53 protein-coding genes, 1 tRNA gene and 2 pseudogenes (1 of these 56 cut by a window edge) are annotated in these 56,830 nt (G+C 66.7%); 33 read left to right on the top strand and 23 right to left on the bottom strand.

Translation table 11 applies throughout. From position 1 onward, the window contains the following. The 4 genes from IT780_RS20160 to IT780_RS20145 all read right to left on the bottom strand — a co-directional run. Positions 1 to 293 carry the 5' end (the start) of a LytR/AlgR family response regulator transcription factor gene (locus IT780_RS20160; RefSeq protein ID WP_199513168.1) on the bottom strand. It extends 451 nt beyond the left edge of the window, so only the first 293 of its 744 coding nucleotides appear in the window; its start codon is at positions 291 to 293; its stop codon lies beyond the left edge, outside the window. Further along, complete coding sequence (locus IT780_RS20155; RefSeq protein WP_199513167.1) at positions 290 to 1,501, bottom strand: sensor histidine kinase; 1,212 nt, start codon at positions 1,499 to 1,501, stop codon at positions 290 to 292. Before IT780_RS20155 ends, IT780_RS20160 begins: the two co-directional genes overlap by 4 nt. A gap of 49 nt (positions 1,502 to 1,550) precedes the next feature. Further along, on the bottom strand, positions 1,551 to 3,113 hold the full coding sequence (locus tag IT780_RS20150; protein ID WP_199513414.1) for a sugar transferase: 1,563 nt from the start codon (positions 3,111 to 3,113) through the stop codon (positions 1,551 to 1,553). Positions 3,114 to 3,309: 196 nt separating this feature from the next. Beyond that, complete coding sequence (locus IT780_RS20145; RefSeq protein WP_199513166.1) at positions 3,310 to 4,170, bottom strand: Fpg/Nei family DNA glycosylase; 861 nt, start codon at positions 4,168 to 4,170, stop codon at positions 3,310 to 3,312. 24 nt (positions 4,171 to 4,194) lie between these two features. Here IT780_RS20145 and IT780_RS20140 point away from each other — a divergent pair, with 24 nt between their 5' ends. Together IT780_RS20140 and IT780_RS20135 are read left to right on the top strand one after the other, a co-directional pair. Further along, positions 4,195 to 5,385 carry a glycosyltransferase family 4 protein gene (locus IT780_RS20140; protein WP_199513165.1) on the top strand — a complete coding sequence of 397 codons (1,191 nt, stop codon included), beginning with the start codon at positions 4,195 to 4,197 and terminating at the stop codon, positions 5,383 to 5,385. Positions 5,386 to 5,416: 31 nt separating this feature from the next. Continuing rightward, on the top strand, positions 5,417 to 6,925 hold the full coding sequence (locus tag IT780_RS20135; RefSeq protein ID WP_233413183.1) for an arylsulfotransferase family protein: 1,509 nt from the start codon (positions 5,417 to 5,419) through the stop codon (positions 6,923 to 6,925). Positions 6,926 to 6,931: 6 nt separating this feature from the next. On the opposite strand, the gene IT780_RS20130 is transcribed toward IT780_RS20135, so the two are convergent. The 3 genes from IT780_RS20130 to IT780_RS20120 form a co-directional block, all read right to left on the bottom strand. Beyond that, complete coding sequence (locus IT780_RS20130) at positions 6,932 to 7,642, bottom strand: CDP-alcohol phosphatidyltransferase family protein (RefSeq protein ID WP_307831277.1); 711 nt, start codon at positions 7,640 to 7,642, stop codon at positions 6,932 to 6,934. 85 nt (positions 7,643 to 7,727) lie between these two features. Next, entirely contained in the window at positions 7,728 to 8,789 is a 1,062-nt protein-coding gene (locus IT780_RS20125; protein WP_199513163.1) for an iron-containing alcohol dehydrogenase family protein, read from the bottom strand. Further along, positions 8,777 to 9,508, bottom strand: a complete 732-nt coding sequence (locus IT780_RS20120) for a phosphocholine cytidylyltransferase family protein (RefSeq protein ID WP_199513162.1) — start codon at positions 9,506 to 9,508, stop codon at positions 8,777 to 8,779. Before IT780_RS20120 ends, IT780_RS20125 begins: the two co-directional genes overlap by 13 nt. A gap of 269 nt (positions 9,509 to 9,777) precedes the next feature. Between IT780_RS20120 and IT780_RS20115 the strand changes: the two genes are divergently transcribed. From IT780_RS20115 to eccB, 3 genes are all read left to right on the top strand, one after another. Beyond that, on the top strand, positions 9,778 to 10,872 hold the full coding sequence (locus tag IT780_RS20115) for an aminotransferase-like domain-containing protein (protein ID WP_199513161.1): 1,095 nt from the start codon (positions 9,778 to 9,780) through the stop codon (positions 10,870 to 10,872). A 397-nt stretch (positions 10,873 to 11,269) separates the two neighbouring features. After that, a complete protein-coding gene (gene corA / locus IT780_RS20110) occupies positions 11,270 to 12,412 on the top strand; it encodes a magnesium/cobalt transporter CorA (RefSeq protein WP_199513160.1) in 1,143 nt (380 codons plus the stop codon). Positions 12,413 to 12,476: 64 nt separating this feature from the next. Continuing rightward, on the top strand, positions 12,477 to 13,928 hold the full coding sequence (gene eccB, locus IT780_RS20105) for a type VII secretion protein EccB (protein WP_199513159.1): 1,452 nt from the start codon (positions 12,477 to 12,479) through the stop codon (positions 13,926 to 13,928). 72 nt (positions 13,929 to 14,000) lie between these two features. Here the strand turns inward: eccB and IT780_RS20100 are convergent, their stop codons facing one another. Beyond that, a complete protein-coding gene (locus IT780_RS20100) occupies positions 14,001 to 14,729 on the bottom strand; it encodes a hypothetical protein (protein ID WP_233413182.1) in 729 nt (242 codons plus the stop codon). A 177-nt stretch (positions 14,730 to 14,906) separates the two neighbouring features. Here IT780_RS20100 and IT780_RS20095 point away from each other — a divergent pair, with 177 nt between their 5' ends. After that, on the top strand, positions 14,907 to 15,437 hold the full coding sequence (locus IT780_RS20095) for a peptidylprolyl isomerase (RefSeq protein WP_199513157.1): 531 nt from the start codon (positions 14,907 to 14,909) through the stop codon (positions 15,435 to 15,437). A 26-nt stretch (positions 15,438 to 15,463) separates the two neighbouring features. Continuing rightward, the gene (locus tag IT780_RS20090) at positions 15,464 to 16,378 is read left to right on the top strand and encodes a rhomboid family intramembrane serine protease (RefSeq protein WP_199513156.1); all 915 of its coding nucleotides are present in this window, start codon (positions 15,464 to 15,466) and stop codon (positions 16,376 to 16,378) included. Here the strand turns inward: IT780_RS20090 and IT780_RS20085 are convergent. Continuing rightward, positions 16,355 to 16,777, bottom strand: a complete 423-nt coding sequence (locus tag IT780_RS20085) for a PH domain-containing protein (RefSeq protein WP_199513155.1) — start codon at positions 16,775 to 16,777, stop codon at positions 16,355 to 16,357. The genes IT780_RS20090 and IT780_RS20085 overlap by 24 nt on opposite strands. Positions 16,778 to 16,814: 37 nt before the next feature. Between IT780_RS20085 and IT780_RS20080 the strand changes: the two genes are divergently transcribed. Together IT780_RS20080 and IT780_RS20075 are read left to right on the top strand one after the other, a co-directional pair. Further along, positions 16,815 to 17,945, top strand: a complete 1,131-nt coding sequence (locus tag IT780_RS20080) for an acetyl-CoA C-acyltransferase (RefSeq protein ID WP_199513154.1) — start codon at positions 16,815 to 16,817, stop codon at positions 17,943 to 17,945. Between the two features lie 13 nt (positions 17,946 to 17,958). Beyond that, entirely contained in the window at positions 17,959 to 18,450 is a 492-nt protein-coding gene (locus tag IT780_RS20075; protein WP_372443738.1) for a hypothetical protein, read from the top strand. Here IT780_RS20075 and IT780_RS20070 read toward each other — a convergent pair. Both IT780_RS20070 and IT780_RS20065 read right to left on the bottom strand, forming a co-directional pair. Then, complete coding sequence (locus IT780_RS20070) at positions 18,447 to 19,319, bottom strand: transketolase family protein (RefSeq protein ID WP_199513153.1); 873 nt, start codon at positions 19,317 to 19,319, stop codon at positions 18,447 to 18,449. The two genes, IT780_RS20075 and IT780_RS20070, sit on opposite strands and share 4 nt — an antisense overlap. Before the next feature lie 2 nt (positions 19,320 to 19,321). Further along, the gene (locus IT780_RS20065) at positions 19,322 to 19,990 is read right to left on the bottom strand and encodes a thiamine pyrophosphate-binding protein (RefSeq protein ID WP_199513152.1); all 669 of its coding nucleotides are present in this window, start codon (positions 19,988 to 19,990) and stop codon (positions 19,322 to 19,324) included. Between the two features lie 48 nt (positions 19,991 to 20,038). Between IT780_RS20065 and soxR the strand changes: the two genes are divergently transcribed. The 5 genes from soxR (at position 20,039) to IT780_RS20040 (ending at position 23,256) form a co-directional block, all read left to right on the top strand. Continuing rightward, entirely contained in the window at positions 20,039 to 20,479 is a 441-nt protein-coding gene (soxR, locus tag IT780_RS20060; protein ID WP_307831276.1) for a redox-sensitive transcriptional activator SoxR, read from the top strand. An 80-nt stretch (positions 20,480 to 20,559) separates the two neighbouring features. Continuing rightward, positions 20,560 to 20,937 carry a hypothetical protein gene (locus IT780_RS20055; RefSeq protein WP_199513150.1) on the top strand — a complete coding sequence of 126 codons (378 nt, stop codon included), beginning with the start codon at positions 20,560 to 20,562 and terminating at the stop codon, positions 20,935 to 20,937. After that, complete coding sequence (locus IT780_RS20050) at positions 20,934 to 21,890, top strand: hypothetical protein (RefSeq protein WP_199513149.1); 957 nt, start codon at positions 20,934 to 20,936, stop codon at positions 21,888 to 21,890. Before IT780_RS20055 ends, IT780_RS20050 begins: the two co-directional genes overlap by 4 nt. Before the next feature lie 7 nt (positions 21,891 to 21,897). Further along, complete coding sequence (locus tag IT780_RS20045; protein ID WP_199513148.1) at positions 21,898 to 22,410, top strand: hypothetical protein; 513 nt, start codon at positions 21,898 to 21,900, stop codon at positions 22,408 to 22,410. A 21-nt stretch (positions 22,411 to 22,431) separates the two neighbouring features. Beyond that, positions 22,432 to 23,256: a hypothetical protein gene (locus IT780_RS20040; protein ID WP_199513147.1), complete on the top strand. Its 825-nt coding sequence runs from the start codon at positions 22,432 to 22,434 to the stop codon at positions 23,254 to 23,256. Positions 23,257 to 23,316: 60 nt separating this feature from the next. Here the strand turns inward: IT780_RS20040 and IT780_RS20035 are convergent, their stop codons facing one another. Further along, complete coding sequence (locus IT780_RS20035) at positions 23,317 to 23,931, bottom strand: TetR/AcrR family transcriptional regulator (RefSeq protein ID WP_199513146.1); 615 nt, start codon at positions 23,929 to 23,931, stop codon at positions 23,317 to 23,319. A 54-nt stretch (positions 23,932 to 23,985) separates the two neighbouring features. Between IT780_RS20035 and IT780_RS20030 the strand changes: the two genes are divergently transcribed. From IT780_RS20030 to IT780_RS20010, 5 genes are all read left to right on the top strand, one after another. After that, the gene (locus IT780_RS20030; protein ID WP_199513145.1) at positions 23,986 to 24,444 is read left to right on the top strand and encodes an ester cyclase; all 459 of its coding nucleotides are present in this window, start codon (positions 23,986 to 23,988) and stop codon (positions 24,442 to 24,444) included. 12 nt (positions 24,445 to 24,456) lie between these two features. Beyond that, the gene (locus IT780_RS20025; RefSeq protein ID WP_199513144.1) at positions 24,457 to 24,774 is read left to right on the top strand and encodes an NIPSNAP family protein; all 318 of its coding nucleotides are present in this window, start codon (positions 24,457 to 24,459) and stop codon (positions 24,772 to 24,774) included. A 676-nt stretch (positions 24,775 to 25,450) separates the two neighbouring features. Beyond that, on the top strand, positions 25,451 to 26,485 hold the full coding sequence (locus IT780_RS20020; protein ID WP_307831301.1) for an AAA family ATPase: 1,035 nt from the start codon (positions 25,451 to 25,453) through the stop codon (positions 26,483 to 26,485). A gap of 155 nt (positions 26,486 to 26,640) precedes the next feature. Continuing rightward, positions 26,641 to 28,731: a S8 family peptidase gene (locus tag IT780_RS20015; RefSeq protein WP_199513142.1), complete on the top strand. Its 2,091-nt coding sequence runs from the start codon at positions 26,641 to 26,643 to the stop codon at positions 28,729 to 28,731. 547 nt (positions 28,732 to 29,278) lie between these two features. Beyond that, positions 29,279 to 29,428 carry a hypothetical protein gene (locus IT780_RS20010; RefSeq protein ID WP_199513141.1) on the top strand — a complete coding sequence of 50 codons (150 nt, stop codon included), beginning with the start codon at positions 29,279 to 29,281 and terminating at the stop codon, positions 29,426 to 29,428. A 129-nt stretch (positions 29,429 to 29,557) separates the two neighbouring features. Here IT780_RS20010 and IT780_RS20005 read toward each other — a convergent pair whose 3' ends face one another. From IT780_RS20005 to IT780_RS19995, 3 genes are all read right to left on the bottom strand, one after another. Beyond that, complete coding sequence (locus IT780_RS20005) at positions 29,558 to 30,319, bottom strand: GntR family transcriptional regulator (RefSeq protein WP_199513140.1); 762 nt, start codon at positions 30,317 to 30,319, stop codon at positions 29,558 to 29,560. A 188-nt stretch (positions 30,320 to 30,507) separates the two neighbouring features. Further along, on the bottom strand, positions 30,508 to 31,437 hold the full coding sequence (locus tag IT780_RS20000) for a DMT family transporter (RefSeq protein WP_199513139.1): 930 nt from the start codon (positions 31,435 to 31,437) through the stop codon (positions 30,508 to 30,510). 14 nt (positions 31,438 to 31,451) lie between these two features. Beyond that, the gene (locus tag IT780_RS19995; RefSeq protein WP_307831275.1) at positions 31,452 to 32,078 is read right to left on the bottom strand and encodes a GntR family transcriptional regulator; all 627 of its coding nucleotides are present in this window, start codon (positions 32,076 to 32,078) and stop codon (positions 31,452 to 31,454) included. A 3-nt stretch (positions 32,079 to 32,081) separates the two neighbouring features. Here IT780_RS19995 and IT780_RS19990 point away from each other — a divergent pair, with 3 nt between their 5' ends. After that, the gene (locus tag IT780_RS19990) at positions 32,082 to 32,963 is read left to right on the top strand and encodes a tyrosine-type recombinase/integrase (RefSeq protein ID WP_307831274.1); all 882 of its coding nucleotides are present in this window, start codon (positions 32,082 to 32,084) and stop codon (positions 32,961 to 32,963) included. A 106-nt stretch (positions 32,964 to 33,069) separates the two neighbouring features. On the opposite strand, the gene IT780_RS19985 is transcribed toward IT780_RS19990, so the two are convergent. Beyond that, positions 33,070 to 33,306 (bottom strand): hypothetical protein, encoded by a 237-nt coding sequence (locus tag IT780_RS19985; protein ID WP_199513136.1) that lies wholly within the window; start codon positions 33,304 to 33,306, stop codon positions 33,070 to 33,072. 2,297 nt (positions 33,307 to 35,603) lie between these two features. On the opposite strand from IT780_RS19985, the gene IT780_RS19980 reads away from it, so the two are divergent. Continuing rightward, on the top strand, positions 35,604 to 36,275 hold the full coding sequence (locus tag IT780_RS19980) for a hypothetical protein (RefSeq protein ID WP_199513135.1): 672 nt from the start codon (positions 35,604 to 35,606) through the stop codon (positions 36,273 to 36,275). A 108-nt stretch (positions 36,276 to 36,383) separates the two neighbouring features. Here IT780_RS19980 and IT780_RS19975 read toward each other — a convergent pair whose 3' ends face one another. Next, on the bottom strand, positions 36,384 to 37,805 hold the full coding sequence (locus IT780_RS19975; RefSeq protein WP_199513134.1) for an ApeA N-terminal domain 1-containing protein: 1,422 nt from the start codon (positions 37,803 to 37,805) through the stop codon (positions 36,384 to 36,386). Positions 37,806 to 38,347: 542 nt separating this feature from the next. Here IT780_RS19975 and IT780_RS19970 point away from each other — a divergent pair. Continuing rightward, complete coding sequence (locus IT780_RS19970) at positions 38,348 to 39,628, top strand: PIN-like domain-containing protein (RefSeq protein ID WP_199513133.1); 1,281 nt, start codon at positions 38,348 to 38,350, stop codon at positions 39,626 to 39,628. An 817-nt stretch (positions 39,629 to 40,445) separates the two neighbouring features. Here the strand turns inward: IT780_RS19970 and IT780_RS19965 are convergent. Beyond that, positions 40,446 to 40,670, bottom strand: a complete 225-nt coding sequence (locus IT780_RS19965) for a hypothetical protein (RefSeq protein WP_199513132.1) — start codon at positions 40,668 to 40,670, stop codon at positions 40,446 to 40,448. Positions 40,671 to 40,763: 93 nt separating this feature from the next. Between IT780_RS19965 and IT780_RS42030 the strand changes: the two genes are divergently transcribed. Further along, complete coding sequence (locus IT780_RS42030; RefSeq protein WP_233413181.1) at positions 40,764 to 41,012, top strand: GntR family transcriptional regulator; 249 nt, start codon at positions 40,764 to 40,766, stop codon at positions 41,010 to 41,012. Between the two features lie 27 nt (positions 41,013 to 41,039). On the opposite strand, the pseudogene IT780_RS19960 reads toward IT780_RS42030, so the two are convergent. Both IT780_RS19960 and IT780_RS19955 read right to left on the bottom strand, forming a co-directional pair. Then, positions 41,040 to 41,717 (bottom strand): annotated as a pseudogene (locus IT780_RS19960) (HAD family hydrolase); the annotation flags it as partial. After that, the gene (locus tag IT780_RS19955) at positions 41,714 to 42,580 is read right to left on the bottom strand and encodes a GntR family transcriptional regulator (protein ID WP_199513130.1); all 867 of its coding nucleotides are present in this window, start codon (positions 42,578 to 42,580) and stop codon (positions 41,714 to 41,716) included. The gene IT780_RS19955 and the pseudogene IT780_RS19960, both read right to left, overlap by 4 nt. Before the next feature lie 424 nt (positions 42,581 to 43,004). Here IT780_RS19955 and IT780_RS19950 point away from each other — a divergent pair, with 424 nt between their 5' ends. The 9 genes from IT780_RS19950 to IT780_RS19910 all read left to right on the top strand — a co-directional run bounded on the left by IT780_RS19950 (position 43,005) and on the right by IT780_RS19910 (position 50,872). Then, the gene (locus tag IT780_RS19950; RefSeq protein WP_199513129.1) at positions 43,005 to 43,247 is read left to right on the top strand and encodes a DUF6284 family protein; all 243 of its coding nucleotides are present in this window, start codon (positions 43,005 to 43,007) and stop codon (positions 43,245 to 43,247) included. Continuing rightward, entirely contained in the window at positions 43,247 to 43,987 is a 741-nt protein-coding gene (locus IT780_RS19945; protein WP_199513128.1) for a DUF2637 domain-containing protein, read from the top strand. The genes IT780_RS19950 and IT780_RS19945 overlap by 1 nt, the downstream gene beginning before the upstream one ends. Positions 43,988 to 44,008: 21 nt before the next feature. Further along, positions 44,009 to 44,191 (top strand): hypothetical protein, encoded by a 183-nt coding sequence (locus tag IT780_RS19940; protein ID WP_199513127.1) that lies wholly within the window; start codon positions 44,009 to 44,011, stop codon positions 44,189 to 44,191. Positions 44,192 to 44,234: 43 nt separating this feature from the next. Beyond that, positions 44,235 to 46,439: a cell division protein FtsK gene (locus IT780_RS19935; RefSeq protein ID WP_307831273.1), complete on the top strand. Its 2,205-nt coding sequence runs from the start codon at positions 44,235 to 44,237 to the stop codon at positions 46,437 to 46,439. A 135-nt stretch (positions 46,440 to 46,574) separates the two neighbouring features. Then, positions 46,575 to 46,847: a hypothetical protein gene (locus IT780_RS19930; RefSeq protein WP_199513125.1), complete on the top strand. Its 273-nt coding sequence runs from the start codon at positions 46,575 to 46,577 to the stop codon at positions 46,845 to 46,847. 174 nt (positions 46,848 to 47,021) lie between these two features. Next, positions 47,022 to 47,180 carry a hypothetical protein gene (locus IT780_RS42025; protein WP_233413180.1) on the top strand — a complete coding sequence of 53 codons (159 nt, stop codon included), beginning with the start codon at positions 47,022 to 47,024 and terminating at the stop codon, positions 47,178 to 47,180. Positions 47,181 to 47,286: 106 nt separating this feature from the next. Next, positions 47,287 to 49,164: a DUF3987 domain-containing protein gene (locus IT780_RS19920; RefSeq protein WP_233413207.1), complete on the top strand. Its 1,878-nt coding sequence runs from the start codon at positions 47,287 to 47,289 to the stop codon at positions 49,162 to 49,164. 134 nt (positions 49,165 to 49,298) lie between these two features. Further along, positions 49,299 to 49,487 (top strand): helix-turn-helix transcriptional regulator, encoded by a 189-nt coding sequence (locus IT780_RS19915; protein WP_249610366.1) that lies wholly within the window; start codon positions 49,299 to 49,301, stop codon positions 49,485 to 49,487. Beyond that, the gene (locus IT780_RS19910) at positions 49,484 to 50,872 is read left to right on the top strand and encodes a tyrosine-type recombinase/integrase (RefSeq protein WP_199513124.1); all 1,389 of its coding nucleotides are present in this window, start codon (positions 49,484 to 49,486) and stop codon (positions 50,870 to 50,872) included. The genes IT780_RS19915 and IT780_RS19910 overlap by 4 nt, the downstream gene beginning before the upstream one ends. Before the next feature lie 167 nt (positions 50,873 to 51,039). Here the strand turns inward: IT780_RS19910 and IT780_RS19905 are convergent, their stop codons facing one another. Then, positions 51,040 to 51,783: a DUF6518 family protein gene (locus tag IT780_RS19905; RefSeq protein WP_199513123.1), complete on the bottom strand. Its 744-nt coding sequence runs from the start codon at positions 51,781 to 51,783 to the stop codon at positions 51,040 to 51,042. A gap of 2,515 nt (positions 51,784 to 54,298) precedes the next feature. Further along, positions 54,299 to 54,389, bottom strand: a tRNA-Ser gene (locus IT780_RS19900). Positions 54,390 to 54,834: 445 nt separating this feature from the next. Between IT780_RS19900 and IT780_RS19895 the strand changes: the two genes are divergently transcribed. Then, positions 54,835 to 56,706: a ricin-type beta-trefoil lectin domain protein gene (locus IT780_RS19895; RefSeq protein ID WP_199513122.1), complete on the top strand. Its 1,872-nt coding sequence runs from the start codon at positions 54,835 to 54,837 to the stop codon at positions 56,704 to 56,706. Positions 56,707 to 56,725: 19 nt separating this feature from the next. On the opposite strand, the pseudogene IT780_RS42015 reads toward IT780_RS19895, so the two are convergent. After that, positions 56,726 to 56,830 (bottom strand): annotated as a pseudogene (locus IT780_RS42015) (IS5 family transposase); the annotation flags it as partial.

Below are 56,830 nucleotides of genomic sequence, written 5' to 3'. Positions count from 1 at the left end.
GTCACCCCGAGGTCGAAGGCGTCCACCGCGCCGTCGTCGTACGCGGTCACGAACACGATCGACGGCGGCCGGGCGAACCGGCGCAGGATGCGGGCCAGCTCCATCCCGTCCAGCCCGGGCATGCGGATGTCCAGGAACACCGCGTCGACCTCGGTGTCGCGCAGCACGCGCAGGGCCTCGGTGGCGTCGCCCGCGCGGTGCACGTACGCCACCCGGGAATCGGCGTTCAACAGGTACGCGAGCTCGTCGAGCGCCGGCGGCTCGTCGTCCACAGCGAGAACAACCAAGCTCACGCTCGTACCCCTGGGTGGAATTTCGGCACCCGCATGCTCACTTTCGTCCCCGCTCCCGGCGCGGTCTCCACCACCAGGCCGAAATGGTCGCCGAACACCGAGCGCAGCCGCTCGTCGACGTTGGAGAGGCCGACGTGCCGGCCCGCGTCGTCGCCCTTGCCGTTCGCCGCCTCCGCCACCCCCTCCGCCAGGGCCGCGGGGTCCATGCCGACCCCGTCGTCCTCGACCGTGATGTGGCATTCGGCGCCGGCGTCGCGCGCCTCGATGCTCACCATACCGACGCCCGGCTTACGGGACAGGCCGTGCCGGACCGCGTTCTCCACGAGCGGCTGCAGGCACAGGAACGGCAGGCCGACCGGCAGCACCTCGGGCGCGATCTGCAGGCGGACCTGCAGGCGGTCGCCGAAGCGGGCCCGCTCGATGGTCAGATAACGGTCGATCGAGCGCAGCTCCTCGGCGAGCGTCGTGAACTCGCCGTGCGCCCGGAACGAGTAGCGCGTGAACTCGGCGAACTCCAGGATCAGCTCGCGGGCCCGCTCGGGGTCCGTACGCACGAACGACGCGATCGCTGTCAGCGCGTTGTAGATGAAGTGCGGGCTGATCTGGGCGCGCAGGGCGCGTACCTCGGCGCGGGCGAGCCGTTCCCGGGACGAGTCGAGCTCCGCGAGGGCGAGCTGCGACCCGGCCCACCGGGCGGTCTCCATCGTCGCCTGCACGAGCCCCGGCGCGGGCTGATCCTCGGCGACCGCCACCAGCGCCCCGAGCGCCTGCCCGTCCGGGCCGGTCAACGGCGTGATGACGGCTCCCCGCACCACGCAGTCCATCCGGTCGCAGGGAAGCTCCGCCATGCCCAGCACGATCGAGCGGTTGTTCGCCGTCGCCCGCCGGGCCGCCGCGACGAACTGGTCCCCGTGGTGGCCGCCGCGGCCGTCGAAGGCGAGGCAGCGTTCCCCGTCGGAGACGGCCAGGCCCACGGCGCCGACGAGCCGGCGCAGGTGGCGGGCCGATTTCGCCGCCGTCGCCGCGGTCAGGCCGGTGCGCAGCGGCTCGGCGGCCAGGGAGGCCGAGTGCAGCACCTCGTACGTGGCGCGCTGGCCCGCGGTCGCGATGCCTCGGCGGGCGCGCAGGCGCAGCACGGCCGCGACGGCGCCCGCCAGCGCGGCGAGCACCGCGACGACGGCGAGGATGCTTCCGGCCTGACCGCTCACGCACGCATCCTGACCGCAAGCGCCCCGGAACGCCAGGCGCGCACGAGGGTCAGTAGGCACCCTTGCGCTTGAGGACCACCCCGACGGTGCGCCACAGGATGCTGAGGTCGTACGTGAGGGACCAGTTGTCGACGTAGTAGAGGTCGAGCCGCACGGCCTCGTCCCAGGACAGGTCGGAGCGGCCCGAGACCTGCCACAGGCCGGTGATGCCGGGCCGGACCAGCAGCCGGCGCCGGACGTCGCCCAGGTAGTCGCCGTCGTCGGCGGGCAGCGGGCGCGGGCCGACCAGCGACATCTCGCCGAAGAGCACGTTGATCAGCTGCGGCAGCTCGTCCAGCGAGGTGGCCCGCAGCTTCTGCCCGAAGGAGAAGATCCGCGGGTCGTTCTTCATCTTGAACAGCATGCCGTCGGAGTCGTTGAGCTCCTCCAGGCTGGCCTTGCGCTCCTCGGCGTCCACGTACATGGTCCGGAACTTCCAGACCCGGAACGTGCGGCCCTCGTGACCCACGCGCGGCTGGCGGAAGAACACCGGCCCGGGGTCGGACAGCCGGATGCCGAGCGCGATCACCCCGAGCACGGGCGCGAGGAAGAGCAGGCCGAAGAAGGCGACGACCCGGTCGAGCAGGTTCTTCGCGAGCCAGCCCGGCCCGGAGAGGGTCGGCTCCTCCACGTGCAGCAGCGGCAGGCCTTCGATGGGCCGGATGTGCACGCGCGGGCCGGCGATGTCGGTGAGCTGCGGCGCGACCACGAGGTCGACGCCGGTGCCTTCGAGCTGCCAGGCGAGGCGGCGCAGCTCACCGGGCTCCGCGCTGGCCGAGCCGCACACCGCGATGGTGTCGGCGCCGACCTCCCGGACGAGGGTCAGCACGTCGCGGGCCGCGTACACGGGAACCGGGGTCTCGATGCCCCGGGAGGCCGCGTAGCCGTCGGTGATGTGGATGGCCACCGGGATGAGGCCGGCGGCGGGGCTGCGGGTGACCGCGGTGTAGACCTCGAGGGCCTCCGGCAGCGTGCCCATCAGGATCATCCGGTGCGCGCCGTAGCCGGTCTTCTTGCGGGCCACGTGCAGGATCTGCCGGGCCGAGTAGCGACAGAACAGGATGAAGATCAGCGACGCGGTCGTGACGTACGCGATCGTGACACGCGACAGCTGCGTCTTCGTGGCGAACGACAGCAGAGACACGCAGGCCACGACGGTGACGAAGCCGCGGACGACCCGCTTGAACTCCTCGCTGCCCAGGCCGAGGTAGCGGCGGTCGTAGCTGCCGTTGCCCCAGAGGATGATCACCCAGCCGAGCGGCAGGCCGACGAACGCGACCAGGTAGAAGATCGTCCGCTGGCCCTGGAAACCGGAGATCGCCTTCTCGATGAAGGTGACGGCCAGCCAGCTGGCGACGACGGCGGAGAGCAGGTCCAGCAGGACCAGGATCGCCGTGTACGGCCGGTGCCAGGTCGACAGGCGGCGGTGCGAACGGGTCCACGCGGACCGGGGCACGCCGTTACTCGGCGGTGGTGGCTCCTGCTGCCACTCGAAGCTGTCGTACGGCATGCCGCTCCGGCTCCTGCTGGTGCTGGACGCCGGGCGATGGAGGCTCGTGGTCACCTCGCCTATGTCCTCCCGCATCACGTACCGCCCACACCGAGAACATTACGCACCGCCACGACCCCCGGGCATCTTGGCGGGTCGACGATCCCCTGCGCGCCGAGGACGAAGCACGGGACCGAGCCACTATACCGATGGAACGACGGAGTAGAAGGTGACGTTGTGGCCGCTTTCCCCCGGGAGACGACCCACCTACGCTGCGTGACTATCGGATCAGCTTGGACAGGCGTCGATCCGCGAGTGGCTTCCCGCCGGTCTGACACGTGGCGCAGTACTGGAGGCTCTTGTCGGCGAACGAGACCTCGCGCACCGTGTCGCCGCAGACCGGGCAGGGCAGCCCGGTGCGGGCGTGCACCCGCATGCCGGCCCGCTTCTCGCCCTTCAGCTCGGCCGCCTTCTGACCCACCGACCGCGCCACCGCGTCGGTCTCCACCTGCCGGGTCGCCTCGTACAGGGTGGTGAGCTGCTCGTCGGTCAGCTTGCTGGTCAGCGCGAACGGCGACATCTTCGCGACGTGCAGGATCTCGTCCGAGTAGGCGTTGCCGATGCCGGCGAGCACCTCCTGGTCGGTCAGCACGCCCTTGATCTGCCCGTTGCGGCTGCGGAGGCGCTCGGCGAACCGGTCGCGGTCCACCTCCAGCGCGTCGGGGCCGAGCCGGGCCACGCCGGGAACCTCCGCCGGGTCGCGCACCAGGTACGCCGCCAGCGACTTCTGCGTGCCGGCCTCGGTCAGGTCGAAGCCGGAGCCGTCGTCGAGGCGTACCCGCAGCGCGATCGGCCCGCTCCCCGGCTTGAGCGGCGCGGGCGACTTGAACGCGTCGCGGTAGTGCAGCCAGCCGGCCCGGGCGAGGTGCACGACGAGGTGCAGGTCGTCGCCCAGGGACACGTCGAGGAACTTGCCGTGCCGGCCGGCGTTCGTGATGGTGAGACCCGCGACCGCACTCGGCGGCGGGTCGTACGTCTTCAGCGCGCTGAACGAGGACACCTCGAAGCGCTCAACGGTATGGCCGACCGCACGCTCCCGCAGGTACGCGGCGAGCGCCTCGACCTCGGGCAACTCGGGCACGACCTCAATGTAGCGTTTGTCGCCGTGAAGGTCGTCGTTGCGCACAACCGGTACCGCGAGGCGATCCCCTCGGGGGAGAACGTCATCGTCGACACCGAGATAGCCCAGCTCACCGCGGCGGGCATCGACGTGCTGCCGTTCCAGCGGTCCTCCGACTCGATCGGCGACCTGCCGCTCGCCCAGAAGGCGCTGCTGCCGGTGTCGCCGATCTGGGGGCGGGCGGCGCAACGGGACCTGGCCGAGCTGCTGTCCCGGGAGCGCCCGGACCTGCTGCACCTGCACAACCCGTACCCGCTGCTCTCGCCGGCGGTGATCCGTACGGCGCACGCCCACGGGGTTCCGGTCGTGCAGACCGTGCACAACTACCGGCAGGTGTGCTCGTCCGGGCTCTACTTCCGTGACGGCCACAATTGCCACGACTGCCGAGGAAAAGCCTTCGGCTGGCCCGCCGTGCAGCACAAGTGCTACCGCGGCTCGGCGGCGCAGAGCGCGCTGATGGCCACGACGCTCGCCGTGCACCGGCCGACGTGGAAATCCGTGGACCGCTACATCGCGCTCACCGGGCGGATCGCCGCGCACCTGCGCGACTACGGCATTCCGGACGACCGCATCGTCGTCAAGCCGAACGGCCTGCCGGACCCGGGCGAGCCGGCCCCGCTGGGCGACGGTTTCCTGTACGGCGCCCGCCTGTCCCCCGAGAAGGGTCTGGCGCTGCTGCTGGACGCCTGGCGGCGGCACCCCGTCGGCGCGCTGGGACAGCTGCGGATCGCCGGCGACGGGGAGCTGCGGCCCCTGGCCGAGCAGGCCGACCGCGAGCGCGCCGACGTGACCTACCTCGGCCCCCTGGACCGGGCCGGCATGGAGGCCGCCCGGCGCGACGCCTCGGTGGTCCTGGCCGTGCCGACCTGGAACGACGTGCTGCCCACGGTGATCCTCGAGGCCATGTCGGCCGGGCGGCCCGTGCTCGGCACCGACGTCGGCGGGATCCCGTACCTGCTGGGCCTCGACGAGCCGGTGGCACCGGCCGGGTGGGCCGTGCCGCCCGAGGCCGGCGCGCTCGCCGCGGCGCTGCCCGTCGCCCGGGCGGAGGCCGCGCGCTTCGCCGGGGCGGCCCGCGACCGGTATCTGCGGGCGTTCCACCCCGACGTGGTGACCCGGCAGCTCATCGACATCTATAAGGATCTCTCAGCGAATTCCCACACCGCACCTAGGTAGACGCACGTCGAAGTGGGGAATGCTCCCCGTCATGACCTCACGTCGTACCGTGCTGCTCGGAATCGGAGGCGCCGCCGTGCTCACCGCGGCGGGCGGAGGCGTCGGCTACGCGATCGGGCACGCCGACGACCCCGAGCCGGCGACGGCGCCCGCGGCCCAGGCCGCGCCGCCCAAGTACCGCTCCCGGCCGGACCTGCGCACCCTGCCGGACGTGACGATCACGACCCCGGCGAACGGTACGGCGCCGGGCTACGTGTACCTGACCCCCGCCTCCGGGACCGGGCTGTGGGGGCCGCTCATGGTCGACGACAAGGGCTCGCCGGTCTGGTTCCGCAAGGTGCCCGACCCGGCGACCGTCGCGATCGACTTCAAGGCGCAGCAGTACCGCGACAAGCCCGTGCTGACCTGGTGGGAGGGGACCATCGGGGGCACCGGCGGGCAGGGCGTCGGGCAGGGCGAGTTCGTCATCGTGGACACCGCGTACCGGGAGATCACCCGGGTGCGGGCGTTCGGCACCGAGCAGGCCGACCAGCACGACTTCGTGATCACGCCGAACGACACCGCGATCTTCTGGGTGTACGACCCGGTCCCGTACGACCTCTCGGCGGTCGGCGGCCCCAAGGACGGCGTCCTGCACGACTGCGTGATCCAGGAAATCGACATCAGGACGGGCAAGCGCCTCTTCGAGTGGCGGGCCCGGGACCACGTGGGCGTGGACGAGTCGTACGCGCCGCTGCCGGTCGGCGAGTCGGCGCACCTTCCGTACGACTACTTCCACGCCAACTCGATCGGGCTGGACGCGGACGGGAACCTGCTGGCCTCGGCGCGGCACACCTGGACCACGTACAAGATCAACCGAAGGACCGGCGAGCTCATCTGGCGCATCGGCGGCAAGAAGTCCGGCTTCGCCGTCGAGGACCGGGCCAAGTTCAGCTGGCAGCACGACTTCCGGCGCCGCCGCGACGGCTCGTACAGCGTCTTCGACAACGCCGCGGGCATCACCAAGGACCGCGAGCAGTCCCGCGGGCTCATCTTCAAGGTGGACGAACAGGCTCGCCGGGTCACGTTCGTGCAGGAGTTCCTGCACCCCGGCAAGCTGTCCGCGCCGACGCAGGGCAGCTTCCGGGAGCTCGCCGACGGCGGCTCGTTCATCGGCTGGGGGCAGATGCCCTACTTCACCGAGTACGCACCGGACGGCACCGTACGCCTCGACGGGCACCTGCCGCTCGACAACCAGTCGTACCGGGCGTACAAGGCGGAATGGGCCGGGGCGCCGCTCGACCAGCCGGCGATCGGCCTGCACGTCGACGGTGGCACCGTGATCGTCAGCGCCAGCTGGAACGGCGCGACCGGGGTGGCCAAGTGGCGGGCCCGCGCGGGTGGGCAGCCCGGCGCGCTGACCCAGACGGTGGAGGCGCCGCGGACCGGCTTCGAGACCACGCTGACTCTTCCGGGCACGCCCGAGTACGTGGTCGCCGAGGCCCTCGACGCCGCCGGCAAGGTGCTGGGAACGTCCTCGGCCGTGCCGGTCCGCGTGTGAGGGCTCTCAGCCGCGCAGGGCTTCCCGGCCGGCGAACGCGATGCTGGCCGCCAGGAACGCGCCGTTGATCAGCGTGAACGCGCCCACCACCCAGATCGTCCACTGCGGCGCGACGGTCAGGACCACCCCGGCCAGGGCGATCACCGCGCCGTAGTCGCGGACCAGCTTGACCACGCGTACGGGCAGCGAGCGGCTCGTGACCATGCTGGCGGCCTGCGAGCCGGTCTGCATCACCGACGTCACCAGGTTGACCATCCAGGTGCCCGCGAACGCCGCCAGCAGCCACGCCGGGGTGGCCGGTACCTGCGCCTCGGCCATCGCGGACAGGGCCGCCACCAGCGCGATCTGCGCCGCCACGTCGCAGAGCACATCCACCCGGCCGCCTGCTGGGCCGGCCTGGCCGGTGACCCGGGCCAGCTGGCCGTCCGAGCAGTCCAGGGCGTACGCGAACTGCCAGCCGAGCAGCGCGAGCAGCCCGACCGGCCACGCCCACACCCGGCCGTCGGCGATCGGCTGGGCCGCCGCCACGACGACGAACGACACCAGGCAGCTCAGGCCGAGGTTGGCGACGGTGAGCACGGTCGGCGCGAGCCGGCGCTTGTGCGCGAAGACCGCGATGCGGGCACCGATGCGCTGGCTGACGGCCTCGCTGAAGAGTCCGCCGCCACGATTCACCGCGTAGAAGTCGGCCGCCGTGGGCCCCGCCGCCCCGGCCACTGTGGTGGCGTTCGGACCGGGCCTGTCCGAGGGGCCGGAACCCGCGGGCCCGGGCCGCCCCGGGCCGGGCGCGGAGCCGCGTGGGTCAGCGGCCGGCGACGGCATCGACATACTCGGCCAGCTTCCTGCGGATCTCGTCCGGCGACATGGTGAGGTGCTCGAGGATCGTGTACCGGTCCGGCCGGGTCCTCGGGGCGAACTCGACGATCTCCACGAACTGCTCCGCGTCGAGGCCGACGTCCGCCGGCGTACGCGGCAGCTGGTGCCGGGCGAGGCAGTCCGACATCTGCTTGAAGCGCCGCTCGTCGCCGCGCAGGAAGGTGCAGAACAGCGCACCCATGCCGGCGAGCTCGCCGTGCGACGCGGTGCCCGGGAACAGCGAGTCGGTCGCGTGCATGATCTCGTGGCAGCCGCCGCTGGACGGCCGGCTGCTGCCGCACACCGCCATGGCGAGCCCGCTCGAGATCAGTGCCTCGGCCAGCACCGTGACGAAGGCGTCGTCGGTCATGTCGCCCGGCATGTTGAGCACGGCCTCCGCGCCCATGCGGGCGAGCGAGGCGGCGAGCCCGTCGACCGGTTCGCCGCGCACCTCGCGGGCCAGCTCCCAGTCGGCGAGCGCGCTGATGTTGCTGATCACGTCGCCGATGCCCGAGCGGTTGACGCGCTCCGGGCCGTTCTCGACGAAGTCCAGGTCCACGATGACGGCGATCGGGATGTGCACGCCGTACGAGCCCTTGATGCCGTCGTGGATGAGGCTGGCCACCGGGGAGGCGACGCCGTCGTTGGCCAGGCTCGTGGCGACCGAGACCATCGGCAGCGCGTACCGGGTGGCGGCGTACTTGGCCGTGTCGACCGTCTTGCCGCCGCCGATGGCCACGACCGCGTCGTACGCCCGCGACCGCAGCTTGTCCCCCAGCTCGATGGCCGCGTCGAGGGTGCCGCCCGTGGTCATGTAGACGTCCGCCGAGTGCAGCGACGGCCGGATCAGCTCGGCGATCTTCTCGCCCTGACCGGGGCCGACGACCACCGCGACGTCGCCGCCGGAGGAGATGCGCCCGTCGGCCAGGATGCTCCCGAGATCCGCGACCGCGCCCCGCCGCACGTCGATGTGCAGCGGCGTCTGGACGCTGCGGGCTAGTAACGGCATGCGATGTCCCGCGCCTTGGCCAGGTCCTCGTGGTTGTCGACCTCGACCCACGGGATGTCACCAATGGTGGCCGCGCGGATCTCGCCGCCGCGGTTCGCGTACTCCTGGTAGCCGTCCTCGTAGTAGAGGTTGGGGTCGCGCTCCCAGGTGGCCTTCAGCGAGTCGGCCAGCTCGGCGGCGGCGGACGCCTCGATCACGGTGGCGCCGATGTACTCGCCGAACGCGTCGGCCGGGTCCATCAGCTTCGTGATCTTCGTCAGCCGGCCATCCGCCGAGAAGATGGTCTTCATCTCCTCGTCAGCCAGCTTCTTCACATTGTCAACGGCGAGAAGGATGCCCGGTCCACGGTTCTCCAGAAGGGTCTGCTCGACGCTCACGGGGTGCACGGTGTCGCCGTTGACGAGCAGCGCGCCCTCGGCGAAGCGGTCACGCGCGAGCCACAGCGAGTACGCGTTGTTCCACTCCTCGGCCTTGTCGTTGTGCACGAGGGTGATTTTCACGCCGTACTTGTCCTCGAACGCGTCCTTGCGTTCCTCGACCGCGTTGGCGCAGTAGCCGACGACGATCGTCACGTCGGTGAGCCCGGCGGCCGCGAGGTTGCGCAGGGAGATGTCCATGATCGTGGTCTCCCCGTCCACGGGGACGAGCGCCTTCGGCAGCGTGTCCGTGTACGGACGCAGCCTGCGTCCGGCGCCGGCGGCGAGTACCAGACCGATCATGGGGTGGTTCCTTCCGAATCGAGGGGGGTGCCAGCCGAGGATAGCGGTGCGTTCACATACCGGGAGCGCTGCCGGACCGGCCGGCACCCGCCGGTGCTCGGATGTCCGGAAAGTCCGGTCAGCAGGCCACCCGGAAAAGCTTGCGCCCGGCCGCGCCGCGACGGGGAGAAAATGCGGCCGTCGCCGTGCGGGACAGGAGCACCGGCGAGCCGCAAGGGCCCTTGGGTGCACGGAAAAATGATATAGAGCCTGCTCGTAAGCTTGTGGGCATGACCGCTGAGCAGCTGATCTCATTCGCAAGAGGCGCCCCGTCCCTGGACATCGTCGACGTGGAGGGCCTGAAGGCCGCCGCCGCCCGGGCGTTCGACGCCGATCCGGCCGGTGTGACCGCGTACGGCACGTCGGTCGGTTACATCCCGCTGCGCAAGTGGATCGCCGAGAAGCACGGGGTCTCCCCGGAGCAGGTCATCGTGACCAACGGTTCGCTGCAGGCGGACGCGTTCCTCTTCAATCACCTGGTCCAGGCCGGCGACGACGTGGTCGTGGAGAAGCCCACGTACGACCGCACCCTGCTGAGCCTGCAGAACCTCGGCGGCAAGGTGCACCAGGTCACGATCCAGCCGGACGGCATCGACGTCGAGGAGCTGCGCGGGCTGCTGGAGTCGGGGCTGCGTCCCAAGCTCGCCCACATCATCCCGAACTACCAGAACCCGGCCGGTGTGACGCTCTCGCTGGAGAAGCGCCGGGTGCTGCTCGACCTGGCCGCCCAGTACGGCTTCACCATCTTCGAGGACGACCCGTACGCCGACATCCGCTTCCGCGGCGAGGCGCTGCCGTCGATGCTGTCGATGGACGAGAACAACTCGGTCGTTCACGCGTCCAGCTTCACCAAGACGGTGTGCCCCGGTGTCCGCGTCGGCTACCTGGTCGGCCCGGCGGCGCTCATCGACGCGATCGCGAAGAAGGCCACCAACCTCTACATCTCGCCCGGCATGGTGTCCGAGGCGATCGTGCACCAGTTCTGCGTCTCCGGTGACATCGACCGCTCCATCCAGACGGTCAGCGCGGCCCTCTCCGAGCGCGCCCGGGTCCTCGGGGAGTCCATCCGTCAGCACATCCCCGGCGCCACCTTCACCGAGCCGGACGGCGGCTACTTCCTCTGGGTGGACCTGCCCGAGGACGTCGACGTCGACCAGCTGTTCCCGGTCGCCATGAAGAAGGGCGTCGCCATCGTCAAGGGCAGCGACTTCCTGCTCGACGGCGGCAAGCACTCGGTGCGGCTGGCGTACTCGGCGGTGACCGTGGACCAGATCGACGAGGGTGTCCGGCGGCTGGCCGAGGCGATCGCCGAGACCCGCGCCTGATACCTGCCCGACTGTCGGATTCCCGACAGTTACGGCCCCGTGCCGGTTCTGGGTTTCCCCCGGAACCGGCCCACGGCCCACAATGCTTGCTGCGTCAAACTGCATGACCATGCGGTGTGACGCGTCGACACCCACCCCCGCCCCCCCCGGCGCCGGGCGGGCCGCTCGCACCCTTCACCCCCCCGAAATGCGGCCGGTCCGTCCGGCGCCACCTTGCCGGAGGCGCCGCGTCGCGCACCGCCCCACCGCGCTGCCGTGCCCTCGGCGGCCGGCCTGAACAGCATGCTCATGCGCCGCGAGGCATGTGGCGCGTAAGGACTGGGCAACCTCCCAGGCGTAACCTCGTGCGGGCCCGCCACCGCAGTCCGGGCCGCGATCACCCCTGGGGGAGGCAGTCATGAGCGACAGCAGCGTGCGCCGCAGCAGGTCCACCGGGGTGAACAGGTCCTTGTCGCGCGCCTGGACGGCCCCCGTCCGGGCGATGAACCGCTTCCTCGGCACCGCCGACGGCCAGCAGCCCGGCACCGGCAAGGAGTTTCACGGCAGCGCCGTCGTCGACTGCGGCGTGTACGTGGACGGCAAGCGCGAGCCCGGCGACTTCACCCCCGACGAGGCGCTGCGCGAGGCGTGCAGCCGCGAGAACGCGTTCGTCTGGCTGGGCCTGCACGAGCCCACCCAGGCCGAGATGGCCGCCGTCGCGCAGACGTACGGGCTGCACGAGCTGGCGGTCGAGGACGCCGTCAAGGCCGAGCAGCGCCCCAAGCTGGAGCAGTTCGGCGCCGTGCAGTTCCTGGTGCTGCGTACCGCCCGCTACGTGCCGCACGGAGAGCTCACCGAGAACTCGCAGATCGTCGAGACGGGGCAGATGATGCTGTTCGTCGGCGAGCGCTTCGTGATCACCGTCCGGCACGGCGACGCCACCAAGCTCGCCCCGGTGCGGGCCGACATGGAGGGGCGCGGCGACCTGCTCGCCCAGGGGCCGTGGGCGGTGGCGTACGCGGTGACCGACCGGGTGGTGGACGCGTACATCGAGGTGGCCGACCAGGTGGAGGCGGACCTCGACATCATCGAGGAGGGCGCCTTCTCCCGGGACCGGGGCGCCCCGGTGCAGGCGATCTACCAGATGAAGCGGGAGATCGTGGAGTTCCGCCGGGCCGTCGTGCCGCTGCAGCGCCCGCTCGCCACGATCACCGCCTCGCAGAGCCGGCTCGTCCCCAAGGAGATCCGCCGCTACTTCCGCGACGTGCAGGACCACCTGACGCGGACCGTCGAGCAGGTGTCCTCGTACGACGACCTGCTGAACTCGATCCTGCAGGCGCGCCTGGCACAGGTCACGGTCGACCAGAACAACGACATGCGCAAGATCGCCGCCTGGGCCGGCATGTCCGCGGTCTGGACCGCGATCGCCGGCGTGTACGGGATGAACTTCGAGTTCATGCCCGAGACGAAGTGGCAGTACGGCTACCCCGCCGTCCTCACGATCATGGTCGTCATCTCGGTGCTGCTCTACCGGGCCTTCCGGCGCAACGGCTGGCTCTGACCGGCCCCCCATCGCCCGGCGTCGACCTCTACAGTGAGGCGGACACACCGGGGAGGGAAGTCGCGTGCCGTCTCGGCAGGATCAGCTGCACTCGTACCAGTACTCGCAGCAGCGGGTGGTGGCCGCGCTGGTCACGCACGACCCCGACCCGCACCGCTCGCCGCTGCGGCGCGCCGGGACGACCGTACTGATCAGCATCGTGGTGGCCGCGCTCGCGGTCGGTGGCGCCGCCGTCTACGGCCTGATCAAGGGCCGCAGCAGCGTGGAACCGCGCAACGAGTCCGTGGTGTTCCTGGAGAAGGGCACCGGCGCGCGCTACGTCTACCTCAAGTCCGACGACAAGATGCACCCGGTGCTGAACTACACCTCGGGCCTGCTCGCCGCCAACGCCCCGGCGCCGGAGATCAGGAACGCCTCCCGGGAGAGCCTGGCCAAGGTTCCGCTGGGCGACCCGCTGGGCATCCCGGGCGCGCCCGACTCGCTGCCGCCGGCAAAAGGTGGCCTGGTCAAGAGCCTGTGGACGGTCTGCTCGCAGGTGGCCGACAGCGAGGCCCCGCAGAGCGTGCTGGCCGTCGGCACGCCGGCCTCCGGTGGCACGCCGCTGCCCGTGCCCCGGGCCGACACCCCCGCGAGCGAGCTGCGCGGCCTGCTGGTCAGCGACACCGCCGACCGTACGTTCCTGGTCTACAACAACCGGCGCTTCCTGATCCCCGCTGCCCGGCTGCAGCAGACCCGGGTGTGGTTCCGGTGGACCCAGGCGCCGCTCTCGGTGTCGCCCGCGTGGGTGAACGCGGTGCCGATCGGCCCGGACCTCAAGCCGCCGTCGATCCCGGACTTCGGTGACCCGTCGGCGGAGATCAACGAGTTCGAGGTCGGGCAGGTGCTGCGCATCCACAGCGACGGCAACACCGCCGACCAGTGGGGCGTCGTGCTCAGCGACGGCGTGGCCGACCTGACCGACGTACAGGCCGCGCTCATGCAGGCCGACCCGGAGGCGTACAGCGTCCGGGAGATGGACCTCACCCTGTACGGCAACCTGCCCCGCTCGAAGACCCAGCTGGTCAGCGCGGCCAACGCCGCGGGCCTGCCGCCCGCCGTACCGGTGCTGCTCAACGGCCCGGAGAGCGTCTGCCTCAGCTATGACGGCTCCGGCCCGGACGGGGGCGTCAGCATCACCATCGGCCCCTCCGTCCCCGCGGGCACGGCGGTGGTGGGCGAGGCGGCGGCCGCAGGCGACGACCAGGCCGACCGCGTGTACGTGCCCCGCGGCAAGGGAGCCCTCGTGGTGTCGATGGCCTCACCGACCGCGCCCGCCGGCACCGGGACGGTCAGCATCGTCACCGACACCGGCCGCAGCTATCCGCTGGCCGACCGGGACGTGATGGCGAAGCTGGGCTACGGCGGCGTGCAGCCGCAGCAGATCCCCGGCCAGCTGGTCGACCTGCTGCCGGTCGGACCGGCGCTGGACCCCGCGCGGGCCCGGCTGTCCGAGCCCGGGGTCGAGCAGAACCCGTAACCCGCGCAGCGCAGAGCGGCGGACGGACGCCCGATGCCGGATCGTCCGCCCGCCGTGTGCTGCAACCGGGGGTCAGCTCTTGTTCTTGCCGTTCGCCATCCGGGCCACCTCGGGGCTGTGCAGCGCCGAGTCGGTCTGGTCGCCGGTCGGCACGAGCTCCGGGTCGGCGTCGGCGGCCAGCAGCGGGTCACCCGCGACCGTGCCGACGGCCGGGCTCTTCGCACCGGCCGGCGTCACGAAACCCGACGGGCCGGAGAGGTCCGCCGGTTCGAACGCGGCATCCCCGGCCGGCACGGTGGTGCTCACCGGGCCGCTGGGGTCGTACTCGTCCCACTGGTCACTGCGACGCTTGCGCAGCGCGTACGCGCCCGCCGCACCGACGACGGCGCCGGCCAGCGCGAGCTTCGCGAGCTTGCCGCCCGTGCTGCCCTGCTTGCGGCCGATCGCCTTGTTCGCCCGCTTCTCGAGCTTCTTGGCGTTCTTCTTGTTGGCCTTGGCGGCTTCCTTGTTGGCCTGAACAGCCCTCTTGTTCGCCTTCTCGGCCTTCTTGCCCGTCTTCTTCACGTTCTCGCTCGCGGCCGCGACCAGCGGGCCGAGCGTCGCGACGGCCGAGCCCCAGCCGCCGGCCGCTGCACCCTTGGCCTTGGCAGCCGCCGGCTGCACCCGGTCGCGAGCTGCGGAGAACTTGGGCCCCACGGTTGCGCTGGTCTCCTGAGCGGCGAGTGATGCCGCGCGCTTGAAGTGATCAACGCTCTGGCTGAGCTCGTTCTTCATCTTCGCGTTGCGGTTCTTCCGTCGCATGGTTGCGAACACCAGTGCCCACCTCCTGTGGATCAGTCCCGAGTTCAATGCTGCCTCCTTGGGGTACCCCAGCGGAGGCGGTTCAGACACATGGGGGAGGATCCGAACCGTAAAGAACTGTCCAGCGCCGATGCGCGACCCGCGGATCGGCGACCGCGACACCCGTTAGGAGTACCCGTGGCTGAGACGCTCTACGCCACCCTGCACACCAACCACGGTCCGATCCGGCTCCAGCTCTTCCCGGACCACGCGCCGGCCACCGTGCGCAACTTCGTGGAGCTCGCGGAGGGGACGAAGGACTACGTCGACCCGCGGACCGGCCAGAAGGGCAGCGGCCCGTACTACGACGGGACCATCTCCCACCGGGTCATCGCCAACTTCATGGTCCAGATGGGCGACCCGACCGGCACCGGCCGCGGCGGGCCCGGCTTCCAGTTCGCCGACGAGTTCCACCCGGAGCTGCAGTTCGACCGCCCGTACCTGCTCGCGATGGCGAACGCCGGCCCGGGCACGAACGGTTCGCAGTTCTTCATCACGGTCAGCCCGACCCCGCACCTCAACCGGCGGCACACGATCTTCGGCCAGGTCGCCGACGAGCAGTCGGCCAAGGTCGTGGACTCCATCGCCACCACGCCGACCGGCCCCGGCGACCGTCCGCGCGAGGACGTCGTCATCGAGCGCGTGGAGATCGAGCGGGTCGGCGGGTAGTCACCCCTCCCGGGTACCTTTGAACCATGAGTGAGTCTCCGGTGACGGCGCCCGTCTGCTATCGGCACCCGTCCAAGGAGACCTATATCCGGTGCACCCGCTGCGAGCGGCCCATCTGCCCGGATTGCATGAACGAGGCCTCGGTCGGGCACCAGTGCCCGGAGTGCGTCGCCCAGGGGCGGCGCACGCAGCGGCCGGCTCGCACCGCTTTCGGCGGTAGCGCGGCCGGCCGCGCCGGGACGGCCACGAAGAGCCTCATCGGCATCAACGTCGTGGTCATGCTGATCTCGATCATGTCCGGCGGCTCGAACGCGGTGGCCGGCGGCGGCTGGGGCGGCCTGCTCGGCAGCGACACCCCGCTCACCCAGTGGGGCGCGGTGCTCGGCCGCGCGGTGTACGGCCCGCTCGGCGAGCCGGCGATGCACGGCATCGCCGGCAACGGCGAGTGGTATCGCCTGGTCACGGCGATGTTCCTGCACTACGGCATCCTGCACCTGCTGATGAACATGTACGCGCTGTGGATCCTCGGCCGCGAGCTCGAGCGCGTCCTCGGCCCGGTGCGCTACGTGGCCCTCTACGTGCTCGCGGGCCTCGGCGGCAACGTCGCGGCGTACGTCTTCTCGGCGCCCAACCAGATGACGGCCGGCGCCTCCACCGCGGTGTTCGGCCTGATGGCGGCGATGTTCGTGCTGCTGCGCCGGCTCAAGCTCAGCGTCGCGCCGATCCTTCCGGTGATCGTCATCAACGTGGTCTTCACGTTCGCCGTGACCGGCATCTCCGTCGCGGGCCACCTGGGCGGGCTGGTCACGGGCTTCATCGCGGCGGTGATCCTCGCGTACGCGCCGGCGCGCATCCGCAACGTCGTGCAGGGCGTGGGACTGGCCGCGGTGTTCGTCGTGCTGCTCGTGCTCGCGGTCCTACGAACGCTCTCGCTGAGCTAGCTCGGTCAGGGCCGCCGCGACGTTTTGCGGGTCCGTTCCCAGCTCATGCGCGCTGAACAGGTGCAGGCTCTCCCCGGCGTCGATCTCCAGCAGCTCGTTGCGCAGGCCGCGGCGGGTACGGCTGTCGACGCGTACCCGCTCGATCCGGGCCCAGGGCAGGTGCCGGCGGGCCGCGAAGCCGCTGACCACCGTGACCCCGGCGGCGTCCGCGGTGAGGCGTACCGGGCGGATCAGGTCGCGGACGGCCCAGAGGGTCAGGCCTGCCGCCGCGGCGAGGGCCAGCGCCCAGCGCACCGGGTCGCCGTCGCCGAACGCCACCACGAGCACGACCAGGGCGGCCGCACCCAGCAGTTTGGTCACCGGCAGCACGGGTCGCACCCGCCACTCGAGATACGGCATGGGCACCACTATGGCAGTCCGGCGTACCGTCGGCAGTATGCGAGATGCGGTGATCGTGGGGGCGGTGCGGACCCCCGTGGGGCGGCGCAACGGCGGGCTGTCCGGCGTACACCCGGTTGATCTGGCGGCCGGGGTGCTCCGGACCCTGAGCGAACGGTCGAAGCTCGACCCGGCCGACGTCGAGGACGTCTTCTGGGGTTGTGTCTCCCAGGTGGGCGAGCAGTCGTGGAACATCGGGCGCAACGCGGTGCTCGCCGCCGGCTGGCCCGAGTCGGTGCCCGCCACCACGATGGACCGGCAGTGCGGCTCCAGCCAGCAGGCTCTGCACTTCGCCGCGGCCACCGTGCTCTCCGGCCAGGCCGATCTGGTGGTCGCCGGCGGGGTCGAGTCGATGAGCCGGGTGCCGATGGGATCCAGCGCCGCGGGGCAGGATCCGTACGGCGAGTCGATCCGGGAGCGTTACGGCACGACCACGTTCAACCAGGGCGTCGGCGCCGAGATGATGGCCGCGCGCTGGGGCTTCTCCCGGGCACAGCTCGACGAGTACGCCCTGGCCAGCCACGCCGCCGCGGCGAAGGCGCAGGACGCCGGCGAGTTCGACGCGGAGATCGCGCCGGTCGGGGCGGCGGACCGTGACGAGGGCATCCGGCGGGACACCACGCTCGAGAAGCTCGGCGGGCTCAAGACGCCGTTCAAGGAGGACGGGGTCGTCACGGCCGGTACGGCGTCTCAGATCTCCGACGGCGCGGCCGCGCTCGCGGTCACGACCTCACGCTGGGCGGCCGCGCACGGCCTGACGCCGCTCGCGCGGATCCACACCGCGGTCGTCGCGGCCGACGACCCGGTGATCATGCTGACCGCGCCGATCCCGGCCACCGCGAAGGCGCTGGCCAGGTCGGGGCTCACCCTGGACGACATCGGGGTGTACGAGGTGAACGAGGCGTTCGCACCCGTACCGCTGGCGTGGCTCGCGGAGACCGGCGCGGACCCGTCCCGCCTCAACCCGCGCGGCGGTGCGATCGCCCTCGGCCACCCGCTCGGCGCGTCCGGTGCCCGGATCATGACGACGATGCTGCACCACATGCGACAGACCGGCGTGCGGTACGGCCTGCAGACCATGTGCGAGGGCGGCGGAATGGCCAACGCCACGATCGTCGAGATCCTGTAATTCGATATTCATCGTGACATGGCCGCGCCTTCCCCTGGGCATCGCCGTTAAACGCCACATGGACGTGTTCTCCCGTACGTTCCTTCCCGCCGCCGCCGAAGCCGGCGTGGCCATCGCGACCGTCAGCCGGCACATGCCCATCTTCCGGCGCTGCGTGGAGCCCGACGACTCCACCGTCCTGGTGACCCGGTGCGTCAACCCGGACCGCCCGCTGGCCGGCGAATACCTGATGCTGCTGACGTACCGGCGGCTGGTCATCACGCAGGAGACGCGGCTGCTGCACCGGCTGCGCCTGCACCTGAACGCCAACCTGCGCCACCTGAGCGAGGTCACCTGGAACACGGACCTCCGGCTCGCCGCCGTGGACGTCGCAGCGACCGCGGTGGACGGCGTCCGCGAGCGCTTCCGGGTCCGCGTCGGCGAACCGGACCGTGTCTGGCACTTCGACGCGCGGTTCAAGCAGGTCTTCCGCGAGCGCCGGTCGAGCCTGCAGATCGCCGCCTAACCGAGGAATCCGGCGATCGACCGGCGCAGGCCCGCCGCGTCGAGGCCGTGCCAGCGGGCGTGGTCCGCGGGCGAGCCGTACCGCCGCTCCTCGGTCCGGCTCACGCCGAGATGCAGGGAACGATGGGGTACGTCGGCCAGCGCCGCGGCGATGATCCGGCTGGACGTCCCCTCGAGGTACGGCTCCACCATCACCACCTCGGCCGGTCGCAGGGCACGCAGCCCGTCCGTGTCGAAGGGCCGCGGCGTGTGCGTGTAGGCCACCGTGACGTCCAGGTCGCGGGTGGCCTCCAGCGCCGCGTCGAGCAGCGGCCCGACGACGACCACCACCGCACCGGTACGGCCGCGCCGGATCACCTTCAGCTCGGTGCCGGGGTGGGCACGGCTGTTCTGCTGTGACGAGAGGCGGACGTACACCCGGTCGTCGTGGTGCGCCGCCGCCCGCAGCAGTCCCGGCACCTCGTCCGGGTGCCCGGGTACGTGCACGGTCCACCCGTCGAGCGTGTCGAGCAGCGCCACGTCTCCGGGTGACTGGTGGGTGTAGCCCTCGGCCGACGCGTCGTACGAGGCGCCGATGCTCACCAGCACCGCCCCGGCGTCCTGGTGGCCGAGGTCCAGCTTGATCTGCTCGTACGCCCGGTCGACGGCGAAGGGCGCGTACGAGTGCACGTACGGCCGCATCCCGGTGAGCGCGAGCCCACCCGCGACGCCGGTCATCAGCTGTTCACGGATGCCTACGTTGATCACCCGGTCCGGGTGCCGGCGCATCGCCGGCGCGAAGGCGTCGGCGGAGATGTCGGCGAGGACGACGGCGGTCCGCGGGTCCTCCTCCAGCAGCGCCGTGGTGGTGGCGACGAAGGTCTCTCGCATGGTCAGCTCCCCTTGGGCTCGACGACGGCGATGACGACGTGCGGGCGGTCGCGGCGCGGCATCAGGGCCGCCTCCAGCGCGGTGTGGTCGCGACCGTCCACGACGGACACGCCCCAGCCGACGAAACGGCTCGCGATCCCGCCCGGCCAGCCGTGCGTGGCGGACTGGTTGTCGACGACGATCGCGGTCAGGGGCAGCCCGGTGGCTGCCGCGTACGCGATCGCCTCGTGGTTCGATCCCTCGTCCAGCTCGGCGTCGCCGAGCAGCACGAAGGTGCGCGTCTCGTCGTACCCCTGGGCGCGCAGGCCGAGGGCGGTCCCGACCGCGAGGCCGAGTCCGTGCCCGAGCGACCCGGTCCCGATCTCGACCCCGGGGATCAGCACCCGGTCGGGGTGGTGCCCGAGCCGGCTCTCCGGCCCGGCGAGGTCGTCGAGCCAGGCGACGGGGAAGAAGCCTTTCGCGGCGAGGACCGCGTAGTACGCGGCGGGTCCGTGCCCCTTGGAGAGCAGGAACCGGTCCCGGTCGGGCTCGTCGGCGGTCTCCGGCGACACCCGCAGCACCCGGTCGTAGAGCACCCACAGGATGTCGAGCGTCGAGTGCGCGCTCGGCGAATGCTTCTCGTCCCCGGTGATGCGGGTCAACAACTCTGGTTCCACGGCGGTGACGGTCATAGGCTCAGCGTGCAACCTAAAGTTCACTTCAACTCAAGAGGTACGGGTGTGGAGCTCCTCACGATCGGCGACCTGGCCGCGCGCAGCGGCGTCGCCCCCTCCGCCCTGCGTTTCTACGAGCGCGAGGGCCTGATCCACGCCACCCGCACGGGGGGCAACCAGCGCCGCTACGAACGGCACGAGCTGCGCCGGGTGGCGTTCATCCGGATCGCGCAGCAGGTCGGGGTGTCGCTCGAGGAGGTCCGCGAGGCGCTGGCGGCGTTGCCGGAGAGCAGGACGCCGACCAAGGCCGACTGGGCGCGGCTGTCCGCCCGGTGGCGGCGCAAGCTCGAGGACCGGATCGCGATGATGGAACGGCTGCGCGATCAGCTGACGGGCTGCATCGGCTGCGGGTGCCTGTCGCTGCAGCGGTGCAACCTGATCAACCCGAAGGACCGCCTGGCCGAGCGCGGGCAGGGCGCCCAGATGGTCGTGAACCCGCCCGCCTGACCGGTCCTCCCTGCTTCCTGGCCTGCGGTATCGTGTCGCCTTGCGACGGGCGTCGATGCTTGGTGACGGGGGAGGTCACGATGCCGCACAGCGGTGATGAGCTCGGTGCTGACCTGGTGGATCTGTGGGAGGCCGGGCAGTACGAGCTGAAGCCGGTGGCAGGGCAGATCCGTGAGGCCGCGGGCGCGCTGCTGCTGGCCGACAACAGCGGCTACAACTGGTATCGCGACGGCAAGCTCGGCGGCCCGTACGGTCCGGCGAAGCCCGCCTGGGAGAGCCTGCGCGACGACTTCTTCGAGATCCTGCGGACCACGGCGGAGAACCTCGACCTGACCGGCGACGCGATGGTCCTCGCCGCCGACGAGTACGCGAGCACCGACTCCGTCGCGGGCAAGAAGTTCGAGGAGCTGAAACCCGCGGTGGAGGCGGCGCACGCGCAGGACGGTGTTCCGCAGTGAGCTACGAGCAGCTCGCGGACCACGCCGCGAAGTTGGAGACCTCCGCCATCGAGATGGATCTCAAGCAGCGGGGCTTCACCAAGAGCCACGGCAAGTGGTACGGCGGTTCCGGCATCGACGACAAGACGATGCAGGACGTGGTGGACATCACCGCCGGGCGCTTCTCCGGAGTGGCCGAGATGTTCGCGCCGTTCCTCGGCATGCCGGACCCGGCCGGGTTCGAGCCCGCGATCGCCGCGGTGACCAGGGCGGCGTCCAAGCTCAACAACGGCACGGCCCCCGACGTCGTCAACAACGTCGGCGTGACCGTCAACGAGGCGCTCGGCGGCATGGACCGGGTCGGCACGCTGGTCGCCGACTGGCGCGGGCCGGCGGCGACGGCGTTCCGCAACAACTACCTCGACCGCTTCAAGGGCGTCACCGCCAACCAGTACGCGATGGCACTGACCCTCAAGGGCGGCCTGGAGGCGGAGCGGGGCCTGTGGAAGGCGGCCCGCCAGAGCGTCGACGAGCTCGCCCACGCCGCGCAGCAGTCGCTCGACGCCATGCTCGACTGCAACCCGAAGGAGACGGCCTGCCTGCTCACCGTCGTCGGGTCGATCTTCGCGGTGGCCGCGGCCGTACCCAGCTTCGGCGCGTCCCTGGCGATCACCCTGACCGTGGTCGGCGAGGTCGCCTCGTCGGCGGCGTCGATCCCGATGGAGGATCCGAAGCCCGTCAAGTTCAACGGCAAGAACGCCATGGCGATCGTCGAGCAGATCCGCAAGGGCCTCGAGGAGCTCGCGAAGGACATCACCGAGAAGGAGCGCGTCATCGCCGACGCGATGGCCTCCTCGCACTCCGTGCTGACCGGCAGCCGCGAGAAGTTCCTGTCGAACCGGCCCGCGCTGGCCGACGCCACCGCCGCGACCGTCACCGGCAACGGCCCCAACGGCCTCGGCACGGCGGAGTGAGGATCTGATGGGCGAGCTCGCCGACCGGGTCGACAGCATGCGCGTCCGCGTCTCCACGCCGGACGGAGCGATCACCGCGGAACTGTACGACCGCAGCAAGCTGACGCTGACGTTCCTGCAGGGCTGGTACGACCTCTGCGACGACAGCGACCTCGAACGGCGGCTGGCCACGCTGGCACAGCTGCTCTGGGTCGCCCGCACCCGCGAGTACTGGCGCACCTTCAGCGACGTGGCAGGCGAGACCGTCACAGGTGAGGACACCCCGGTCAGCGCCCGCGACCTCGACTGGCGCGCGGAACGCGACGAACTGGTCGCCCGGGGCTACTCACCCGACGGCCGGATCGCCGTCAAAGCGGTCGGCATGCGGCAGTGGGAAGTGCACATCAGCCCCGGTACGGTACGGGCGCTGTCGGAGCACGAGTTCGCCGAGGCGGCGGCGCAGGCGGCCGGGGAGCTGATCAACGACCAGTTCGCGAAGATCGCCGAGCTGTCCAACAAGTACTACGGCTACGACCGGTAACGAGCGAGGGAGATCCGACCAGTGCGAGGCAAAGTATGGCTGGCCGCCGCTGCCGCGGTCGTGGTCGTGCTGGCGGTCGTCGTCGTGGTCCTGCTGACCCGCGGTGACAGCGACTCGCCGCAGGGGCAATGCCGCCTGGTCACCCCGCCGTCGGCCGCGCCCGTCGACGACACTTCGACCGTCCGCGTCGCCGAACAGGGCTACACCCGGGTCGGCTCGCCGGCGTTGTCCACGGTGACCATCGGCGCGGTCTTGGAGAACCCGAGCGACCGGGTCGCCTACCGCACCCGGGTCACCTTCGACGTGCTGGGCCCCGACGGCCGCAGCGTCGTCACCGACTCGTTCCGCCGCTTCCAGGTCCTCGAGGTGCCGATCATCCTGCCCGGCGCGAAGATCCCGGTCGGCGACTCCCTCGCCGCCACCCGCCTCGCCGAGGTCGGCTCGGTCACGATCAAACCGGTGGTGAGCCAGTGGCTGCCGGCCGGCGGCGGCAACGACGGCCTCGCCCCCGTCACCGCCACCCTCGTGCCGGACAAGACCACCCGCGACGCCGAGGGCAGCGGCGTCATCACGTACGACGCCCGCTCGGCCAACTGCACCGACCTGGTCTCCCGCGGCTCGTCGTACGTCCTGCGCGACGCCGGCGGAAAGCTCATCGGCGGCGGGCTGTCCGACGAGCCCGAGCCCTCGGGCTGCGACATCTCCGAGAACCGCTACCCCAACAGTTTCAACACGGCCCTGCGGAGCATCCCGGAGGGCGCCGACCTGGCCAAGACCCAGGTGGCGTCGCTCTGCGACCTCGGTCCCCGCCCCGCAGCGACCGGTTCCGGAGCCCCCGTCAACTGACCGTCCCGGCACCGTACGGTCAGAGCCCGTGGACCAGCCAGCTAGGTTAAGCCCGACGGCTCACGGGCGCTCGTCGGCCTCTTCCATCCGCTGACCGTGCAGCGCGCGAAGCGCGTCCAGGGCGACCGCGGTGAGAACGGCGCGGCCGACACCGGCGCGGCCGAGCAGCTCCATCCCCCGGGTGACGGCGACGAAGTACATCGCGAGCGATTGCACGTTCGCGTCCTCCGGGATCTCGCCGCTGTCCCGCGCATGTTCCAGGCATTGCGCATAGACCCCGGCGAGCTGCTCGATGCCGTCCTTCGTGGCCGTCGACAGTGGATCCGCCTCGCCGGTGGATTCGACCAGCGCGCGGGTGGTCAGCGAGACGCGCCGGTCACTGCTGCTGAACTCGATCGCCATCGTGAGCAGGTGACCCCGGATGCGGTCCAGCGGCGAGGCGTCGTCGTGCCCGAGCGCTTCCGAGACGGCCCGGGTCGCCTCCTCCCGGTCCTCGGAGAGCGCCCGGAAGAACAATTCCCGCTTCCCGCCGAACGCGTTGTACAAGCTCTGCTTCCCCAGCCCGGTCGCCCGGACGAGGTCGTCGAGCGTCGCAGCGGCAAGCCCGTGCACGGCGAACACCTCACTGGCGCTGCTGACGACATCACTCTCGACGAACTTGCGGGGCCGGGCCATGTGAGCAAGCCTACGTTATGGACCGTACGGTCAAAAACCTGCTAGCGTGGCCCCATGAGAAGCAACGAAAAGGTTGTTCGCGAGGCCTATCGGCTGGCAGAAGGAAACGTTCTCGACGCGGACGGTTTCCGCGCCCTGTTCGCCGAGGACGGCACGTTCAACGACATGCCGAATGCGTTGACCTTCCGCGGGGACGAGATTCCTCACGCTGTGAAGGGCTTCGCCGGCGTCTTCCCGGACGTCCACCGTGAGCTGCTCGAAGTGCACGCGCTCGGTGATGTCGTCGCCGTGGAACTCCGCATCCAGGGAACGCATCTCGGCGCATTCCCGACCCCGGCCGGCGAAATCCCGCCCACCGGTAACCGGATCGACGTACCGACGGCGGATCTCTGGTTTCTCCGGGACGGAAAAATCGAAAGGTTCGACTGTTACAACGCAGCGAATGTGTTGCTCGCTCAAATCGGCGTCCCGCCCGACTTCAAGGCGGCGACCGGGGCCGCCGGGACGGCCTGAGCGGACTCCCACATGTATCAGCTCAGGATCTACACCCTGCGTACGGCAGAAACCCTCCAGCGATACGCCACCGTGCACTGGCCGCGGCATCTCACCAGCATGCCCTCGTTCGGCGTGACCGTGCACGGCTTCTGGACCGATCACCAGGCCGGAGCGCACCGCTTGCTCGCCCTGCTCTCGTTCCGGGAGGGCACCACCCCGGCCGACTTCATAACCGCCTACCTGGCGAGCCCCGAACTGGCGGCAGACATGCGGGGCTTCGACGTCGGCGACATCGTGGCCGTCGAGGAAGTGCTGCTCGATCCGGTCGCCGGGTCGCCGCTGGCCTGAGCGGCATGGGCGGAGCTCAGAATGGGCCTGCCCTGGTGGTTCGGCGGAGGGCGTGGGATTCGAACCCACGGAGACGCGGAACGCCTCACCGGTTTCCAAGACCGGGCCGCATACGCCTTTGGCCAGGCACAACGTCTGAGCCTCTGCCTTCTTTGCCGCACACTTGCCGGAGCCGAGCGCCCTGACGCTGTGAGTCGATCTAGGCCCGGCCTTACCGACCGTGAACCTATGGATTAGTGCCGATTTCGGCGATCGAACCTTCGAGGGCAACCCAGCGCATCGACGCGGCGGGATGGTGGGCCCTGCGGTGGGATGCGTTGTTGTACTCCGCTGGTGGCGGATGATGCCCGTGCTCCAACGCGATCACCATCTCTCGGTCACCTAGCCGGCACTTCACGACGCAACAGCATGCGAGCCCGGGTGCCCAAGCCCACCGGCGGTCAGAGACTGGGACGACCAGACGAGTGGTGCAAGCCTGCAGCTTCCCCCACCGCAACGCTACTGGACGGAAGGCGCCGGGCCAGCCTGGGTGATTCGATCGACTTTTTAGTCCACTCCAGCGTAGGATCTTTACGTGGTAGCGGCTAACGAAAACCCGGTGTTGGACAACGTTGTGGATGTTGGTCCCGATCTAGTCCAGCTAGCTCGACTTGCCCTTGCTGGACGCGAGCAGGACATGCAGCAGTACATCCATCGGCTTGCCCGGCGATACACGTCTCGACGTCCCCCCCTTGCAGCAGAGCTGCTGAGCTTGCTTCGGGCGAACCCAAGTCGGTCGGCGCCTCTGCGGGGCACGACGGCTGCTCCGGCCCCTGTTGATTTGGACAGCAGGCTGCCCCTGTTGCGGCACGACATGGCAGGGCCTGAAGTACGACCAGTCCTTAGCGAAACGGTTGGTACGCAGCTCCGTGACCTTCGTGATGAGCGCTTACATAGAGATCGGCTCCTAGCGGCTGGTCTTAAGCCGAGCCGAACAGCCTTGTTCGTAGGACCGCCCGGAGTGGGAAAAACTCTGGCAAGCAAGTGGCTCGCTGACGAGCTATCACTACCGCTGCTGGTTTTGGACCTTTCCGCGGTCATGAGCAGCTTCCTTGGTCGCACGGGCGTGAACGTTCGAAGGGTTCTTGACTATGCGAAGTCTGGACCCTGCGTCCTTCTACTGGACGAGCTTGATGCAGTAGCCAAGAGGCGTGACGATGCAACCGAGATTGGAGAGCTCAAACGCCTCGTAACGGTGCTGTTGCAGGAGATTGACGACTGGCCGGATAGCTCGCTTTTGTTGGCGGCAACTAATCATCCGGACCTGTTGGATCCAGCTGTATGGAGAAGGTTTGAGCACATCGTCGAATTTCCCCTCCCTGACTTCGATGGCATTATGGCATCCCTGCAGCAGCTAATTGGCGACGAAGCGCAAGACGCTAGCTTGCTTACCGCCTTAGCGATTTGCCTCGCTGGTAGCTCTTATAGCGACGTAGAGCGCCTTGTGATGACGGCGAAGCGCAAAGCGGCGGTCGCCGACATCGATCTGGTGAAGACCCTAGAGGTCATTGTTGAAGATAGAGTCAAAAGTCTCAGAAAAACTGACCAAATAGACATAGCCATTGCACTTAGCAAGACCGGCACGGTGTCACAGAGGCAGACACAGAGGCTCACAGGTGTTAGTCGTGACACCATTCGGAAGCGGCTCAACAGCGATAGAGCGGAGGCGTAGCGATGCCGGAAAGACCGCGGTTTCTTCTCGGTTACGGGGAACGGTTGATGGAACCGGTCGTACTGTCAGGAGGAGCACCGAATAAGCGCTCGTCTTACAGCCCGGAAGAGGCTCGCACACGGCTCTCCTCACAACTTGACACCCTCACGCAGGCCATGGCTGATCTGCCCGATGAGGCATGTCCGAACGGGGAATCCGTTGGGCTTTTGACTCTCCACCCCGAATGGATCGCGAAGTCGTACTTCCCTGATCGGTTGCTAGAAGAGTTCCATCTGAGAGCTGTTGGTAGTCGGCCGGTAACAATAACTCCTGAGAAGTGGACCAAGGCTGGTGAACCGGGACCTTCACCATCGAACGAAATCTTCATCGCAGGACAAAGAGAGGATTTCGAAGAGTGGGCCGAGCTCCTACACGCCGGAGCCCCGCCGGGACCCAGCGGTGATCAGCTAACGCGTGTTGAGTCTCTGCGCTTTCCCGATGTCACCGAACGCCTCCGTCTTCCGCCAGCAGGCTCAAACGAAGACCCGGACGCTGACAGCGAATTCTTCGAGGTCGTGTTGCACGCTACCGACCTGCCTTCGTCTCGTCACATTGTGCGGGGCTTCGTGCGATATGCAGCTCAACTTGGAGTGGAGGCTGACACTCAACGTGCGCTCTTCGCCGGCGGATTATGCTTCATGCCGGTACACGCCCAACGGGAAGACTTGGAGCAACTGGCTCTCTTTTCATTCCTACGCGTCGCTCGCCCGATCCCACGTCTACGGATAATTCAGCCCATCGAACGCTCCTTCGGTCCACCCTCCAAGGACGAATGCCCCCTTCCCGACGAGGACCCGGTAGATCCCGATCTTCGAATCGCCGTCTTCGACGGTGGAAGCTCCGACAAGGCCTCCGTTTCGCGATGGACCAATCGTCATGAGACCCCAGGCCTCGGCAAGGCAGAGAGTGACTATGTTGAGCACGGCAATGGTGTAACGTCCGCGGTGCTTTTCGGCCCTCTAGAGCCAGGAACACCAGCACCCCGCCCCTTCGGGATTGTCGACCATTACCGGGTGCTCGACGGCGACGTGAACCAGAATCCACTGGAGCTCTACGATGTCCTACATCGAATTGAAAGCGTTCTGGCCCAGCGTAGACACCAGTTCGTAAATTTTAGCTTGGGCCCCGCATGCCCCATTGAAGACGACGAGGTCCATCCGTGGACGGCGGTACTGGACCAGTTCCTGTCCGACGGAAATACTGTGGCGACCTTTGCTGTCGGCAATACCGGAGAACTTGATATAGCCTCGGGCAACGCGCGCGTGCAGGTACCGAGCGACACCGTGAACGGCCTAGCCGTTGGTGCAGCAGACAGCTCTCGACCGGGTTGGCAGCGTGCGTCCTACAGTTCGATTGGTCCGGGGCGGCGACCTGGGATCGTTAAGCCAGATCTCCTAGCGTTCGGGGGATGCCCTAGAGAGCCATTCTATGTACTGTCGTCTCAAGGGAGTCGACCTACGCCCACGGGCGGAACTAGCTTCGCGGCACCTGCTGCACTTCGGCTTGCCGCTGGCGTACGTGCGCACTTCGGCGACAGATTGTCTCCCTTGGCTCTTAAGGCGTTGCTTGTTCATACCACCGAACAACATACGGCAGGCCCTGCTCACGTAGGTTGGGGCCGTGTGGCGCCCAGCGTTCGACAGATAGTCGAGTGCGACGATGGCGTCTTGCGGGTTGTATATCAAGGCGAACTCTCGCCGGCGCAAGTCCTCCGGGCTCCAATACCCCTTCCCGACGAAGAGCTTAAGGGTCGTACGACTATTACGGCAACAATTTGCTACGCAACCGGCGTCGACCCACAAGATCCAGGAAATTACACTAGAGCTGGTCTGGAGGTCTTCTTCCGACCGAACGCCGACAACTTCGAAGACGGGGCAGCTCATCCAAAGACGGCCGCCTTCTTTCGGAGCAAGGATTACGAGACGGAGCAGGACCAAAGAAGGACCGCTTACAAGTGGGAGACAGTGTTACATCGAACGCAACGCCATAACGGAAGTTCCCTAGTTCGGCCAGTATTCGATATCCACTATGTCGCTCGGGAAGGTGGCACTGGATATAGGATCAGTGCCGACCGCGTACGCTACGCCTTGGTGATAACAGTTCAGAATCGCAACGAGACTGACATTTACGACCGGGTGCTCCAGGCCTACGCGACTTACCTTGAGGCCATTGAGCCAATCGTTGAGGTTCCGATCCGCATCAGATAGTTCCCAGTTGTTTACGTTCACCGCTGGAGGCCACCACACGGTCATAGCCAGATAAGTCATCCCGGTCGCCTGGGCCTCGCCGTTGCGGTGGGCTGGTATCCCTTCAGGCAGGCAACCGGGATGACTTAGGCACCTATCACACCACCAAAGGGAACTACCCTCGCAAGCCATCCTGGGAGCCGCCCGCCCGGCGAGGACTATATGTTGCAACTTGTTGCTCCGGCTCTTCACGCCGAAGGGAGCCGGAGCTTTCGTATGTTGCTCGCGCGTGCCGCAGGCTGAACCCGCCCGCCAGAGGCGGAGCCGTCGGCGGGTGGCGCGGATCGGGCCGGCCCTGCCGGGCGGCGCGAGCGGCCTGCTAAGCGGGTCATTTTGGCCCTTAAGGCGGCGTGCCGGGCAAGAACCACCTTCCGGGCTCAAGTTGGAGAGCCATGGTCTCCCGCGCCGTGAGCAGCTCCGCCATTATCGAACGCCGTGCGGATGGGCTCACGGTGCTGGCCGCGACGATGATCCGTTCTCGCTGATGCGCTGGCATCTTCCACTCCCGATGGACCTGCAGCAGGTCGGCTGCATGGCATTGAACGTCTACGAAACCTTCATCACCCCACGGCACGAGCCGGGTGGCGTCGACGTGTTGGTCGCCGAGCTGCACGCCGATGAGCGTGTCCTCTGGCAGTACGGCAAGCTGCCTCATTAGCTCGTTCCGCATCATCGAAGTCGACCCCTACTCCACTCATATCCGTTGCTCATCGGCCCGACAATGGTCTCCTCTCGGAAGCGCGATCAGGCGTCCCAGGATGTCAGCTGGATGGGGGCAGACGGCTGATTAGTCGTCCACAGTCAACTCGTAATCGAGGACAGTGAGGTCGGCTCGGATCGTGAAGCGGGTGACCTCGAACGGCCGGCCGAGGTCGTCATAGCTGGTGTGCAGGATCTCCAGGACTGGTACACCCGGCGGGATCTTCAAGCTTGCTGACTCGTCCGGCGTTGGTAGACGGGTCGAGACTTGCTCCCGAACACGAGCAACGTCGTATCCCAGTTCTTCGAATCGGGAGTAGAGAGACGCACGGCCAAGCGCCTTCGTCGTGACGTGCGAGTCGGTGCCGGCGACGCCGATCGGGATGTAGGTGGTGCCGTTCTGTACCGGTTCGCCGTCGGCGTAGTAGCGGTTTTCGCGGCAGACGACCACGGTGAGAGGTTCGATCATCAGCCGGCGGGCGATGTCTGGTGGCGCCGGCTGCTGGCTGACAGAGCGACATTCCGCATGTGGCGTGCGGCCCTGCTGACTGACTTCCATCCGAAAGGGCGACGCCCCTGTCTCCTCCCGCATACGGCGGGAGTAGCGCTGTGCCCCGAGCCGTCTCAAGGCTGGCCGGTTGCGGACGAACGTGTCGTAGAGCCAACTGGCGAACCGTGCCCATTGGGCCGCCTCGGCGCGGGCCTGGTGGTCGCCGGGCGCCGACCAGCTCAGTCGGGCAATCTCGGCGACCTGCGGCCGGTTGGTGTCGAGTACCTGCATCGCCGCGGTAAGCGGACTGTGGTCGACGGGATGAACGTCAGCCTCTTCGGTCACCAGCTCCGTGAGCATGCCACGTGCCGATAGCGCTGTGTCGAGCGATCGGGCAAACTCCGGGCTGGGCAACTTGTGGCCGGACTCGATATCCTAAAGGTACGTGTGGGAGTAGTGCACCAGATGCGCGAGTTCTCGCAGCGACAGGCCCCGATCATGGCGTAGATCCTTCAAGAGGTGGGGGAACCGGGGATCTACCGTGACCATCAATCACTTCCCCGCGCGATATCGATCTCGCGGACGCCGGATTCCGTCGCTGGGGTTTGGTTGCTGCGCCGCTGGACCAGAGCTACGCCAGCCAGGACCACCACCATGCCCGCAACCATCGGCAGGGTCACCTTCTCGTGCACCACCAGAGCTCCGAGGGCAACGGCGACGAGCGGCAGCAGGTACGTCGTCGTGGATGCAACGGTCGGCCCCTCATCGGCGATGAGGCGATAGTTGAGCACGTACGCCAGGCCGGTCCCGAAGACGCCGAGGATCACCAAGCTCCCGATCGCGTCGAGCCGCCAGTGCGGTGCGACCAAGCCGCCGAACGGCAGGGCAAGCAGCATCAGGATGGCGCCGGCCGCGAGTTGTGATGCGGACAACATGATCGGCGGAACTCCCCTGTTGGTAAGGAATTTGCCCATGTAGACGTAGGAGATTCCGTAGCTGGCCGATGCTGCCAGGATGGCCACGCCACCCCAGCTGGCGATCTCGTTGGCGGACTCCCACGGAGTGAAGATCAGGACCGTGCCGGCGAAGCCCAGTGCGAGGCCGGCGCCGCGTCGCCAGTTCACCGTGCGGTCCGTGCCGGCGAGGAACGAGACGAGCACGGTCCAAAGCGGGGTGGTGGCGTTGATGACACCCGCGACGTTCGACCCCACCGTGCGTTCGCCGACCCCGAAAAGCGTGTACGGGATGGCGTTAGCGACCAGCGCCGCGACGAAGAGGTGCATCCACGTCATGCGGCCGGCAGGAATTCGCATGCCGCGAGCGAGGGCGATCGGGGCGAGGACCAGCGTGTCGAGAGTGAGCCGGACGAGCACGATCTGGGTCGGAGTGAAGCCGCGTAGGGCGAGCTTGATCCAGAGGAACCCGGATCCCCAGAGCAGAGCGAGTAGGGCGAGCCTTGCCAGGCTGCTGCGGCTCATCTCGTGCCTTCTCCTCAGTCTTCAACGGGCATGTCGTAGTCCAGGCCGTTGAGGTCGCCGCGCATGACGAACCGCGTGACCTCGAAAGGCCGGCGCTGCTCATCGAAGCCGGTGTGCAGAACCTCGATCACAGGAACACCGGGCGGCATGCCAAGAGCTGCCATCTCCTCCGGGTTGGGCATGCGTGCGGAGATCTCTTCCCGAATGCGGGCGATGGGGTAGCCGAGTTCTTCGAACCGGGCGTAGATGCTGCCCTTGCCGAGCGTCTTCGCGGACGCAAGCGGTGAGTCGCCGGCTACGGCAACGGGGATGTACGTGACGCCGACCTGGACGGGCTCATCGTCGGCGAAGTACCAGTTCTCGCGGCGCACGACCGTGGCGTTATCGGAGTCGAGGCGTAGGCGGTCGGCGACATCATCCGGCGCCTGCTCCGTGGTCACGGAGCGGCATTCGGTCTTCGGCGTGCGGCCCTGCTTGGTGACCTCGATCCGGAACGGGGACAGGCCGGTCTCGCCTCGTAGACGCCGGGAGTACCGGCGATCCGGCAGGCCCTCTATAACTGGTCCTTCAACCGCACCCGCCGCGAGGACGGGCCGCCGCCGGACAACATGGCTAACACGGTGAAATGGCTCTCGGCTCACACCGTGAAGCTGACGGACCTCACCGACGCCGCTCTGATCCGGAAAGCCCTCGACATGCTGGCCCTCCGCATTGATGGCAAGGCCGCAGCAGCGAACACGGTCGCCCGCAAACGTGCCGTCTTCTACGGCGCGCTCCGATACGCCGTGGAGCTGCGGCTCATCGACGCTCATCCGATGGACTTCGTTCAATGGTCCGCCCCCAAGTCGACCGAAGAGGTTGATCGGAGATCTGTCATCAGCCCACCTCAAGCGCTGACCCTGCTCACCGCGGTCAGCTCGAAGTCGCCTCGATTGGTGGCGTTCTTCGCGTGCCTGTACTACTCGGCGCTTCGGCCGGCTGAGGCGCTGCACCTGCGGGAGGAGGAGGGCGAGCTACCGGAAGACGGGTGGGGCGTTCTGCGGCTAACCGGATCAACCCAGCACGTAGGTGAGAACTGGGGTGACGACAGCACGGACATGCGGGAGGACCGGGAACTCAAGCACCGGGCGAAGACGGCCACGCGTATCGTCCCCGCCCCGCCGATCCTCGTACGAGCGCTTCGGTGGCACCTCGCAGAATTCGGCGCGGGATCGGACGGCCGGCTGTTCGTCAGGCAGGGATACGGGGGCGGTCCCCTCTCGAAGGAGACGTACTCGCGAGTCTGGCGGCAAGCCCGCAAGGACGCCCTCACCCCCACGCAACAGCGGTCGCCGCTGGGCAAGGTGCCCTATCAACTGCGGCACGCCGCCGTGTCGCTCTGGCTCAACGCCGGGGTACCCGCTACTCAGGTGGCGGAGTGGGCGGGTCACAGCGTGCACGTGCTCCTCAAGGTCTACGCCAAGTGCATCGATGGCCAGGACGAGGCTGCGCGCCGCCGGATCGCGGAGGCGTTGGAGGCGCTGTAGGAACAGCCGCAGCCCTTATGGCAAGTCGCCTACATCCTCACATCGCTTGATTGGTATCAGCGGAGCAGCGGCCCGGATTGTGAGATCCGGGCCAACCAAAGCGCCCTTAGCGGCGGATCACATAGACGGCCGAGCCAATCTGCGCAATGACCGCAATCACACCAATCACCGTGATGGCGTAACGGAGGGTGCCGCCATCAACGTTCCACTGGCCGCCAACCACCAAAATTGTGGCGATAGCGGTCGCTAGACCGCTGACGGCAAGGAGCGCAGCCTTCGCTACAGCCGATCGTGGATCTTGATTGTCTTGGCTCTCGCCAGCATTCCTGGTTACGGTGGCCAACGTCGTTCTCCTTCGCTGTGGGTCTCTGAGCTGGGAACCATGAGGGGTGCGGCACGACGGCCCGCCTCGCACGCGGGCCGTCGGTGTCTCCGGGCGATCACACGTCCGGCAAGAAGTAAGTACCTGAAAATCCCCCGCCCCGTCGGACGTGAGCCAGTCACGGTGCGTAATTGGCACGTTGGGCCGCGTCCCTTTTGTGCGTTGTATAGGCCGAATGCCGCATCTCTGCGTATGCGGAATGCCACTTAGGGTAGAAGGTTACGGGTGATTCGAATCACGTATATTCCCTCCATGTGTCGACGGTGAGAAGGCGTGGGGCATCTACCGTTTGGCCAGCTAGCACATGCTTTTCCGGGCCTAGACCCAGCGCGCGGCATGAGGGCAGTTGGCCTGCTTGCGCATGAGGTTGGTCTTGCCGTCGAGTCACGAGGACGCTGAGCGACGGTGTGAGGTGCTGATCAAGCCGCGCCGAGGACCCAACAGTGTGGCGACGGCACCCTATGGCGTGTGTGGAGATCGGGAGCGCGAATAGCGTCGCCAGGTTTCGGTGGGCGTTGGCCCGGCGCAGACCAGACCTCGCGACCTCTCCGCGTCCGTCACGCCCCAGGGACGGGTGGCCAGGCGGGTCCTGAGGAGTTGCGGGCCCGCTGCTTCACCTCTCTGCGAGGCTAGTCGTAGGCAGCCGCAATGCCGAGAGCAAGAGCCGTGATGATGCCGATCGCCTGGTTAGGGCGCCGCACAGTTTCGTCCGGCCTCTCGACTCGCCTACTACTTGAAGCAGCGTTCCAGCCGCAGTGGCCAAGCTAGCTGCCGCGAGGGGCGAGCTTTATAACGTCGAGACGGTGATCGAGTTCCGCTTGTTCGGGAGCATGCTTCAGCGCTACGGTGGTCATGTCGTTCTCCTTCTGAGCCATGCATACGTAAGGACAGGGGTCGACATGACGGCCCGGTTGCCCCCGGGCCGTCCCCCTTTGTGGTTCCTCCGGGACATTACCCGACGCCCTCTGGCAATTCTTTGCCCGCCAGGCGAGATAATAGATACGCAACGATGTGATTGCGTCAGAGGAAATGCCTAGTGCTGAGGTCCTGGCCTGCGCATCACGGATTCTCGCACCCGCCTTCACCTGCTTATTGTGAAGTGAGTCACATTCCCGCGTGTCACCCGGAAGAGCTTTCGGTGGCCCCTGTGCGGTTGCCACTAGTTGCCTCTAGTCGCTAATCGATCCCGCATGAAGCCGCCTCGGCGAAATCTCGCGCGAAGCGGATGTAATACGTGCCGCCTTAGAATAAATCGCACTCTCGTAGCGCTATTTTAAGGCGGTCGAAGATCCATGCGAACTTGCTGGACTTGTCGGGATCGCCGACGATCGGAAGGTGCCGGCATGTCACCCAAAGGACTCCAATCGGGTTGCGGCCCCTCCACGGATGGGTGGCCTGGTCTTCGCCGTACAGCTGGCCGGCCAGGCCAGGCAGGGAGTCGCCGCATGCATGGGTGCTTGCAGGCCACAGCGCGGGACCTCCTGATTGGAGGGGGATGAGTGGCTCGCCGGCCACGACCAGGCCCGGTGCATCCGAATCATTACGGCCCGCCTCGTCCCTTCGGCGCCGCGTCGGAGCTCCCGGGCTGTGCCCAGGCGGCGGAGCGAACGGCCCGCACCGTGCTACTTAAGGTCAACACCATGTGCATCGATGGCTAGGCGAGGCGGCGCCGCCGGATTGCACAGGCTCTCAGGGTGGAGGACGGTGAGACGTAGGCCGCCGCCGTAGTTTGCCGCGTATTTGCCGTGAAGGGTGAGCTGTAACTAGATCACTTGAGACCGAGTTGGACTCGCTCATCCATCATCGAGGTCCCGCATCCCGCGTTACCACAGGTCAGCAGCGTCTTTCGCGTGGTTAGAGCGGAGGGCGTGGGATTCGAACCCACGGAGACGCGGAACGCCTCACCGGTTTTCAAGACCGGGCGCCGCAAAAGCCCGACCTGCGTGAATATCGAGTCCGGTGGACCCGTTGTCGCACTATGGTCGCGGACGTACAGGACGAGGGTTGTCCAACCTTCATTGGGCCCTGTTTGCCCTTCGGTCGGGCACGGCACAGGTACGCGAGAACTTCCACACTGCAAGGGGCGTCGCCGGCGGCAACTATCCCGGCACGGTCGCGTGAGGCAGCCGCTCGCCGAGATCGGCAACATCGACGGTTCCAGTCCAGCGGCAGGAGCAGAGCAAGCGCACCGAAGCCTCGACCTGCATGGAGCAGTGGGCCGAAGGCTCGATCCGTGGATCGGGTAGCGTCCCTGTCTCGTGAAGAAGGTGCTGCTCCTGTGCGGAGCTGGTTTCGCGGCTATGGCTGCAGCGGTCGCGGCGATGATCGTCACCTCCTCCCGGTATACGCCACCGCCTAGCCAGGAGCCACCGAAGGTCACTGACTGGATGCAAGGATGGGGAAACATCGTCGGTGTCGCGGCCGGCATCCTTGCCGCGTTGTTCACCGGCTTGCTGCTCCTCCATGAACGGCGTCAGGCCAAGGTCGCACAAGTAGATGCCGCTGAGGCGCGTCGAGACGCGAAACGGGAACGGGCGGAGGCTGCGGCGGATCGCGCGCGCGTCGAGGCGGACCGAGTAGAGGCATTGAAGCTCCCTGCACGGGCGGTTGTTCACGGCAGCAAGGTCAGCATCAGCGGCCAGCCGTCCCTCGGCCTGATCGCACAAATCAATGTCAGCGTATTCAACTTCGGATCGGGCCCCGTCCGGCGGCTTGAAGTCTCAATCACCTCTCGTGAAGGGGATGAGACGATCGACCTCGACCCCATTGATGTGTTTGGCCCAGGCCATGAAGTTGCACGTCGCTCCTTCTCGCCGCACCAGCGAGAATCGCCGTTTATCGTCAAGGCTCACGACATTCGCTTGCGATTCATTGACGTGAATGGCCGGTCGTGGGTCAGGGTGAACAACGGCGAACCTGAGCTCGGCTAAGTCTCCGGCAAGCGCCGCAGTCGGGCAGCAGGGAGAAATTCCTCGTCGCCGTATCCTTTGCGGTGTCCTATTCCATCGAGGGGCGCGTCGAGTCTCTATAGTGGGTAACTACGGCAGGCTTCTGCCGCCCAGGCGACCTACTACATCGGCGCACCGGTCAGTTGCGAATTGGACATCGGGTTTCATGATGAGCCTTTGAAGCGTGCTCAATGGAACTCCCAAACGCAAAAGAAGACTGGCGCGCGTGAAGTTGAAGACACTCTCCGCCAGCCACAGCAGGTCGCCAGGACTACCCCCAAAGCTCGTCTCGCTCAAGTGCGTACCGAGATTGCGGGCCTTCTTGACGAGCCGCACCCAAGGCTCATAGTCGCCAACCAGGAGTGGGACTAACGCAGGCATCTCTGACGCTAACTCGTTGAGCCTTTCACCAAGTGTCGGGTCGTTGGCATGTGACATCAGCTCGTTGAACCAATCGTGCTGTGAGCGTGGTACCGCAGTTTTGCGGATGTGTCGCTTGAGCGCCCGAAAAACATTGGGCGACATGCGACTACCGCCGATCGCAATCCGATGCAGCCCTTCCGCGGCTGAGACCTGATTCAGAAACTTGTTTTCAGTATAAGTCTGGCTCCTCATCGTAAGTAGTGAACCGACGACCGTTCCCAGGCTGTCCGCTAACTGCAGCCAGCTCAGCAAAGTTTCGATCCCGCCTACATCACCAAAGGACGCGAACACACCGTCGGGAGTCAGGCGCCGGCCGCGATTCTCCGAAAATCGATCGAATCGAGCTTTCAGTTCGACGCGCCTCTTAGTGCCAGGAAAGGGTGTTCCCTCCAGACTCAACTCCGGTCTGTCTCGCCTGTAGAGATGGATTGACTGGAAGCGAGGCGCACGATCGACACACAGAGCTACGAAGTTGTAAATCGAAGAGATGTCTTTACTCAGTTTGTCAAGCCCGGCATATTGTCCGTACTGAATCTCGATCTGCGGCCATTGTTGAAGTTCGAGCTTTTCGAGTCTCTGCTCGACTCGGCCCCAACGAAAGTCTAGCGCAACGGATCGCCCCTCCTGATCTTTCGCTTCCGACCGAGGTGGGCGCGTGAGCGACAGTTCGAACTCCTTCCTGTCAATTCCATCAAGTGGGCCGACCATGTCCGATTCTATCGAATCTTGGTTGACCCAAGCTGGTAGACAATCCAAACGGAGGATAAGTTCATCGAAGCAAGTTTCACTATCGCTGTCGAAGTGGTCACCGATGAGTAGAGCATTGACATACCATCGACTAGCCGTACCTGATCCGCAGTCGATCAGGGTAACCTTCTTGCGGCCCTCTGGCGTGTCTACTGTGCCCAGTATTCGCCGCTTCGAGTGGCCCCATGCTACGTGGAGTTCACCGTTTGGAAGGAACTCACCAAGATCATCATTAAGATCGAGAGACCCGCCTTTTACGACGTCGAAGGTAAGGCGGCCGTATTGGCCGCCCTTCGGCTGACCCGGAAACCAAAAGTGCCCGAGAAGGTCAAGCGGTTCCATTGGCGAATCCCCCCGTATCTACGACCGTTCCGAGTATCGTAGGAAGCGATAGACCTAGAGGCGCCGCATTTTACCCTAGCGGACGACACCAGCGCGCTGCCCTTCCGCCGTGGTGGACGCCGACCCACACGAGTTTGCTGCAGCCTGCGGTCGCCAGGTCGATGACGGCACCTGAGCGAAGAGTCACGCGCGACTTGGCGGGTCAGCGGCGAACTGCATGGGTGCGAAGTCTAGTCGGGAAACCCGTGATCGATCGAGTCATGGCGACTCGTTTGGATCAAGTTGGATACGGTCAAGTGGATCTACGGCGGCTCGACTCAAGCCGGTGTGGCCGGTCGGTTGCTGTAGTTTGCTGCTGTACAGCAGCTGCGACCCTCGCCGGAATCTCCACTGCCTTAACCGCGATCGACCCTCAGAGGTGGACTGGAACTTGGTTGTGGCTCTCCTGGCTGACGACTACGGTGTGGTGTCAGCCTTTTGGCCTACACGGACAACCGGCAGCTACCCTCGATTATTCGCGACTAGACGACGCAGGAAACGAGATGCCTAAAGGCTTTAGCGAGGACTTCGCTCACCTCATTATTCCCTCGGAATCGTCAACTGCTGAAGCGGTTACTTCATCGCTTGTCGTTGTCGACACCAACGTCTTGCTGGATCTGTACAGGTTCGCATCGAACACTCGGGAAGAGCTACTTCAGGCGCTCCGCAAGCTGGGCAATCGCCTCTGGATACCCCACCAAGTCGCCCTTGAATTTCATTTGAACCGAATTGGGGTCATCTCCGGCCACGATAGCGCATATGTAGATGCGGTGAAGTCTCTGGAGGATGCCAAAAAGCGTCTACTCGATGTGCTGTCCCAAGCCAGCTCTCGTGTGGCACTTCCTCAGGATGAGGTCAAGAGGCTAACGGATTTCGTCGAGGATGGGCTGAACGGCGCAGCCGACCGACTCCAAAAGCTGCGACAGTTGCATGGGATTCCCGCCGACTCAATCAAGAATGACCCGATCCTGAAGCAGCTCCAAACTTTGTTTGACGGAAGGGTGGGGGATGCGTTACCGGAATCCGAGCTTGAAGATGCGCAGAAGGAAGCACAACGGAGGATCGACGAAGGGGTTCCCCCCGGATTTAAGGATAAAGGGAAGGCGGAACCGTACGGGGACTACCTACTCTGGCATCAGACCCTTAAGGAGGTTGACTCCAGAAGGCTGCCTCTGTTAATCGTCACCCGGGACACGAAAGAGGACTGGTTCTGGCGGCACGATAATCAAACCGTGGGTGCGCGGACCGAACTGGTACGCGAGTGCCTCGACATCACCGGAATGACTCTGACAATGATGAGTACCAAGACTTTCCTCTTTCATGCAAGAAGTCAACTTCGCGCGGACGTTAGTGACTCAACTCTACGGCAAGTGGAGATTCTGCCGGGTGTGGAGGAGCCTGTCAGTGGCGAAAGGGGGAGTAATCGTCGTGAGCTCCAACTCACGCCAAGCTTAATGGCCGAGCTATCAGTTCTCGCACGTTCCTTTGCGGAGGAATTAAATAGAACGGGGGATCGCCTGGCTCGGCAAAGGGAGCAGATCGCCTCGCGTGCAGCAATGTCCGAAGGTGCTACCCCCGAGGAACGCGACGAGCTAGAAGCCCTGGACGCAGATATCGAGCAAGTTTCGCAACGGATCTCCGACCTTCGAGTGGCATCGTTTCTGATGGAAGAAGAATCGCACAAACGCGGCGGCGACAGAATCTTCTGGAAGCCGGTTATGAGTCGAGCTATGGACATCCTTGACTCAAGCAGAATGCTGGGCAGGATATCCGCCTTATTGTAGAAGTGACTGTTTTTCGCCCGGGCCGTTGTCGATACTGTTTGCGGCAAATATTCGCTGATGCACTGGCAGCTGGTTGGCAATGCGTCAAGCCGACTTTGAAAGCTTAGTCGATTATCGATGCGGGCGGCGTGCACCAGGCTGCGGGCAGGCCACCGGCCTGCCGCTTGGCGCCTGACCGCTCAGGGTCGCAAAGGCTCGCTGTCCAGGGCAGCCGGTTTTAGCCGTTGCTTGCGGTGCAAAGCGCCCTTAACAGCGGATGGGCAGCATGGACACCATGCGCGCCTCAGCACCTGTAGCTCGAAGGCCGCGACTCGCCATGCGGGCCAGCGCGGGCAATTGGTCTGCATTACTCATGGCGCGCCGGTCGGCAGCCGGCCATTTCCTCCCCGCTTCGAGGCCCGGGCCAGAGCGCCAGCGGCGGCATTAGTGGCGCGCTCAGGTGGCGGGATGAGCGGCTCGTTTCGGGCCGCTTTGAAGAGGTACGTGAAGTTCGTACGTGAATCGCTGGTCACATCGCTGCGGACGACCGATACAAGAACGTTGCTCGAGTGGTGACCCCGAAACTAATTCATTACCTATCGGGCCAGCCAGCATCCAGCGCGATGCGGCGTACGGCCTCGTCTCTGGTGAACCGGCCGATGTGCCGGCCCGGGTCGTCGGCTCGCGGACCGCAGACGTAGGCGTTCCATTTGTCGCCGATGCTGGCGTGTAGCCAGCCAATGAGGTTGTCGTTCCAGAGAACTGCCACTCCGCCCATGGCGGTGCGGGTCAGCCTGACCTTGTCAGGGTTAGATCTGCGTCCGGACTCCACAGGCGATCACCGGATCCAGCCGAAGAAGCGCTCGTGCAAATCGACAGGTACCGGCCCGGATGCAGCGTGGTCGTTGAACGCTTTCCAGTGCTGTATGCCGAGATACAGCAGAAGAGCCGATCGAAGGCCGAGGTATTCGATGGAGAGGTTAACCTTTGCGATGGCGCAGGGCCATGCCTCGCCGCACTTGGTGCAGTCCCAGGAAGGACGCTCGGGAAGGTGCTCTTCCATGATGTGCCTCTCATGCTTGTACAAGCTTGTTCTTGGACGTACAAGAATGTGGTTGGGGGTATTCAGTCGATGACGGTCGTTTAGCTTGATGAGATGATCGAACCGGACGGGCCCGTACCGCCCTATCTGCAGCTCGCTGAGATTCTGGCCGGGCGGATCGAGCGCGGGGACTGGCAGCCGAACCGACCGATCCCGTCGGAACTTCAGTTAGTGCAGGAGTTCGGTATCGCGCGGGGAACGGTCCGCCGTGCCGTCGCTGTTCTCCGCGAGCGCGGCCTGGTCTTCACCGTCCCGCAGCGCGGCACCTACGTTTCCCCGCCGGCTGATGCCGCCGCCGAGTGATTCGGGCTCCTCGCCCTCGCATCGTGCGACGAGCGCTTCGGCGATGGGTCCCATGCTGGTGATCACGAGATCCGCCTCGGTCGTGCGGAAGGTGTCGAGCTTGGCTGCACGGTTGGCGTAGGCGATCACGCGGACGCCGGCCCTCTTGGCGCCCTCGATGTCCGACAACGAGTCGCCGATGAGGACGCTTCGAGTCGGCGGCACGTCGAGCATCCGCACGGCGCGGGATATTGGCTCAGGGTTGGGCTTCATGCGTTCCGGTTCCGCGTACGCACGGCCGATTACCGGCGAGACGTGCCCGGTCAAGCGGTGTGCGGCGAGGTAGGCGCCCACAGCGCCGGCGGAGTTGTTGCTTACGACGGCGACGGGCAGTCCCGCTTGTCGTGCCGCGACGATCACCTCCCGCCCGTACGGCGTGGGTGCGGCCGTCTCGACGGCGCGTCGCTCTGCCTCGCACAAGGCGTCCTCGACCAAGCGCGTGATGCGCTGGTCCGTGGCGGTTCCTGTCCAGCGCAGAACTTCGAGCGGGTCTCGCTTGCCGGCAAGGTGAGACGGCACGTCGACCCCGTGGCGGTGCAGCAGCTCCACTAGCTCCGCCGCGATGTCGCGGGCGGGGTAGCCGGCGAAGATGCTGCATACCGGACCGTCGAAGTCGAGTAGGACAGCGTCGACGCTGTCGAGCAGGCCGGCTACGTCGGCGTTCATGCGTCGTACCGGTAGGCGATCGTCGACCACACTGAGTCGAACCACTGGCGTGACGCTTCCACGAACTGGGTGCCGTGAGAGCTTTCGTCGTCTGTGACGGCGTAGTGGAACAGCGGGACGTCCTTGCCCATCAGGTCGTAGATCGCCATGGGCTCACCCTTGACCGAAACCGTGCGTTCGACGACGGGGTAGAAGCCGTAGAAGACCTCTTCGCCGTTGAGGATGTAGAGCTTGAACAGCGGCGAGGCCCGGTGCATGCGGACTTCGACAGTGGTGGAGCGGATGAGTCCGAGGTCGCCCAGCTCGGCGACCTGGTCGATGATGCCGTCAGCCGCGCGGCGGGTGATTCGTTCGGCGCGTTCCCGGACGGCCGGATCGTCGGACTGGGTCTCCGCGCGTGCCGGTAGGGCCATGGGCGCGGTCATGTCCGAGAGCAGAACCCGTACGGCGATTGTCTCGGGGGCGAGCCGACCCACCCGGACCTTGTCCAGTGCCTCGGCGAGTGCGTCTCGCAGTGTCTCGCCGGAGAAGCCGGCGAAGTCGATGGTGACGTGGGGGCGCTCGAACGATGCTTCGATGTGCGGGCGCAGCTCGACCGCGCGCTGTGTCTGGGCGCGGACGAACGCGCCGCTTCCCTGACGGGTAACGATCAACCGCTCGGCCCGCAGGCTCTCCAGCGCGCGCTTCACCGTCTCCCGCGCGACTCCGTACCGGCTCGCGAGCTCTGGTTGGGATGGCAGCTTGTCGCCTGGCTGGAGGCGTCGGGTGAGGATCGCTGCTCGCAGCTTGTTGGCGATCTGCTGCGACGCCTGTTTTGGATCGTCGGGATCAAGCTTGCCCAGGAAGTCAAGGTCTTCGGCCACCTGCACAGCTTAGCTCTGACTAGCCAAGTTGGGGAAGTTTCAGTTTCAGGGTTGACCTGACTAGCCATGCGAGCCTAGGTTGATCTCAAGCGACCTGGCTAGCCAGGTAAGCCAAGAGGTCGGTAGGACTGGTACGGCGGCACGGGTTGCCGCACGCCATGACACCGCCGAGCCGCACGTTCTCTGTCAACTGAATACGTGATCTTCCGAGGTTGCCTTGGGTGTTCGGCCGTTGACCTGTCCGGCCGACCAGACCTGTCCGCTCGATGGCTCAACGTGACGTGCTGGGCAAGCGCGTCTCGCCGCACCTCGGACTATCACGGGACCGCGTGACGGCGCGGTCTGCCCTGCCCTCCGCACACATCCCTTCCCGCTGGTCGGCGCGGCTTCGGTCGCGCCGACCACTGTCCTCGGAGGACACCCCGTGAGCAAGGTTCACCGCATTGACGAGCCGTCGCCGGCTGAGCTGGACGCGATCGAGGCGGAATGGCCGCTGATCGCCGCCGAGCTGGACGTGTTGGACGCCGAGATCGCCATCATCAACGCCGCTGACCGCGGCGGCCCGGCGCCACTGGACTGGCGCCGTCTCCGCCGGGCCGAGGCCCGCGTGACACGGGTCGCCGCCGATCTGGCCGGGCGTCCGGCCGTCCGGAAGGCGGTCGCCTGATGACCACCGACCTTCACCGTCTTAAGCGGCTTGGATGGGCTGTCCGGGCCGTGTTCACCCTCGGCATCGCGGCGTCGCTGGCCGGGAACGTGCTGCACGCCGAGAACAACGCGATCAGTCAGGCGATCTCCGCATGGTCGCCGTTGGCGCTGCTGCTCGCCGTGGAGTTGATCAGCCGCGTTCCGCTGCGCCGAGGTGCCCAGGCGGTCGCCCGGCTCGCCGCGACAGCGGTCATCGCCGGCATCGCCGCGTGGGTGTCGTACTGGCACATGGTCGGCGTGGCGGTGCGCTACGGCGAGTCGGGCGCGTCGCCGTACCTGATCCCGTTCAGCGTGGACGGCCTGATCGTGATCGCCTCGGTGTCCCTGGTCGAGATCGGCGGCCGGATTCGCCGGCTTCAGACCGGCCCGGCTCCGGCAGCCGCGCCCGTCCAGCCGGTCACGGTCTCGGAAGCAACCACCACGGCGGCGCTGACTCCGCCGGCCGCCGAGTCGGCCGCCGGCGTCGAGCCGGTTCCGGTTGCCGAGGTTCGACCGAAGCGGCTCACGCCGCGTCCTCCATCGGCGGACAAGGTCGCCAAGGTCGCGGCGAAGATGCCCGGCGCCTCGGCCGCTGCGATCGCCGCCAAGGCGGGTGTCTCCCCGTCGACCGCCCGGCGCCATCTCGCCGCGCTGCGCGTCACCGACGCGTCACCATCCGCACCTGTTCCTGCGGAAACATCCGCACTCGCCGCCGCCTGACCAACACCCGAGGAGAGAGCCGTGACTGACCAGGCCAGAAGGGGCGCCGCCTTGGCTGCCCTACAGAACAACTTGCGCTCGTTGAGCGACTGGGCTGATGACCGCCTCAACGAGGACTTCGACCGGCAATACATCGCCGAGCACATGACCGAGGTCATCGACGCGCTGCTCAGCGGCGAGCCGATGCCGCCGCGCCCGTTCTGAGTTCGCCCGGCGGCACAGCCCCAAGCCTGCCAGCCATCGTGCTGTGCCGCCGGTTCCTCACCCCGATCAACCGCACCGCGATCCCACGGGAGAGAACCTGATGGTCCCCCACAATCCAACCCCTGACGAGAACCACTTCGACTGGCGCGCGGCGGAAGCCGATGTCGCCGACGTTGTCGACCTGGACACGGCCCGCACCCGCCGGACCGCCGAGGCCGTAGGAGATACCCACTTCGAGGTAGCCCTTGACGAGGCACCGACGCGGGGCGGGATGCCCGTCGATCCGCCCTCACCGTCTGGGCCGTCCGGGCGGGTGCCGATTGTTCCGGTCGGCTGGTCGACGTGGCCGAACATCAAACACAGAATCCGCCAGACCCTCGCGGTCATCGGCTACCGGTGCGGATTTCATGCGCTCCGCTCGCCGAAGTACGCGATCCTCGCCGTGTTCTGGGCGGCCGTCGGCATGTTCCGGCTGACCGGTCGGCAGATCAAGTGGTGGTGGGTCACCGAACAGTACGGGCTCCGGCAGGCCGCTGCCGATGCCAACGACCCGGCGATGTGGCTCAAGCTGCACCGCGAAGTGAAGGCCACACGTACGTGGCGGTTCGTCGTCCTGTGCGCCGAACTGCTCACCGTCGCGATTGGTGGGCCGGTCATATGGGCCACCGCCCCGTGGTGGGCACTCGCCTTGATCATCGCGGGTGGGACGGCATTTCTGGCGCACCTCGGCCGTCCCGATGACCGGCCGATCATTACCCCTGCCACCGTGGCCGGTCGGTTCCGGCGGGTCAACCCGGACATCATCCTGCGCGCGTACTACGCCGCTGGTCTCGGCCACCCTGACAAGGCACACCAGCAAATCTCATTCGGCTCGACCATGGCGCGTGACCCGTCCGGCACGGGCTCGCAGGTGTCCATCGACCTGCCGTACGGCAAGACGTTCGACGAGGCCGTCAAGGCGCGCGGCGCCATCGCGTCCGGCCTAGATGTCGCGATCTCTCAGGTGTTCATCACCCGCGACCCCAGCTCGCACCGCCGGCACACGCTCTGGGTGGCTGACCGTGACCCGCTGTCGGTCGGCGCCGGCCGAACGCCGCTGCTGCGGTGCAAGCCCACCGATGTGTGGCAGCCTGCCCCGTTCGGCCTCGACGAACGCGGCAACAAAGTCAGCGTCGACCTGCTGTGGAACTCGATTCTCATCGGTGCCCAGCCTCGGCAAGGCAAGACGTTCGCCGCCCGGCTCCTTGCGCTGTACGCGGCGCTGGACCCGTACGTGAAAATCACCGTGCTCGACGGGGGCGGTAAGCCGGACTGGCGCAAGTTCTCCCTCGTCGCTGACCGGTGCGCCTTCGGCCTGGCGATGACGCGCGACGGCGACCCGGCGGAGATCGTCTTGGAAGCGTTGCGCGAGATCAAAGCCGATGTGCAGGACCGGTACGAGCGGCTGTCCAAGCTGCCCGTCGACGTCTGCCCTGAAGGCAAGCTGACCCGGGAGATCGCCCGCGATCCGAAGTACAAGATGCCGGTACGGCTGGTTGTCCTCGACGAGTTCCAGGAGTACTTCGATCTCGGCGACATCAGCAAGGAGATCGCCTCCCTGCTGGTCTACCTGGTCAAGGTCGCCCCGGCAGCCGGTGTTGGGTTCGTCGACGCCACGCAGCGGCCGTCCGGCATCGGAGGCGGGCAGGTCGCGCAGCAGTTCATCAGCTTCCGCGACAACCACCAGGTCCGGTTCTCCCTGCGTACCGGGTCGTGGCAGGTGTCCGATCTGGTCCTTGGGTCCGGTGCCTACTCGGAGGGGTACGACTCGTCGACGCTGCTCCCGTCGTACAAGGGGGTCGGCATCCTGCGGGGAGCCTCCGACAACACCCCGACCGTCCGCACTTACCTCGCCGACGGCGACGACGCGGAGAAGATCCTCGTCGCTGCGCGGAAGCTGCGTGAGCAGGCCGGGACGCTGTCGGGCATGGCGGCCGGCGAGGACATCGCTCGTGAGGTGCGCGACGTGCTGGCCGACGTGCGTGGCGTGATCGAGCGCGGCGAGACCGGCGCCCAGTGGGAAGAGATCGCCTCGCGGCTCGCCGGCCGGCTACCCGAGGCGTACGCGGACGTAACCGCCGAGTCGATCTCAGCTCAGGTCCGGGCGTTCGGTGTACGCAGCGTAGATGTCAAGCGGTCCGGCAAGGCACTCAAGGGTGCCAAGGCGGACGACATCGACGCCGCGATTCAGCGTCGCAAGGCGGCCTGACAGGTCGCGGCTCGCCCGCGACCGGTCGCGTTGACGCGACTTTTTCCGCGACCGGCCTGTTCAGCGCATACGCGGGCCGGTCGCGGGTCGCGCCACCACCACTCCCACCCGCGAAACGCCTTCTGGAGGCATCCCATGACCACCCTCGCCGCAACCGCGACCACCTCCGGCACCCTCGCCGGGCTGCTTTGCCCCCTCCTGATGATCACCACACTGTGTTACGGCATCGGCTGCTGGTTCTGGCCGTTCGCCACCTGCCGCAAGTGCTCCGGCAGCGGCAGACGACGCTTCCCGTTCGGCCGCGCGTTCGGGCTCTGCCGCCGCTGCGCCGGCGACGGCCGCCGGCTCCGTATCGGCCGTCGAATCATCAACGGCCTGCGGGAGCTGCACGACAAGGGCGCACGCTGATGGCCCGCACGATGGCCCGGCTCACCCGCCGGCAGACCGACCACACCCCTTGGTACGCCCAGGACCACCGCTGCGGCGTGGCCGAGCACCGGTCGGCGGACATCACCGCCGACGGCATCGGTGGTCGCGCATGGCTCACCCGCGTACGGGCCGGAGACGTCGCGTACATCGGAGGTGCGTGCCCGGATTCCGTTGCACAGCAACGAGAACACGGCCCGCGTCCAGCTTGCGACCGCGTTCAACCTCATGCGTGACCTGCTCGCCGAGGTTGCGCCCCGGCTCGGTCGGGTCACCGGCCGGACGTATCCGGCGATCGGACGCCGCACCACCTGACTCACCCGCCTACCGATGGAAGGGAGCCGCGATCGTGACTTCCGCCGGGTACGACCTGGCCGCCGAGCAAGCCGTTATCGGCGCTGCGTTACTCGCCCCCGCTGGGATGGCCGACCTGGCCGCCGCCCTCGCCCCGGACGACTTCGGCCGGCCGGCACACCGGGTGCTGTGGGAAGCCATGTGCGGCATGCACGCGGCCGGCACCCCGACCGACCCGATCACCGTTACCGCTCATCTTGCCGAGGCCGGCGACCTCGGCAAGGTGGGCGGGGCGCCCTACCTGCACACCTTGACCGCCGACGTGCCGACAGCGGCGAACGCGGCCCACTACGCGGGCATCGTCGCCGACCTGGCGAAGCGGCGGAAGGTTGCCGACCTCGGCGCCCACCTGACCCGCCTCGCCATTTCGGACGCCGACCCAGCCGAGGTAGTGGCCGCTGGCCGCGCGATGCTCGACGGTGCGGCCGTACCGGGTGGTTGGTCGCCGCTGATCCCCCTCGGCCGAGGTCGGCACCTGCCGCTGTTCCCCGCCGAGCTGCTGCCCGGCTGGCTGGCGGACCACGTGGCAGCGGTCGCGGAGTTCACCCAGACCCCGATCGACCTCGCCGGAAGCCTTGCGCTGGCGTGCCTGTCGACGGCGGCCGGCGGCCGGGCCGAGGTCGAGGTACGCGGCTCGTGGCGCGAACCGACGAACCTCTACACGGTCGTCGTCCTACCGCCGGGCTCCCGCAAGAGCGCTGTGTTCGCGGCGATGGTCGCCCCGATCCTCGCCGCAGAGAAAGCCCTCATCGACCGGACCGCACCCGCGATCGTCGAAGCGGAACTCTCGGCCAAGGTCGCTGGGAAAGCGGCGGAGAAGGCCGCTCTCGCCGCAGCGAACGCCGACGCGACCGGACGGGACACCCTGATTGCCGAGGCAACGGCAGCGGCGATGAACGCCGACGCGATCACCGTTCCTGTGAAACCTCAACTGGTCGCCGACGACGTCACAAGCGAAACCGCCGCATCGCTCCTCGCCCAACAGGGCGGCCGGCTCGCCGTCCTCTCTCCCGAAGGCGGCATCTTCGCCACCATCGCCGGCCGCTACTCCGGCACACCGAACCTGGAGGTATTCCTCAAAGGCCACGCCGGGGACATGATGCGCGTCGGCCGGCTGTCCCGCGACGCTGAACACGTCGACAAACCCGCCCTCACCATGGGACTCGCGGTACAACCGGAAATCCTGCGCGACATCGCCGGCATGCCCGGCTTCCGAGGACTCGGCCTGCTCGCCCGCATTCTGTTCGCCGTTCCGGAGAACACCGTCGGATTCCGCAAGGTCGGGGCCGACCCCATCCCCGCCGAGGTCGCGGCGACCTTCCACGCCAACCTTCACGCCCTGGTCCTCACCCTCGCCGAATGGACCGACCCGGCCGTTCTCGTCCTCACTCCCGAAGCGAACGATCTCGTCCTGGACATCGAACGGCAGGTAGAACCCCGGTTGGCGCCAGGTGGGGCATGGGCGCACATCGTGGACTGGGGATCGAAATACACCGGCGCTGTCGTCCGTATCGCTGGCCTGCTCCACCTCGCCGAACGCCTGGACGACGGATGGGGTAGACCCGTCGACGCGGAAACCGTCGACCGGGCCGCGCGGATCGGGGAGTACTACGCGGCTCACGCCCTGGGCGCGTTCGACGACATGGGCGCCGACCAAGCCACCCGCAATGCCCGAACGATCCTCGCCTGGATCGAACGCACTACCACCAGCGCCTTCACCAAACGGGAAGTGTTCCGGGCGCTCAAGTCCTCGCAGATCCCGACGGCGGCCGACTTCGACGCACCGCTATCCGTGCTCGAAGCACACGGCTATCTCCGCCAGCTCGACCCGCCCGCGCCGAAACGGGCAGGCGGCCGGCCGGCGTCGCCGAGCTTCCTGGTCCATCCCGCCGTCCACCAACCGGCCGCGACCGTGCATTCCCTCGTCGCGCGCCGAGCCTCGTAAGCCGTCTGCCAGAACTGCCACAACCGCCACAACCCCTGTGCCGCCGAGGTTCCGGCAGTTGTGGCAGTTCTGGCAGACGCATCCCGACCGCTGCGACCCCGCCAGACCACCACCCTCGCCAGGAGGCGGAATCCGTGCCCAGCGACTTTCTCACCCTCGATGAGTTCCTTGCCCAGATGGCCGTACCCCGCTCGACGTTCTTCCGCTGGAAGGCCATCGGCCTGGCGCCACGCCACTACAAGATGCCCAACCGATCGATCCGCATCCGCCGGGCCGACTTCGAGTCCTGGCTGTCCGCCCGAGAGGAGCCGCAGGCCGCATGAGCACCTACGACGTGAAGGTCTGGGGAATCCAGGAGCACAAAGGCAAGGACCGACGGACCGGCAAGCCGCAGAGCAGCTATCGCGTTCGGTGGGTCGTCGCCGGCAAGGTCTTCGGTGACAGATTCCAGACCAAGGCACTCGCGGAGAGCTTCCGCGCCAAGCTGATGACAGCGCAGCGAGAGGGCATCGCGTTCGACGAGGCGGCCGGCCTCCCCGAGCCGATGGCCCGGCAACGCAACAGCCGATCCTGGTACGACCACGCCGTGGCGTTCGTCGACATGAAGTGGCCGCGAGCCGCAGGCAAGCACCGGAAAGGCATCGCCGAGGCACTGGCTACCGTCACTCCCGCGCTTCTCAAGACCACACGCGGCGCGCCGGCTGACGCGGACATCCGCCGGGCGCTCTACGCCTGGTCGTTCAACAAGGCCCGCCGTGACGCAGGTCCACCGCCTGACGATCTCGCCCCGACGATCCGATGGCTCGCCGCCAATACCGTCAATCTCAACGATCTCGAGGACTCGGCCCTCGTCCGGAAGGCGCTCGACACGCTCTCGCTGCGCATCGATGGAAAGCAGGCCGCGGCAACCACGATTTCCCGCAAGCGGGCCGTGTTCTACGGCGCGCTGCGGTACGCGGTGGAGCTACGACTCCTCCAAGCTCACCCGATGGACCACGTCCAGTGGGTGACGCCGAAGTCGGATGACGAGGTGGACCGCCGTTCCGTCGTCAACCCAAGCCAGGCGCTCGACCTGCTCGGCGCGGTTGCCGACCGGCATCCTCGCCTGGTGGCGTTCTTCGCCTGCCTGTACTACGCCGCGTTGCGTCCGGCCGAGGCGCTTCACCTCCATATCGAGGACTGCGAGCTTCCCGAGGACGGTTGGGGGATGCTCCGTCTCTCTGGCTCAACTCAGCATGTCGGGCAAGGGTGGGGCGACGACAGCCAGGCCGTACGGGAGGATAGGGAGCTCAAGCACCGGGCGAAGACCGCTATTCGTCCGGTGCCGGCTGCCCCGCCGCTTGTGCGGGCCCTGCGCTGGCACATCGCGGAGTTCGGGCACGCACCCGACGGCCGGATCTTCGTGACACAGGGATACGGCAGCGGCCCGGTGTCGAAGGAGACCTACGCGCGGGTGTGGCGAGCTGCTCGTCGAGCGGCCCTGACCCCGACACAGCAGAAGTCGCCGCTCGCCCAGCGTCCGTACGACCTTCGGCACGCGGCCGTGTCCCTATGGCTCAATGAGGGAGTGCCGGCAACACAGGTTGCCGAGTGGGCGGGACACAGCGTGCATGTCCTGCTTAAGGTCTACGCCAAGTGCATCGAGGGGCAAGACGAGGCAGCCCGCCGCCGCATCGACGCGGCGCTGGGCGAGCCGCGCATAACCTAAGCTTCGTGGCTGCGACATTCCGGATAAGCCACGCTGTAGAACTCGGGCAATAATGGCGCTCTGCGAGTCCAGGACTCCCGCCGATGGTTTGGGCTCACGGCCTTGCTGCAAGCCCTTCACACCCGGATCGGCGTCAGCCGTGAACCCCGAACAACTTCGAAGGGCCATCAAACTGAGACCATCACCCGCACAATTGACGCAAACCTCCAAAGCAAGATACTTAGAGTCACACTCAGAATAGCAGAAGCTATGAAAGTTACTGTGGTGGCTCTAATCCCTCGCTGCCTCAGTAAGTAGAACGCTGCCAGAGCTGAGAATACGATTGTCAGGAATCCCGGCTGCACGAATTGAACCCCAAAATTATGCAGATGCTCCCGCAGAGAGGTTCGAAAGATCATGGCATCAAAGCCGTCAGCAGAAAACAGTCCGAAAGACGCAGCGATGAGGATCGAGCTTTGACGTTCGCTGCCAACCTTTATCTTCCAGCCGATCACTCCGAGGACGGGGCCAGCGCACAGTGATGCCATCGTCCAGAGAGCCGCAGCGCGACCAACTGAGAGCAAACCGATGTAATCAGCAGAGCTGCCGTCCTGAAGGCTTCCGCCGCGCCACCGTTGGCTAATCCCGAGGATCATTGCATAGTAAACTACTGTAGCGATGATGAGAGTGGCCGCGCCGGCAAGAGCGGCGGCTCGCCAAGTGTTCTGCCTAAAACCCAGAAGTAAGGCAGCCATTCCCCATGCAAATCCGCTACTCGTCAGTGTCAGCAGGATGGCTCCGAGCGTTCCAGGAACTAAGTCGCTGAGAAATGCGGCTATGCCGAGGGCCACGGAAGAGAGGAGTACCGCACGACCGTTATACCTGACTGCTTCGGCCGTGATTCCTGTATCGACCGATCGTGTAGCAAACATGTCCGCCTCTTATTATTCGATTACGCGCCGCTCTTGATCGTGCAAACTAGCTTTTCGGCGGGCAGTTTGATTCGATAATATCATGAAGTTGTTCTGTGTGTCCTGATTGGGCAAGGGCGATGACTCTATCGCGTGGACCCTTGTCTTCTGGTGCCAACCCGTAGCGATAGAACGCAGAGTCCTTAAGCCGTAGGACCTGCTGAAAGTCCGCATCCCGCTCAGTGGATGACGTGGCGCCAAAATAGTTGCGAGCCCAAGTGCAGTGCCAATACCAGGCGGCATCGACCCTGCCGGTGTTGACGCCGTAAACCATCTCCTTTCCGTCGGGAGCATGGCTTTCATACAGTTTGCCTTGCGGCCATTCCCATTTTGGTGCGAGAGTAAGGTTTCGAGCTTCGTCCTTGTATTCAAGCTCTGCCTGATCCGCCGAAATCCAGTCAGCTCGGTCAGATGAAGGGTCCGCCTGTGTGTGGCTGGCTTGGCAACCTGAGGCCACTAGGGCAGCGAGTAACGTACTTACAACCCTAAGCTGGGCACGTCGTCTATTGATTCCTGTAGAAGACAGAGAAGTCATGCACAGTCGCCAATCCTAAACGCCGAAAGCAGGTCGCTCGTCAAAAGGTGGTGGGGGAGCGAATGCTCCGCCACCACCACCACCTTCTCTTATGCTTCTAGTAGTACTCTGTGCCATCGAACGTATGGCGGCAATTAGTGAAGCAGGCGTGGCCGCGCGCGAAAGCGTTCCGGAACTGCCTGCCATTGGACAGGGAGGCTATCGTTACCGTTTCATTGCGATCGATTCCTGTCGTGTAGCTTCCGCTGATTACGCTGCCGTCTGGGTTCAGGAGTTGCCACTTCATGTCGTCATACGTAGAACATTTGCCATTCCCGTCGAGCCAGCAGGGTGTTGTGGATAGATTGACTTGAACGTTTCCGGTGCCTGACTTCGTGCGAACGTTGGTGGAGTTGTACCACTTATTAGAATCACTCCAAGTCTCCCCAGAAATAGAGTGATTAGAAGCCGCTTGGGCGACTCCAGGGAAGGCTAGCGTTGCGGCGACCGCCGCGAATCCGAGTGCCGCGATCGTACGGCGAATCAGTTTTGTGAATGAGCTTCTTCGCACTTGGTGCACCTTTCTGAGGGGTTGGCGACTGTTGCGCCCTAACTTCGCAGTCATACTTCACCCACTGCGCTTTCGTACGTGTCGTCATATCGCTACATGCGCCATGAAGTACGGAGCAGGTCGCGCATTTTTGCGATCGGCAAGAATGGGAGATTCTGCGAACAGAGGAGGTTGGGCTTTGTTGGCTGTGAGTAACAACGGCCTGCGCATCTCGAACGTTACATAAGCGCTGCTATCTGGTCAAGAACATTTACAGACGTGATTGTGGAAGGAATACTTGCGGCCGCAACCTCTCGCCGAACTTCCCTCACTGCACGTGGCGACGCTGGCCCGCAGCCTGAACAGGCTTCGTGGACTAACGGTGGGGTAGAGATCCTGGTGAAGGGTCTCAGAACTGGACGGAGCAACATTTCGGCCTGCTGGAAGTGCTAGTTCGCATCCACTACAGAATGTGATCGGAAGATGGGGTGAATCACATCTGATTGGATCGTCTAGACGGGAGGAGGCGAGCTTGATCGGCACGCTAGAGCGGGGATTTCTCCAAGGGAGGTGGTATGACCGTTGTGGGCCGTTGGGTGCAGACGCCTGCATTCATGGCGGTCTAGAGGCGAGTGCGGCCTTTCAGCTATCGTCAGGTGTCGGACCCGGAAAGATCGAAGTGACTCTTCGAAGTTGAGCGGGGTTCACGGCCGACGTCGACCCGGGTGCGAAGGGTTCGCAGCTCAATGAGTGCTTGAGAAGGGCTCATGTAGATGGTGTGGAGGCATGACAGCTCTTCTGGGAGTCGGCAGGGCATCGGGTGTCATCGCGCCGCGGCTACCCGTCTGACGTGACCGACGCCCAGTGGGCCTGGTCGAGGAGTTGCTTCCCCGAGCCGAACGGCGGCGGTTGACCTGATAAGCCCTCCTCGGCTCGAGACTGTCAACGCGGTCCTCTGCCTGGTCCGCTCGGGCTGTCCGTGTCGGTACCTACCGACAGATCTGCCCTGGCAGACGGTGTACTGGTACTGCACCCCCGAGGGCCAGGGGGCGCCGACACCGTCGGACGGGACGCGCGGGGCTTCGACGCGGGCAAGAAATCAACGGCCGTAGGCGGTTCATCGTCACCGACACCGCCGGCCTGCTGATCACTGTCGCCGTCCTGACGGCCACATGGCAGAACCGCGACGGCGGCAAGGCTGCCCTGCTCGGCGCGCACCTGACAATGTCCCAGCGCTGTCTATGGACCAAGAGTTCGTCTAGGTCCCTCGGGTGATGCTCGTAGTCGCCCTATGGTCGGGGCGAGTGAGATCGGGTGATTCCCGGTGAGATCAAGTGAGACTGTCGATCAATCGAATGAAACCCCCGTTGGGCTGCGTACGTGCAGCTCAGCGGGGGTTTCTGCTGTTCATCTGGCGGAGGGCGTGGGATTCGAACCCACGGAGACGCGGAACGCCTCACCGGTTTTCAAGACCGGCGCCATCGGCCACTAGGCGAGCCCTCCTGAGCTACAGCGGCCAGTCTGCCAGATCGACTCACGAGCCGCGGAACGGACACCGGTGCCTCGGGGCGCGTGTTTGCGGCCGGACGGGGCTCGGCCGACGCGCCCCCGCGCCGACCGGGCCCCTGTTCCTGGGGGACGGCGACCTGTCCAGCAGTGTGCGCCTGCGCGAAACCGCAGCTCAACGGTGCTAATGAAGGCGTAAGGAAGACGGGCGGGCCGGGTGGAACCGGTGGCCGAACGGGTCGACTGTGCCCGGTTTCCGTTATCGGCTGCCGAACCGATTAAGTGAAACTTATTTTAAGCTTCGTACCATGCCTCTGGGCTGCTGAAACACGGTGATTGACGGCCTCACGGACGGTTGACAGGCCATAGACCGCGCTGGTTATTGTTCGCTTCCTTACCTGTCCCGGTCAGGCCCCCACCTGCCGTCAAGGGAGTCCCCACCATGCCCCATGCCAGAAGGAAAGCCGTCCTCGCGGGCGCGGTGAGCGCCGCGCTGCTCAGCGCCGGCGCCGCCGTGGCCCTCGCCCCCTCGGCGTTCGCCGCGAACGAGCCCGTCCAGATCTACCTCACCACCACCAGCGACAGCGGCGGCCGTACGGTCACCCGCGGCCTCCAGCAGCAGACGCCGGTCTCGTTCGCGTCGAGTACCGGCAGCGCCGACCAGACCATCACGGTCAACGAGAACACGACGTACCAGCAGTTCGAGGGCGGCGGTGCCTCGTTCACGGACACCGCAGCGTGGCTGATGAACGGCAGCGGCGCGCTGTCGGCCGCTACTCGTAACGACGTCATGACCAAGCTGTTCAGCCCCAGCGGCGGCATCGGGGTCAGCGCGGTACGCAACGTCATCGGGTCGTCGGACCTGGCGCGGTCCAGTTACTCGTACGACGAGACGTGCTGCGACGTGAACGATTTCTCGCTCAGCCGCGACACCGACGTGATGGCGCTGACGAAGCAGGCTCGTGGGCTCAATCCCCAGCTCGCGCTCTTCGCCTCGCCGTGGTCCGCGCCGTACTGGATGAAGGACAACAATTCCTACAACCAGGGCTACCTCAAAGCCGAGTACTACAAGGCGTACGCGCAGTACTTCGTGAAATACCTGCAAGGGTACGAGGCTCAGGGCGTACACGTGAATTACGTGACCGAGCAGAACGAGCCCGGCTGCTGCCCCGGGTACCCGTCCATGCAGTGGTCCGTCTCCGGGCTGCAGTCGTTCGCCAAGAACGACCTGCTCCCGGCCCTGCAGGGGGCCGGCCTGAGCACGAAGCTGCTGGTGCACGACTGGAATTACAGCGATTACGACACATGGGCCGCGCCGCTGGTCAACGACGCGACGATCCGGAACCATCCCAATTTCGGCGGCGTCGCCTGGCACGGTTACGGCGGCGATCCGAGCAAGGCTTCATCGGTACGCGCCCAGTACCCGTCCATGAATCAGTATTTCACCGAGCACTCGGGCGGCACCTGGGTCAGCAATCAGCACGCCGAGGACATGAACAACCTCATCGACTACACCCGCAACTGGGCGCGGTCGTGGACGAAATGGAGCCTCGCGGTCGACCAGAACATGGGGCCGCACAACGGCGGCTGTGGCACCTGCACCGGCCTGATCACCGTGCACAACGGGGACGGCCGCAGCGGGCAGGTCGACTACACCGTCGAGTACTACACGATGGGCCACCTCACCAAGTTCGTGAAGCCGGGCGCCGTACGCATCGACTCCACCGCCAACAGCACAGTGAAAAACGTGGCGTGGAAGAACCCGGACGGGTCGAAGGCGCTCATCGCGTACAACACCAGTGGCAGCACGCAGAGCGTCAAGGTGAACTGGGGCAACCAGTCGTTCGTCTACAGCCTGCCGACCCGTACCTCGGCGACGTTCACGTGGACGGGCAGCCAGGGCACCGGCGGCGGTACGCCTTCCGGCCGGACCGGCGCCATCACCGGGCTGGGCGGCAAGTGCCTCGACGTCACCGACGGCTCCACCGCCAACGGCAACCTGCCCCAGCTGTGGTCGTGCGTCGCCGGCTCCACCAACCAGACGTGGACGATCGGCACCGACGGGACCGTACGCGGCCTCGGCAAGTGCCTCGACGTGGCCAACAACGCCACGACCGACGGTGGCACCGTGCACCTCTGGGACTGCATCGGCACGGTCGCGACCCAGAAGTGGCAGATCTCCAACGGCGCGATCGTCAACAGCGCGTCGGGCAAGTGCCTCGACGTCAAGGACAACAACACCGCCGACGGTGCGAAACTTCAGATCTGGTCCTGTACGGGCGCCGCGAACCAGCGGTGGACCGTACCCGCTTAAGGCGTGTTTCAAAAGCCGGTCAGAGCCACTCGCTGATGATGGTGATGGTCAGGACGGCTTGGAAGCGGACGGCTAACTTGTCGTAGCGAGTGGCGACGCCGCGGTGGCGTTTGAGGCGGGCTAT

Source organism: Nucisporomicrobium flavum (assembly GCF_016464385.1).
Classification (GTDB): domain Bacteria; phylum Actinomycetota; class Actinomycetes; order Mycobacteriales; family Micromonosporaceae; genus Actinoplanes; species Actinoplanes flavus_A.
Note: the sequence above shows the minus strand (reverse complement) of the source record. Positions and strands in the feature narration are given on the sequence as shown.

What these genes read in the sequence shown, in the direction of transcription:
- IT780_RS20135 (WP_233413183.1), top strand. Translation starts at nt 5,417, where the DNA reads ATGACCTCACGTCGTACCGTGCTGCTCGGAATCGGAGGCGCCGCCGTG.
- IT780_RS20125 (WP_199513163.1), bottom strand. Translation starts at nt 8,789, where the DNA reads ATGCCGTTACTAGCCCGCAGCGTCCAGACGCCGCTGCACATCGACGTG.
- IT780_RS20120 (WP_199513162.1), bottom strand. Translation starts at nt 9,508, where the DNA reads ATGATCGGTCTGGTACTCGCCGCCGGCGCCGGACGCAGGCTGCGTCCG.
- IT780_RS20115 (WP_199513161.1), top strand. Translation starts at nt 9,778, where the DNA reads ATGACCGCTGAGCAGCTGATCTCATTCGCAAGAGGCGCCCCGTCCCTG.
- corA (WP_199513160.1), top strand. Translation starts at nt 11,270, where the DNA reads ATGAGCGACAGCAGCGTGCGCCGCAGCAGGTCCACCGGGGTGAACAGG.
- IT780_RS20100 (WP_233413182.1), bottom strand. Translation starts at nt 14,729, where the DNA reads ATGCGACGGAAGAACCGCAACGCGAAGATGAAGAACGAGCTCAGCCAG.
- IT780_RS20090 (WP_199513156.1), top strand. Translation starts at nt 15,464, where the DNA reads ATGAGTGAGTCTCCGGTGACGGCGCCCGTCTGCTATCGGCACCCGTCC.
- IT780_RS20085 (WP_199513155.1), bottom strand. Translation starts at nt 16,777, where the DNA reads ATGCCGTATCTCGAGTGGCGGGTGCGACCCGTGCTGCCGGTGACCAAA.
- IT780_RS20080 (WP_199513154.1), top strand. Translation starts at nt 16,815, where the DNA reads ATGCGAGATGCGGTGATCGTGGGGGCGGTGCGGACCCCCGTGGGGCGG.
- IT780_RS20070 (WP_199513153.1), bottom strand. Translation starts at nt 19,319, where the DNA reads ATGCGAGAGACCTTCGTCGCCACCACCACGGCGCTGCTGGAGGAGGAC.
- IT780_RS20065 (WP_199513152.1), bottom strand. Translation starts at nt 19,990, where the DNA reads ATGACCGTCACCGCCGTGGAACCAGAGTTGTTGACCCGCATCACCGGG.
- IT780_RS20055 (WP_199513150.1), top strand. Translation starts at nt 20,560, where the DNA reads ATGCCGCACAGCGGTGATGAGCTCGGTGCTGACCTGGTGGATCTGTGG.
- IT780_RS20045 (WP_199513148.1), top strand. Translation starts at nt 21,898, where the DNA reads ATGGGCGAGCTCGCCGACCGGGTCGACAGCATGCGCGTCCGCGTCTCC.
- IT780_RS20035 (WP_199513146.1), bottom strand. Translation starts at nt 23,931, where the DNA reads ATGGCCCGGCCCCGCAAGTTCGTCGAGAGTGATGTCGTCAGCAGCGCC.
- IT780_RS20030 (WP_199513145.1), top strand. Translation starts at nt 23,986, where the DNA reads ATGAGAAGCAACGAAAAGGTTGTTCGCGAGGCCTATCGGCTGGCAGAA.
- IT780_RS20025 (WP_199513144.1), top strand. Translation starts at nt 24,457, where the DNA reads ATGTATCAGCTCAGGATCTACACCCTGCGTACGGCAGAAACCCTCCAG.
- IT780_RS20020 (WP_307831301.1), top strand. Translation starts at nt 25,451, where the DNA reads ATGCAGCAGTACATCCATCGGCTTGCCCGGCGATACACGTCTCGACGT.
- IT780_RS20015 (WP_199513142.1), top strand. Translation starts at nt 26,641, where the DNA reads ATGGCTGATCTGCCCGATGAGGCATGTCCGAACGGGGAATCCGTTGGG.
- IT780_RS20010 (WP_199513141.1), top strand. Translation starts at nt 29,279, where the DNA reads ATGGACCTGCAGCAGGTCGGCTGCATGGCATTGAACGTCTACGAAACC.
- IT780_RS20005 (WP_199513140.1), bottom strand. Translation starts at nt 30,319, where the DNA reads ATGCTCACGGAGCTGGTGACCGAAGAGGCTGACGTTCATCCCGTCGAC.
- IT780_RS20000 (WP_199513139.1), bottom strand. Translation starts at nt 31,437, where the DNA reads ATGAGCCGCAGCAGCCTGGCAAGGCTCGCCCTACTCGCTCTGCTCTGG.
- IT780_RS19975 (WP_199513134.1), bottom strand. Translation starts at nt 37,805, where the DNA reads ATGGAACCGCTTGACCTTCTCGGGCACTTTTGGTTTCCGGGTCAGCCG.
- IT780_RS19970 (WP_199513133.1), top strand. Translation starts at nt 38,348, where the DNA reads ATGCCTAAAGGCTTTAGCGAGGACTTCGCTCACCTCATTATTCCCTCG.
- IT780_RS19965 (WP_199513132.1), bottom strand. Translation starts at nt 40,670, where the DNA reads ATGGAAGAGCACCTTCCCGAGCGTCCTTCCTGGGACTGCACCAAGTGC.
- IT780_RS42030 (WP_233413181.1), top strand. Translation starts at nt 40,764, where the DNA reads ATGATCGAACCGGACGGGCCCGTACCGCCCTATCTGCAGCTCGCTGAG.
- IT780_RS19945 (WP_199513128.1), top strand. Translation starts at nt 43,247, where the DNA reads ATGACCACCGACCTTCACCGTCTTAAGCGGCTTGGATGGGCTGTCCGG.
- IT780_RS19930 (WP_199513125.1), top strand. Translation starts at nt 46,575, where the DNA reads ATGACCACCCTCGCCGCAACCGCGACCACCTCCGGCACCCTCGCCGGG.
- IT780_RS19920 (WP_233413207.1), top strand. Translation starts at nt 47,287, where the DNA reads ATGGCCGACCTGGCCGCCGCCCTCGCCCCGGACGACTTCGGCCGGCCG.
- IT780_RS19910 (WP_199513124.1), top strand. Translation starts at nt 49,484, where the DNA reads ATGAGCACCTACGACGTGAAGGTCTGGGGAATCCAGGAGCACAAAGGC.
- IT780_RS19905 (WP_199513123.1), bottom strand. Translation starts at nt 51,783, where the DNA reads ATGTTTGCTACACGATCGGTCGATACAGGAATCACGGCCGAAGCAGTC.
- IT780_RS19895 (WP_199513122.1), top strand. Translation starts at nt 54,835, where the DNA reads ATGCCCCATGCCAGAAGGAAAGCCGTCCTCGCGGGCGCGGTGAGCGCC.